Consider the following 57,671-nt stretch of genomic DNA (forward strand, 5'->3'; position numbering starts at 1 on the left):
TCGCGGATCCCGAGAAACATGCCAAGATCATCGTGAGCTTTGACGTGCCGGCGCCTGACATTTCGGGTCACATATCCGCTTGAGCGAGCGTTATCGATGCATTTTGAGGTATTGATTGTGGGCGGCGGTCACGGCGGTGCGCAGGTTGCGGTGATGCTGCGGACGCAGAAGTTTGCGGGGAGCGTTGCGATCGTCGGCGACGAGCCGGAGCTTCCCTATGAGCGCCCGCCCTTGTCGAAGGAGTATTTCGCGGGCGAGAAGGAATTCGAGCGCATCCAGCTGCGCCCCGCCAGATATTGGGACGAGCGCGACGTGACGATGCTGCTCGGCAAGCGCGTGGTCGGTGTCGACCCGGCGGCGCACACCGTCACGACCGACGGCGGCGAGACGATCGGCTACGGCAAGCTCGTCTGGGCGACGGGGGGCGCGCCGCGGATGCTGCCGATCCCCGGCGGCGATCTCCCCGGTGTGCAGGGCGTGCGCACCCGCGCCGATGCCGATGCGATGAAGGCGGCGTCGGAAACGGCGAGGCAGATCGTCGTGATCGGCGGCGGCTATATCGGGCTCGAGGCGGCGGCGGTGCTGACCAAGACGGGCAAGCAGGTCGTGCTGCTCGAGGCGCAGGACCGGGTGCTCGCGCGCGTCGCGGGCGAGGCTCTGTCGCGCTTCTACGAAAAGGAGCATCGCGACCATGGGGTGGACCTCCGGCTCGGCGTCTGCGTCGAGGCGATCGAGGGCGAGGCGCATGTCACCGGCGTTCGCCTGTCGGACGGCGAGGTCATCCCCGCCGACCTCGTCATCGTCGGCATCGGCATCGTTCCGGCGGTCGAGCCGCTGCTCGCGGCGGGCGCCGAGGGCGATAACGGCGTGCTCGTCGACCGCCATTGCAAGACGAGCCTTCCCGACATCTACGCGATCGGCGACTGCGCGGCGCACGAAAACCCCTTTGCCGAAGGCGCGGTGATCCGGCTCGAATCGGTGCAGAACGCCAATGACCAGGCCAATGTCGTCGCCAAAGGCATCGTCGGTGACGAAGCGCCCTATCATGCGATCCCGTGGTTCTGGTCGAACCAGTATGACCTCAAGCTCCAGACCGCGGGCCTGTCGACCGGGCACGACCGGGCGGTTCTGCGCGGCGACCCCGCGACGCGCAGCTTCTCGGTCGTCTATCTGAAGCAGGGCAGGGTGATCGCGATCGACTGCGTCAATGCGACGAAGGACTATGTCCAGGGCCGCATGATCGTCACCGCGGGGCTGCTGGCAACCCCCGGGCAACTCGCCGACACCCGGACCCCGCTCAAGGAACTCCTCGCACCCTGACGCTCAGGCAGCGCCGGGCGGCGCATCGCCCAGCGCCTGCTTCAGCGTCGTCCTGATGCCGCGAAGCAGACGGCGCAGCACCACGATGACAATCACCGCCGCAACCGCCAGAAGCACCGCAATCCCCATGGCAAGCGGAGGTAGCAACGCTCTTCGTCAGCTTTACAGCATCCTTGACCACTAGCTGACTGGCTGCAGACGTTGAGAGTTTCAGACGCCGCCAGGCGTCAGAAAGTCTTCGGTGCCCGAACCGCGGTGGTCATGAGCCGAGCTATGGGGAAAGCTGTTTTGCGCTGATGGTGGGGTAGCCGGGCGCAGCCCAAAAGCGGACGCTTCCGGTAGCGGAGCGTCTGGATATGGGTCGAAAAAGCGGACGTGCAAAAGCAGACGGGCCGATTTTGGTGGTGTGACGTCTGCTTTTGAGCAGGGCCAGCGCAAGCGGGTCCGCTTCCAGGCGCGGGTCTGCCCTGGATGGTGTTGGCGATAGGCCGTGCCGGGTCACGGCGCCTGTATCCCGGATGACGGTGCCGGAGAGGGCGGCGCACGCGGGAGGTAGCGGCGCTCGAAAACCTCGATGATGATCATGGTGCCGCCACAGCAAGGGCATAGCGGTTGAGCTTTGAGGTCGGCGGGTTGATCGTCGTCTGGTGAAGGTGCGACGCTGAGCAGGCGGCGAGCGCGTTCGAGATGATACTTGCGCCTGGCGCTGGCGAGCAGTCCATAGTGGCGGATCCGATGGAACCCACGCGGCAGGGCGTGGAGGAGAAAGCGGCGGATGAACTCGTCAGCAGCGAGCGTCATGACCTGCTGCCGTCCGGCGCCGGACTTGCGGTAATCCTTGTAGCGGAAGGTGACCCCGACCTCATCGAACCGGAGAAGGCGGCTGTTCGATATCGCGACCCGGTGGGTGTAGCGTGACAGATAGGCGAGCACCGCCTCGGGCCCAGCGAACGGTGGCTTGGCATAGACGACCCAGCGCTTCTTGCGGACCGGCGAGAGGTGCCGCAGGAACGCGCGTCGTTCGGCGAGATGCGTGAGGCTGCCAAAGAGGGCGAGCTGCCCGCGGTCATGGAGCGCGCGCAGCCGGGTTAGGAACAGGCGTCGGAACAGGGCACCAAGCACGCGGACCGGCAGCAGGAAGGCGGGGCGTGCGGATATCCAGCGTGTTCCATCGCGCGAGATGCCGCCGCCGGGCACGATCATGTGGATATGGGGATGATGGGTCAGCGCCGAGCCCCATGTGTGGAGGACGGCGGTGATGCCGATCCGGGCGCCGAGGTGCTTCGGGTCGGCGGCAATCGTCAGCATCGTATCGGCCGCCGCCTTGAACAGCAGGTCATAGACGAGCGCCTTGTTGTGGAAGGCGATCGCGGCGACCTCGGCAGGCAGCGTGAACACGACGTGGAAATAGCCGACCGGGAGGAGGTCGGCCTCGCGGGCTGTAGCGCGACGATCTGGATGAGAAGTTAGCGACGATCAGGATGAGAAGCGCTGACCGCGACGGTGCCGTTTTGATGTGTTTAATTGTCGCTGGCAAGGCCTATGTCGCAGGTTGATTGTCGTGGAGCGACAGGCCGGTATTTTTGATTGTCGCGACCTTTGCGGGCCGACCTGCGCCGTGCTGCTTTCGGTCGATCGCGGCGCGCCGCCGATAGCTTTCGACGTTCATTTCGAAGATGGTGGCGTGGTGCACGAGGCGATCGACAGCGGCCAGCGTCATGGCGGGATCGGGGAAGACCCGGTTCCATTCGCCGAACGGCTGGTTGGCGGTAATCAGCAGCGAACGCCGCTCGTATCGCGCGCTGATCAGCTCGAACAGGACCGAGGTTTCGGCTTGGTCCTTGGCGACGTAAGCCAGATCGTCCAGGATCAGCAGATCGAAGCGATCGAGCCGATTGATCGCGTTTTCGAGCGTAAGCTCGCGGCGCGCAACCTGCAGTTTCTGGACGAGGTCGGAGGTCCGGACGAACAGCACGCGCCAGCCCTTTTCGATGAGCGCCAGTCCGATCGCCGACGACAGGTGCGATTTGCCCCCGCCGGGCGGGCCGAACAGGATCAGGTTCGCGCCGTTTTCGAGCCAGCTGTCTCCGGCGCAGATCGCCATGACCTGCGCCTTCGATATCATCGGCACCGCGTCGAAGTCGAACGTATCGAGCGTCTTTCCCGGCAACAGCTTTGCTTCCGCCAGATGCCGCTCCATCCGGCGGCGACCGCGTTCGGCGATCTCATGCTCGGTGATGGCGCTGAGGAACCGTGCCGCCGGCCAGCCCTCCTTGTCGGACCGATCGGCGAACGTCGGCCAGAGCTGCTTGATTGTCGGAAGCCGCAGCTCATTGAGCATCAGGGTGAGCTTGGTCGCATCGATGCCCTGGGTCATGCCATTTCCTCCGCGCGAGGAGCCAGCAGCGCTTCATAGGCGCTCAGCGGGACGAGCTCGACGATAACCTCGGGTAAAGCCGCGGGGTCGGGCGCGAACCGCGCACGCAGCGCTGCCATGTCCGGCATGCCCTGCGGCGTCGCCAGCAGGGATTCCAGCACGCCAGCAAGCTCGGCCTCGCAGGCCCGCTCATGTGCAAGGCTGAGCAACTCGACCATCGTCCGGCACGCCATCCGATCGGCGAGCCGCTCGATCAGCCGGTCGAACATGCGCCGATAGGCCTCGCGCGGGAAGAGCTGGTCACGGTAAACGAGGTTCAGCAACGCCATCGGCTTACGCCGCAGCGCATGGATCACATGGCGATAATCGACGACATGATCATGCTTGCCTTTGCGGTCGGCGCGACCGCGCGGCAGAGTGAACAGGGGCGTGCCGCCGAGGAAGAGCTCAAGCCGGTCGTCGTAAAGCCGTACCCGCAGCCGGTGACCGATCAGCCGCGACGGCACCGTGTAGAAGACCTTGCGCAGCGTGAACCCGCCCGAGGAGGTGACCATGACGAGCACCTCTTCATAATCGCTGGTGCGCATGCCCGGCAGCGACTGAAGCACCGCCCGCTCGGCGTCGATGCGCTTCGCGCTCCGGGCATTCTTGCGCGCGACGATCTCGTCGATGAAGCGTCGATATTCCGCAAGCTCGCCAAAGTCGACCGATCCGCGCATCAGCAGGGCATCACGCACTGCCGCCTTCAGATGCCCGTGCGCGCTTTCTATCGCGCCATTCTCGTGCGCAACGCCGCGGTTGTTGCGGCTCGGCTCCATCCGGTAATGGCGGCACAGCGCGTCATATCTGTGCGTCAGATCATCGCGCGCCGATGCATCCAGATTGCGGAACGCCGCCGACAGGCTGTCGCTGCGATGTTCACGCGGCGCCCCGCCCAGCGCCCACAGCGCATTTTGCAGACCCTCCGCCAGCGCGACATAACTCTCGCCGCCAAGGATCACATGGGCATGCTCGAAGCCCGAACAGGCGAGCCGGAAGTGATACAGCCGGTGGTCGAGCTCGACCCCCGCGATCCGTACACCCAGATCGGCCATGTCCGTAAAATCCGACAGCCCCATCCGCCCCGGCTCGTGCACCGGCGGAAGATCACATCGCGATCCGGGCCTTGCAGCGCCCGCCAACTGCGGATCCGACGCTCCATCGTCCGCCGCACTCCATCGGGAAGCTCAGGATGACGACGCTGCATTTCTTCGAACACCGCGACGGCGCGGATTCCCGGCGCACTCTCCAGAAGCGGTACAACCTCGCTATCGAAGATATCCGCCAGCGGATCGGGGCGACGGCGACCGCGCGGCGCCTTCTTTTGCGACGGCAACTGCGCATCCTGCTCCAGCCGATAGGCCGTCGCCGTGCTGAACGCCGCGCACGCCGCCGCTGAACGCGGCGACACTGTCTGTCTCATCTTCATATATAATCTCACCTGATGATCGTTGATATGGCTCCCAGGCACCGCTTCTCCCCTTCAGAAGGAGGCGCCACCTGACAGGTCACGATCACCAAAAGCGCCCTTCCAGAAGAAAAGGCGCTCGCGGCGGTGTGTCTGTCGCTCCTCGGGGCTTCGCCCCTCGTCCCGACAGACACACCGCCGCCTTTCTCATCTAGATTGTCGCGCTGTTCTCACCTTGATTGTCGCGCAGCACGCGGGCCTCGAGCCAGGTGCGTGCAGCAGCGCCCTGGCACCTCGGGCAATGCCGGTTGCGGCAACTGTTGTAGGCGATCCGCCAATGCCCGCAGTCGGTGCAGGCTTCGACATGGCCGCCGAGCGCGGCGGTGCGGCAATGCTCGATCGCCGACATGATCTTGAGCTGATGCAGGCTCAGATGCCCGGCATGGGCCATGCGATAGGCAGGCCCCGCGGCGCGGAAAATGTCGGCGACCTCGAGTGAGGCGCGCATCGGCCTCAGCCGTCGGGCGCCTCTTCGCTCGGCGATGCGAGCGCGAGCCTGTCGAGCGGGCTGACGATCGAGCGAACGGTCTTGGTGGCAACCTGCGTGTAGAAGGCGGTGGTGTTTAGCTTGGCGTGGCCGAGCAGCGCCTGGATGACGCGGATATCGACGCCGTCCTCGAGCAGGTGGGTGGCGAAGCTATGGCGGAGCGTATGCGGTCCGACGCGCTTGTCGATATCGGCGGCCTCGGCGGCTTCGACGACGACGCGGTAGAGCTGACGCGTGCTGATCGGAGCTGCGGCGCTCTGTCCGGGGAAGAGCCAGCCGTCGGGGACGAGGATGCCCTGTTGCCGCCCCGCGCGCCACCAGTCGCGCAGGAGCAGAAGCAGCCCTTCGGGCAGCATAGCGTTGCGGTAGCGACCGCCTTTGCCGCGCTCGATCCGCAGCAGCATCCGCTTGCTGTCGATATCGCTGACCTTCAGCGCCGACACCTCGGCGACGCGCAGCCCCGCGCCGTAAGCGACCGACAGCGCCGCCTGGTGCTTGAGCGAGCGGGTCGCATCGAGCAGCCGCTTCACCTCGGCCATCGTCAGCACGACCGGGATCTTGCGAACCTGCCTGGTGCGGATCAGCTTGCGCGCGAGGTCGGGGCGGTCGAGCGTGTGCGTGAAGAAGAACCGCAGCGCGCCGACGATGCTGTTCATCGTTGGTGCGGGGACGCCCGCCTGTTGCTGCTCGATCTGAAACTGCCGGACATCCTCGGCGCTCGCGGTGTGGGGCGAGCGCCCGAGCCAGGTCGCGAACCGTCCGACATCGCGAAGATAATTACGCTGCGTCTCCTTCGAGAAGCGGCGCATGGTCATGTCGTCGATCAGGCGCTGGCGCAGCGGGCTGATCGGGCCAATCTGGATAAGCTCGTTCATCGTTCGACTCCTCAGGTAAAGGAGCCGAAAGGGTCTGCCTGCGGCAGCCCACGTTCAATCAGGTGCGGCGATCGCTGGGCCGCTTTACATCGAGGCTAGCACCAATCCGCGCAGCGGTTCGTGCAACGGCCAACTGCAGTCGATGCTGGTTCGTAAGCACCTGGAATATGTGTGAAATATCGTCGCGTCCCTACAGGCTAAACGCCAACCGGCATCGAAAGGTGGGCCAGAAGGTGGACTAAAATACCCGATACTATGCCAGGCTAGTAAAAACACGCCATAATCTGGCGATAATGGTGCGGTCGAGAAGACTCGAACTTCCACGGCCTTTCGGCCACAACGACCTCAACGTTGCGCGTCTACCAGTTCCGCCACGACCGCACATCATGTTGGGCCGGACGGGTCCGGCACCGGGTAGGAGCGGGCGCCTAGCAAAGCTTTCGGGGGGATGCAAGCGAGCTTCGCCGCTTTTGTTCCGCGCGTCCCGCATCGCCCGGCGCGCGCCGTTTCGCCGCGCGGCGGAGCGCCTGTCATCGAAGCGACTCCGAAGCGTCATCCCTCTGTCATCGCTCTACCGTCAGACCGTCATCGAATCACCCTAGTGGCGGCGTCACCGGGGGCGAGACGGCGGTGCCTCTCCTCGTTCGCCGGTGATTTTTCAGCAGCGTCCAGGCGGCGCACACCGGGAACGGAGATTTTCATGGCGGCATTCGCACGCATTCGTTTGGTCATGCTCAGCGGCGTGGCCTGTTCCATCCTTGCCGCCTGCGGGGCCGACGGCGTCGCCTCGCCGGGTGAGGGCACGATCGTCATTCCGGCGCCGACCCCCACGCCGACCCCCACCCCCACGCCGACCCCGACGCCGGGCACCGTCACCCCGGCCGCCAACTGCCCGACCATCGCGGGCAGCGATCAGCTCAGCGACCTCGGCACGATCAGCGGCCCGCAGGGCACCTGGCGCAACTGCGGCTTCCCCGCGCGCTTCAACGCGACGACCGCGATCCCCAAGGTGCCGGGCGTCATCTATTCGCTGCCGGGCCGTGTCGATGTCGGCAAGGACGAGGGGCCGTCGGGCACCAATACGGTCGTCACGCTGACGATCGACCCCGGCGTCGTCATCTTCGGCGCGACCGGCGTGTCGTGGCTCGCGGTCAACCGCGGCAACAAGATCGACGCGGTCGGCACCCCGACCCAGCCGATCATCTTCACCGGCCGCGGCAACGTCGTCGGCTCGGCCGACGACAGCACCTCGCAGCTGTGGGGCGGCGTCGTGCTGCTGGGCCGCGCGCCGGTCACCGACTGCTTCGCGCCGGGGCCGGGCGTCGTCGAGGGGACCGACAGCTGCTACCGCGAGACCGAGGGCGCCAGCGGCGCCCATTACGGCGGGTCGAACAAGGCCGACAGCTCGGGCCGCATGTCCTATGTCCAGCTCCGCTATTCGGGCTTCACCCTCGCGCCCGACAAGGAGCTTCAGGCGCTGACCCCCTCGGGCGTGGGTTCGGGCACGCAGCTCGACCATATCCAGAGCCACAACAGCTCCGACGACGGTATCGAGGTGTTCGGCGGCACTGTGAACATGAAGCACCTCGTCATCACCGGCGCCGAGGACGACAGCCTCGACACCGATGTCGGCTATCAGGGCAACATCCAATATGTGATCGCGGTCCAGCGCGCCGGCGGCACGATCGGCGATTCGATCATGGAGATCGATTCGGACGGCAACGAGAACGCGTCGCCGCGCCAGCGCGTGACGATATCGAATTTCACCTTCATCCACCGCAACAATGCGGCGGGGAACGGCGCCGCGATCCGCATCCGCGGCGGGGCCGACTATAATTTCGTCAACGGCCTGATCGTCGCGCCGGGGTTCCGCTGCCTGCGCATCGACAGCACGACGACGACGCAGGCCGCCAATCCCGCGCTCGACGAAGCCGGCCCGCCGCGCTTCGAGTCGGTCTCGATGCAGTGCAACGGCACGCCGTTCCGCGGCGGCGGAAGCCCCGCCGTCACCGATGCGGAGGTGCGGGCGATCTTCGAACTGGGGGCGGAGAACCGGTCGACCTATGTGCCGACGCTGGCCGACCTGTTCGTCAACGGCGCGACCGAGACCGGCTTCAAGCCGTTCGATGCCAGGACGCTGAACGCCTTCTTCGACACCACGGCCTATGTCGGCGCCGTCCGCGACGCCAGCGACACCTGGTATCAGGGCTGGACGTGCAACTCGGCCACCGCCTCCTTCGGGTCGGCGAGCGGCGCCTGCACCGCGATCCCGACGACCTGATCCGACGCGACCCGATCGGGGGAGCGGGCGGGCGCTGCACCGGCCCGCTCCCCCTTCTGCCTTATTCTTGGGGACACTCCACATGACCAAGCGGCCGATCTTCGCCAGCCTGCTTCTCCTCAGCTCCGCGCTCGTCGCGCCGGCCGCCCTCGCCCAGCAGGAGCCGGCCGCCGAAGGCGCGGCGCCCGCCGGCGAACGCCCGGCGTCCGACGAGGCGCAGGGCGACGTCTCGATCCCCGGCGGCGGCGGGCAGGAGATCGTCGTCACCGGCCGCTTCACCCCCAATGTCGTCCGCGCGACGCCGGAGGTCGTGTCGGTGCTCTCCTCGGCCGACATCGCGCGCACCGGCGAAGGCGACATCTCGGGCTCGCTTCAGCGCGTGACCGGCCTTTCGGTCGTCGGCGGCGGCTTCGTCTATGTCCGCGGCCTCGGCGACCGCTATTCGCTGGCCTTGCTCAACGGATCGCCGCTGCCGAGCCCCGAACCGCTGAAGCGCGTCGTGCCGCTCGACATCTTTCCGTCCAATGTCATCGATTCGACGCTGGTCCAGAAAAGCTATTCGGCGAACTTTCCGGGCGAGTTCGGCGGCGGGGTCATCAACCTGACGACCAAGGCGACCCCGCGCGAGCCCTTCCTGACCCTGTCGGGCGGCATCGGCTGGGACAGCGAGACGACCAACCAGCTCGGCTACACCTATTATGGCGGCGACACCGACTGGACGGGGTTCGACGACGGCACCCGCGACGTGCCGCCGCTGTTCGCCGCCGCGCTGGCGAGCGGCAAGCCGGTCCTCGAGGGCGCCGATTTCAGCCGCGACGAGCTGAAGGCGATGGCGATGCAGCTGTCGAACGCGCCGACGACGCTCCTCCAGCAGAACGACCATATCCCGGTCAACTGGTCGGCGGGGCTCACCGGCGGCACGACGATCGCGCTTCCGGGCGGCGAACTGGGCATCATCGCGACCGCCGGGATCAGCAACAAGTGGCGCACCCGCGACACGCTGCAGCAGACCTCGGTCGAGCGCGACCTGTCGGGCGATCCGCAGTCGAGCTATGACCGCGTCGTCACCGACAACCGCGTCGTCGTGAACGGCCTGCTCGGCTTCGGGCTGGAACTCGGCGACCACAAGCTGCGCTGGACCAGCCTCTATATCCGCGACACGCTGAAGCAGGCCCGGCTCGCGCTCGGCACCGACCGCAACCAGTCGGACCGCGACATCATGAAGCAGGACACCGCCTGGTACGAACGGCAGCTGATCAACACCCAGTTCGTCGGCGAATTCAAGTTCGACCGGCTGTCGCTCGACCTGCGCGGCGCCTACGCCAATTCGCAGCGCGAGGCGCCCTACGAGCGCAGCTTCACCTATGTCCGCACCAACCTGCCCCCCGAACAGGACCCGGTCGGCGGCAAGTTCGTCAACGACCTCGGCGGCAGCCGAGGCGACGCGTCGATCGCCTTTTCGGACCTGAACGAGGATCTGTGGTCGGGCGGCGTCGACCTGTCCTACGAAATCGCGCCGCGCGTCAGCGCGACGGTCGGCTATGCCTACAGCGACACGCACCGCGTCGCGACGCGCCGGTCCTTCCTGTTCCGCGCCTCGAACCTGCCGCTGGCGGTGCAGCAGCTCCGCCCCGACTATCTGCTCTCCGACGCGACGATCCAGCTCTACGACATCACGATGATCGAAACCTCGGCGCAGGACGGCACCGCGGCCTTCGATGCCAAGCTGCGCACCCACGCGGGCTATGCCCAGCTTCAGGCAGAGATCGTGCCGGGGGTCAACGTCAATGCGGGCGTCCGCTATGAACAGGCGAAGCAGACGGTCGCCCCGGTCGACCTGTTCGGCAGCGGCTCGTCGGCGATCGTGGCGACCAACCTCGACCGCGATTACTGGCTGCCGGCGGTGACGCTGACCTGGGAACTGGCACCCGACATGCAGCTTCGCGCGAGCGGGTCCAAGACGATCGCGCGCCCACAGTTCCGCGAACTGGTGGCGCAGGTCTATCAGGACCCCGAATCGAACCGCCTGTACCGCGGCAACCCGTCGCTCACCGACAGCGAGCTGTGGAATGCCGAGGCGCGCTACGAATGGTATTTCGGGCGCGATCAGCGGCTGTCGGTCGCCGGCTTCTACAAGGCGATCGACAATCCGATCGAGGCCTATACCTCGATCTCGGATTCGTCGATCAACACCAGCTACGCCAACGCGCCCAAGGCGACGCTCTATGGCGCCGAGGTCGAGCTTCAGAAATATGTGCCGCTGGACGATATGTCGGATGGGGCCTTCTGGGCCAGCCGCCGGCTCGTGCTGATCGGCAACTACACCTACACGCAGTCGAAGATAAAGGTCGGCGCGGGCGATACCACCGTCATCGACGGGAACCGGCAGGACGCGGCCAATTATTTCTTCGACGGCGCGCCGCTGACTGGTCAGTCGGACCATCTGGTCAACGTCCAGATCGGGCTGGAGGACACCGACCGGCTGTCGCAGCAGACGCTGCTGCTCACCTATGCCAGCCCGCGTGTCACCAGCCGCGGTCCGTCGGGCCAGCCCGACCTGCTCGAAAAGCCGGGCGTCTCGCTCGATTTCATCGCGCGGCAGGGCCTGATGCTGCTCGGCAAGGAGATCGAACTGAAGTTCGAGGCCCGCAACCTGACCGGCCGCACCTACAAGGAGGTGCAGGAATCGGGGAGCAACCGCATCTATTTCAACCGCTACAAGCTCGGCCGCACCTTCTCGCTGAGCGCGTCGCTCAAATTCTAGGCGACGTTTACATTCACGCGGCACATTTGATGGCTGCGACGAGATTGAGGAAGCCAGCGTAGTTTCTGGCGAGCTTGTCGTACCGGGTTGCGATGCGTCGGAAGTGTTTGATCTTGTTGAAGAAGCGTTCGATGAGATTACGTTCTTTGTAGAGATGGGAGTCGAAGCTGCGCCATTGCGCGGTTGTTCGGCGCCGCGGGACGGCTGGTTTTGCGCCGCTGGCGGCGATGGCGTCCATGGCGCGCTGCCCGTCATATCCCTTGTCCGCGAGAACATGTCTGGCCTGCAATCCGTCGAGCAGGCCTTCGATCTGGGTGATGTCGTTGCGCTCTCCGCCTGTCAGGAGGAAGCGGACCGGGTTACCCAAAGCGTCGGTAGCAGCATGGATCTTGGTGCTCAGGCCGCCTTTTGATCGGCCCAGCGCGTGAGCTTCAAACCGATCTTCGGATCGATCGCCTTTTTTTGGGCACCGGCACTATGCTGATGCGCCCGCACGATGGTGCTGTCGACGAGGATGTACTCGAAGTCGGCATCATCGCTCAGCGCCGCAAAAAGCCGTTCCCAGACCCCATTGCGGCACCAGCGGTTGAACCGCTGATACACCGTGTGCCAGCGCCCGAACTCCTTCGGCAGAACGCGCCAATGCGCTCCCGACCGCGCCAGCCACAAGACCGCCTCGACAAACAGCCGATTGTCTCGGCCCGTCCGGCCAGGATCGCCTGCCTTGCCCGGCAAATGAGGTTCAATCCGCTCCCAAAGCGCGTCGCTTACTTCCTGTCGATCCATCCATGCCGACCTCCAAACAGCCAGCAGCTTGAATCACAATCCTGCGCCAATGGAAATCCTGAATGTAAACGAAACCTAGACTCTGTCCTGTGGGGATTTAGGGTTCGGCACAGCTTTTCCCATTCGTCACCCTGAACTTGTTTGGCAATTATCCCTTTTCGACAGGTGACTGTTCCCCGGCGAAAGCCGGGGACCAGATGGCACAGCGCTACCACGCATGGACCCCGGCTTTCGCCGGGGAACAGCTCCCTACTTGCGTGAAGGGTATATACCCCGACTTGTTTCAGAGCCTGCCCCGGACCCGATCCGAGGGTCCATGGTCTGCCCTCGACTGAACGACGGCGCAAAAGGGAAGGTCCGGCCATGGATGCTGAAACAAGTTGGCAATTATCCCCTTCCGACAGGTGAGCGTTCCCCGGCGAAAGCCGGGGTCCAGCTACGTGCGCCTGCCTCGCATGGACCCCGGCTTTCGCCGGGGATCACCAGCGTCCCTGTCTCAAGGGTATAAACGCCAAACAAGTTCAGCATGACGAACGGATGGGGCAGCATGCCGAACCCCGAATCCCCACAGGCCGTAGACTCCGATGACTTCGGATCGCCCCCCTTTTTGCGTCATTGCGAGCGGAGCGAAGCAATCCAGGGCGGTTACCGCCTGCTCTGGATTGCCGCGTGGCTGCGCCGCTCGCGGGTGACGGTCCCTTGACGGCATCATGCCATAGCAATGCGACTGCCTTGCTCTTCCCGGAAGAGCATTCACCCTCGGACTCGCTCCACTGACAAAAAACTGTAATCTTCCCGTCAACTGATTGTCACCGATCGGCCCTAGGGCGATTCGCGTGCCGCAGATTCAGCCTCGGGGGGACAAAGGGATTTCATGGCGATGGTGATGCCCGGATCGGCCTTGCGGCTGCCGCGCGCGTTTCCCGCGTGGCTGCGCGGCGGCCGGCGTTCGCCGCGCGCGCTGGGGCCGACGCTGCTCGTCGGCCTGCTCGGTGCGCTGCTCGTGCTGCAGGCCGTGCGCCTGCTCTGGGCGCTGATCGTGCCGCTGGCGCCGCTCGGCGCATGGCAGCCGCAGACCGCGGCGATCGCGTCGCCCGCCGAACGGCGCGCGCTGTTCGCGGGCTTCGATCCCTTTTTCCGCACCGCGGCGCAGGGACCGGCAAGCGCGACCGTCACCGCGCTCGGGCTGACCCTCCACGGCGTCAATATCAACGAGGCGACCGGCGGCGGCTCGGCGATCATCGCGGGCGAGGACGGCGTGCAGGCGAGCTATGCGGTCGGCGACGAGATCGCACCGGGGGTGACGCTCGCGGGCGTCGCCTTCGACCATGTCGTGCTCGACCGCGGCGGCGCGCGCGAAAGTCTCTTCCTCGACCAGAGCGGCGAGGCGCCGGTCGCCAATCCCGCATCGCCGCTTCCCGCGCCGACGCCTGAGCCTGCGGCTCCCGCCACCGGCGGCGAACTCTCGCCCGCCGCGCTGAAGGCGGGGGTCGCCTTCGCGCCGCGCAGCGAGGGCGGACGCATTACCGGCCTCGTCGTTCAGCCGCAGGGCGACGGTACCGCCTTCCGCGCCGCGGGCTTGCGCCCCGGCGACGTCATCCGGTCGGTCGGCGGCCGGCCGATCGCATCCGCGGGCGACGCCGCCGCGCTCGCGGGCCAGCTCACGCCGGGCGCGCGCCTGTCGCTCGAGGTCGAGCGCGGCGCGAGCGTCGTCCCCATCGCCCTCTTCCTGTCAAAGCCGTAGGTTCATGCGCTTCAAACTCTCCCTGATGCTGGCCGTCGCGCTCGTTTCCGTCGCACCGGCCCCCGCGTCGGCCCAATATACGCTCAACGTCCGCGACGCCGACATCCGCGCCTTCATCCAGGACGCGGCGCGTATCACCGGGCGCACCTTCGTCATCGACGGGCGCGTCAACGGAAAGGTGTCGGTCGTCACCGACCGGCCGCTGTCGCGCAGCGAGTATTTCGAGATATTCCTCGCCACCCTGCGCTCGAACGGGCTGGTCGCGGTGGCGGGCCCGAACGGCAGCTACCGCATCCAGCCGATCGACGGCGCCGCGGCGCAGCCCGGCCGCATCGGCAGCGACCGCGCGGCGCAGAACCAGTTCGTGACCGAGATCATCCGCCTGCGCCACATCGATGCGGTCGCGGCGGTCGAAACGCTGCGTCCGCTGGTCAGCGCGCAGGGGTCGCTGACCGCGAACCGCAACGCCAACAGCCTCGTCGTCGCCGATTTCGCCGACAATATCCGCCGCATCCGCGCGCTCGCCGCCAGCATCGACCGCGACAGCTCGACCAGCGAGATCGTGTCGCTGAAGAATGCCGGCGCGCGAGAGATCGCCGCGGCCCTGCAGGCGCTGGTGCCCGCGGCCGGGGAGGGGGCTCAGGCGCCGCTCGCGGTCGTCCCCATCGACAGCAGCAACGCCATCGCGCTGCGCGGCGACCAGGCGATGGTCGCGCGCTTCGTCCAGATGGCGCGCGACCTCGACCAGAAGGCGGCGGGCGGCACCGAATTGCGCGTCTATTGGCTCGAACATGCGAATGCCGAGACGCTGCTTCCGACCTTGCAACAACTCGTCGGTGGCGGCAGCGACCCGGCGCAGAAGGCGGGGCTTCCCCCTGCATCCTCCTCCTTCGGATCGGCGGGCGAGGGTGGGGCCGCGCCCGCCGCGGCGCCGGCCGCCGCGTCCGCCAGCGTCGGCGGATCGGGCGGCAGCATCGCGACGCGCGGACCCGCGATCGTCACCCGCTACGAAGGCGCGAACGCGATCATCGTCGCCGCCAATTCCGACGTGCAGCGCATGCTCGGCGAACTGATCCGCCAGCTCGACGCACGGCGCGAGCAGGTGCTGGTCGAGGCGGTGGTGGTCGAGATCGGCGACGATGCGGCGAAGCGGCTCGGCGTCCAGTTCCTGCTCGGCGGCAAGAATATCCCGTTCGCCGCGACCAATTACAGCAACGCGGTGCCGAACATCCTGACGATCGGCGGCGCCTATGCGGCCAACCGGCTGACCCAGGAAACGACGACGGTCAACGGCACCACCACCGTCACCCAGACGACGAGCGCGCTGGGCAACAGCCTGCAGGAAGCGGCGGCGGCCTCGATCCTCCAGGCGACCGGCGGCTTCGGCGGTTTCGCGGGGGATATCGGCAAGAATACCGTGTTCGGCACGATCATCAACGCGGTGCGGTCGGACACGAGTTCGAACCTGCTGGCGACGCCGCATATCGTGACGCTCGACAATCAGGCGGCGAAATTCCTCGTCGGGCAGGAGGTGCCGATCACCACCGGCGAGGCGCTCAGCGACAATTTCGACAACGCCTTCCGCACCGTCCAGCGCGAGGAGGTCGGCATCAAGCTGGAGGTCACGCCGCAGGTCAACGCGGCGGGCGAGGTCAAGCTGTTCGTGCGGCAGGAGGTGTCGAGCGTCGCCGGCCCGGTATCGTCGCGCAACAGCGACCTGATCCTCAACAAGCGCTATTTCGAAACGACGCTGACCGTCGACGACGGACAGATACTGGCGATCGGCGGCCTGCTCAACGACGACGAGCGGCGGACGATCGAGCGCGTGCCGCTGCTCAGCGACATTCCGCTGATCGGCGAGCTGTTCAAGTCGCGCACCCGCAGCCGCGCCAAGACCAACCTGATGGTGTTCATCCGCCCGACCGTGCTGCGCAGCCGCGAGGACAATGCCGCGCTCACCGCGCGCCGCTACGGCTTCATCCGCGATGCCCAGCTTCGCCGCAATCCCGATGCCGAGCCGGCGATCGATGCGCTGGTGCGCGACTATCTGGGCACGGTGCCGCCGCTGCCGAGCGCGCCGACCGCCGCCGACACCACCGTCGGCCCGGTCGACCTTCCCGCGCTGCGCGGCGCCGACGGCACGGTCACGCCGACCGAGGTGCCGCCGTCGGTCGGGGACGCGCCGCGGCCGGGGGGAGCGGATCGGTGAACGCCGCCGAACCGGCCATGCCCCCTGCGGCGCCGGTCGATATCCCCTATGGCTTCGCGCGCGCGCGCGGCGTCGTCATCGCGCCGGGCGAGGACGGTGTGTGGCTGGCGACGCTGCGCGAGGGCAGCGATCCCGCGGTGCTGATCGAGGTCAGGCGCCACCTCGCGGCGCCGCTGCGCATCGCCACCGCGCCGCCTGCCGATTTCGACCGCCTGCTGTCCGATCATTATGCCGTCGACGCGTCGGCCGCGGCGATGGCGGGGTCGCTCGAAGGCGGCGACATCGATCTGATCGCGGGCGGCCTGCCCAGCGCCGAGGACCTGCTCGACAGCGCCGACGACGCCCCCGCGATCCGCCTGATCAACGCGATCATCGCCGAAGCGGTGCGGCAGGGGGTCAGCGACATCCATGTCGAGCCCTATGAAAGCGGGCTGGTCGTGCGGATGCGCACCGACGGGGTGCTGCGCGAGCATCTGCGCATGCCGCCGCACGTCGCGCCGGTGGTCGTCAGCCGCATCAAGGTGATGGCGCGCCTCGACATCGCGGAGCGCCGGGTGCCGCAGGACGGGCGCATCGCGCTGACGCTCGCGGGCAAGGCGGTCGACGTGCGCGTCTCGACCCTGCCGAGCCGCGCCGGGGAGCGCGTGGTGATGCGCATCCTCGACAAGGACACGGCGGGGATCGACTTCGATGTCCTCGGCCTGACGGGCGAGGCCGACCGCATATTGCGCGAGGCGCTCGCCGAACCGAACGGCATCATCCTCGTCACCGGGCCCACCGGGTCGGGCAAGACGACGACGCTCTATGCGGCGCTGAAGCAGTTGAACGACGGGCAGCGGAATATCCTGACCGTCGAGGACCCCGTCGAATATGCCGTCGACGGCGTCGGCCAGACGCAGGTGAACCCGAAGGTCGGGCTCGATTTCGCGGCGGGGCTGCGCGCGATCCTGCGCCAGGACCCCGACGTCGTGATGGTCGGCGAAATCCGCGACCGCGAAACCGCCGACATCGCGGTGCAGGCGTCGCTGACCGGCCACCTCGTGCTGTCGACCGTCCACACCAACGACGCGGTGGGCGCGATCACCCGCCTCAAGGACCTGAAGGTCGAGCCCTTCCTGCTCGCCTCGACGCTGCGCGCAGTGCTCGCGCAGCGGCTGGTCCGCAAGCTCTGCGACCATTGCCGCGAGCCGGTGCAGGCCGACAACGGCATCGCCGCGGTGCTCGGGCTCGACATCGGCACGGTGATCTGGCGCCCGAAAGGGTGCGAGGCGTGCGGCCACAGCGGCTTCAAGGGCCGCATCGGCGTGTTCGAGGCGATCCGGGTCGACGAAACGATCCGCCGCTTCATCTACGCCGGCGGCGACGAGACGATGATTGCCAAGCATGCTTTCCTGAAAGCCCCGACGCTCGCCAGTGCGGCGCGCGCGATGGTCGCGAAGGGGCTGACCACGCCCGAGGAGGCGATCCGCATCGCGCGGCGCGAGGATGTCGATGCCTGACTATCGCTATGTGGCGATCGACCCGCGCGGGCGCGAGCGCCGCGGGCGCCTGCGCGCCGCGAACGACGATGCCGCGCGCGCCGACCTGACCGCGCGCCGCTTCCACATCGTCGCGGTGGAAGAGGCGGGGGCGCGGCCGGCCGGCCGTTCGCTGTTTCTCGCGCGGCGCCGCGAGCGCCTGACCGCGAGGGACCTCGCGCTGTTCACGCGCCAGCTGGCGACGCTGGCCGAGGTCGCGCCGCTCGAAGAGGCGCTGCGCACGCTGGGTCGTCAGAGCGAAGCGGAAAGCGCGCGCGCGGTGATCGGCGACGTCCACGCTGGGCTGCTCGAAGGTCGCCGCCTCGCCGACGCGATGGCGCGCCAGCCGCGCAGCTTTCCGCCGCTTTACCGCGCAATGGTCGCGGCGGGGGAGACGACCGGCAGCCTGACGCTGATCCTCGCGCGGCTCGCCGACCTGCTCGAACGCCAGGCCGAGGTGCGCGGCAAGCTGATCGCGGCGCTCGCCTATCCGATCGTGCTCGCCATCGTCGCGGTCGGGGTCGTCGCGGCGCTGATGATCTTCGTCGTCCCGCGCGTCGTCGAACAGTTCACCGACGTCGGGCAGCAGCTTCCCTTCCTGACCCGCGCGGTGATCGCGATCTCGGGCTTCCTCGCGGGCTGGTGGTGGCTGATCGCGCTGCTGCTCGCCGCGGCCGCCTTCGGCTGGACGACGGCGATGCGCCGCCCCGCGTTCAAGGCGCGAGTCGACGCGCGGCTTCTGGGTCTGCCTTTGCTCGGACGGCTGCTGCGCGACCTGTACGCCGCCCGCTTCGCGCGCACCCTCGCGACGATGGTGTCGAGCCGGCTACCGCTGGTCGAGGGGCTGCGGCTGACGGTGCCGACGATTCGCAACGCGGCGCTCGCCGCCGCGACCGCGGGGCTCGTCGATCAGGTGCGCGCCGGCGGCAGCCTGTCGTCGGCACTTCGCGATGCGGGGGTGTTCCCGCCGCTGCTCGTCTACATGACCGCGAGCGGCGAAAGCGCGGGGCGGCTGGAGGCGATGCTCGAACGCGCCGCCGATTATCTGGAGCGCGAGTTCGACCGCTTCACGGCGGCGTCGATGGCGTTACTCGAACCTGTCATAATTGTCGTTATGGGGTCGTGCGTCGCCTTGATCATCCTCTCCATTCTGCTGCCGATCCTCCAGTTGCAGAACCTTGCGGGGCTATAATAGATGTCGCTGATGCAGCTTTTCCTTCGCCTGATGCTCGATTCCTCGCGCCCGGCCGTTCGGCGCCGCCGCCACAAGGGCGAACGCGGCTTCACCCTGACCGAACTGATGGTGGTGATCTTCATCATCGGCCTGCTCGCGACGGTGGTGATGATCAACGTGCTGCCGAGCCAGGACAAGGCGATGGTGACCAAGGCAAAGGCCGATATCGCCACGCTGGAAAACGCGCTCGAACAATATCGCCTCGACAATCTCACCTATCCGGCGACCAGCGACGGGCTGAACGCGCTCGTCACCGCGCCGCCCTCGCTCGGCCAGCCCGAACGCTACCGTCGCGGCGGCTATATCAAGAAACTGCCGGACGATCCTTGGGGACGGCCCTATAATTATCAGGCGCCCGCCGCGAACGGAAAGGCGTTCGACGTCTGGTCGCTCGGCGCCGACGGCGCGCCGGGCGGGACCGACGACAATGCCGATATCCGCGGAGACAGCTAAGGCCACGGCACGGCTTCGCGGCGCCGGCGATCGGGGATTCACGCTCGTCGAACTGATGGTGGTGCTGGCGATCCTCGCGCTGGCCGCCACCGCGGTCGTGCTCACCATTCCCGGTGAGGAGCGCGGGCTTCGCAGCGAGGCCGACCGGCTCGCGGCGCGGCTTGCCGCCGCGCGCGACGTCGCGGTGATCGAGGGGCGCAGCGTCGCGGTCGATTTCGCGCCCTCGGGCTATGGCTTCGCGCGCCGCGTCGACGGCGCGTGGCAGCCGCTTCCCGGCCGCGCGTTCGAACAACGGAACTGGCCGCCCGGAACAGCGTTCGCGGCCGGGGACGGACAGGCGGTCGCGCGCATCCTCTTCGACCGCGTCGGCACCAGCCCGACGCCGCAGGCGCTGCGGCTGTCGAGCGGCGATGCGCGCGCGATGATCCGCGTCTCGGCGACGGGGGAAATCGGTCGTGACGAATAGGCGGAACCGTTCCCTGGCGAAAGCCGGGGTCCACGACATCGAGCGCGGCTCGCCGCCGCTCTGGGCCCCGGCGTCCGCCGGGGCGCGATCAAGGGCCGATGATCGCGGCTTCACTTTGCTCGAGATGCTCGTCGCGCTCAGCATCATCAGCATCGCGGCGCTGACGCTGGTGCGGCTCGACGCCTATGCGGTCCGCTCGGCGGGCGACCTCGACGAGCGCACGGTCGCGGGCATCGTCGCGCAGAATCGCGCGGTCGAAATCTGGACCGACCCCGTGCCGCCGACGATCGGCACCAGCGCGGTCGGCGTTGCCAACGCCGGCCGCAACTGGCGCATCGAACAGCGCGTCGCGCGCACCGCCGACGATAGTCTGCTGCGCATCGACCTGATCGTGCGCCCCGAAAGCGGTCGCGGTCAGGCGGCGCTGACGATCGTCAGGTCGTCGCGGTGAGGAAGGGTCTGGAGCATAGAGCCTTAAATCGGCCCCATCGTCCCGTTCGTGTCGAGCGCAGTCGAGACACCCATCGGCCTTGCGCCGCGCTGACAGGTGTCTCGACTGCGCTCGACACGAACGGATATGGGAGTGTTGCGGGTTTATGGCACGCCGCTCTAATCCCCCCGTGTGTCCCCGCGAAGGCGGGGACCCAGGGCGCCGACACTCGACCTTGCGGGTTCACGCTCTGGCCCCGCACCGTCGCGGGGCCGCGCCACCCTGACGGGCAGCGCGGCTTCACCCTCGTCGAAATGCTCGTCGCGCTGTCGCTTTTCGCTGCGATCGCGGCGATCGGGGTCGGCCTGCTCCGCAGCAGCGTCGATACGCAGGATGCGGTGCAGGCGCGGCTCCAGGCGATGAGCGGGACCAACCGGCTGCGCGCGGTGATGGCGAACGATCTTGCGCAGGCGGTGCAGCGCTCGACGCGCGGCCCGGCAGGGGAGGCGGTGCCCGCCTTCCTCGGATCGGCGACCGGCTTCGCCTTCGTCCACGCCGGGGCGGCCGCCCACGACGGCGCGCCGCGGCCTTCGGTCGAGCGCGTCGGCTATGCGCTGGTCGGCGGCGAGTGGCGCCGCGCCGTTCAGCCGATGCTAGACGGCGCGGCGCTTCCCGAAGGCGACCGGCTGGTGGGCGACGTGACGGGCCTCACGATCCGCTATCGCGGCGACGACGGAGCCTGGTCGGAAAGCTGGACGTCGGAGCCCGGCGACCGCCTGCCGCGCGCGGTCGAGGTGCGGCTGACCCGCACCGGCCGCGCCCCGCTGACCATGGCCTTTCTGGTCGCGCCGACCATGCCGCCGCCGCCGGTTCCGGCGGAGATCGCGCCATGAAGCGGCGCCGGGAGGAACGCGGCGCCGCGCTGCTCAGCGTGCTGCTGCTCGTCGCGGTGATGGCGGTGATCGCCGCGACCGCGCTCGATCGGCTGACGCTGGCGACGCGCATCGCGGGCAGCGCCGCCACGGTCGATCAGGGGCGCGCCTATGCCTTCGCCGCCGAACAGATCGCGCTGCGCCGCGTCGCCGACCTCGTGGCGCGTGACCCGGCGAAGCTGACGCTTGCGGGCGGTTGGCTCGGCCGCGATTTCGATCTGCCGCTGCCCGGCGGCGCGGGAACGGCGCGGCTCACCGATGCCGCCAATTGTTTCAACCTCAACAGCCTCGCGGCTGAGACGATGCCGGGCCGGCTCAGCCAGCGGCCCGGCGCTGTCGCGCAGTTCGCGGAGCTGATGGCGCTGCTCGGCATCGATCGCGGCGAAGCGCAGGCGGTCGCCGCCGCGACCGCCGACTGGATCGACAGCGACGCCAACGAAGCGCCGCTCGGCGCCGAGGACGGCGCCTATCGCGCGATGCCGACGCCCTACCTCGCCGCCAACAGCAAGATGGCGGACAGCAGCGAGTTGCGCGCCGTGCGCGGGGTCACGCCAAAGCTCTATGCACGGCTGCGGCCGTGGATATGCGCGCTACCGGTCGCCGAGCCGGTGAAGATCAACGTCAACACGCTGCGGCCCGAACAGGCGCCGCTGGTCGCGATGCTGGTCCCCGGCCAGATCGGGGTCGCGGACGTGCGGGCGGCGCTGGCGGCACGCCCCGCCGACGGCTATGGCAGCAGCGAGCGATTCTGGAATGCGCCGTCGCTCGCGCGGATCGACCCGCCGCAGGATGCCGCCGCGCAGGTGGGCGTCGGCAGCCGCTGGCTGATGCTGCGGACGCAGGTGACGATGGGGGATGGGGTGCTGACGGCCAATGCGCTTATCGATGCCCACGGCGGCGCACCCGTGGCGGGGGCGGTCCCGCCGGCGATCGTGCGCCGCGACTGGGGCGAGAGCGACTGAGATGGCGCGCACGCTGCTCCTCTGGCTGCCGCGCATCGCGGCGCTTGGCGACCGATCGGCGTCGCCTCCGGCCTGGCTGCGGGTCGACGACGGCGTGATCGTCGATTCGGGGCAGGACGAAGGCTGGGTCGACGCGTGGGAACGGAGCGGGGAGCATAGGGGAGAGGCGGGCGAAGACGACCGGCTGATCGCGCTCGCGCCCGCCGCCGATGCGCCGCTTCGCTGGCTCTCCTATTCCGACGCGGCGCCGGCGCAGGCCGCCGCGGCCGCCCGGATCGACGCGCTGCGCGACAGTCTGGGCGATGCAGCGGCGCTGCACATCGTCGCCGGCGAACCGGTCGAGGCGGGGCAGGTGGTGCCGGTGGCGACCACCACCCATGCCGCGATGCGGGTGTGGACCGGCTGGCTCGAAGCGCAAGGGCTGGCGCCCGCCGCGATCCTGCCCGCCGCGGCGCTGGTCCCGCCGCCCGAGGCCGACGCGCTCTGGCTCGCCGAAGTCGGCGGCGAACGGATCATCCGCACGCCCGACCGCGCCTATGCTTCCGATCCGGAGATCGACCCGCTGATCGCCGCCGGGCGAACGATCGCGCCGCTCGATGCAGGCCGGATGCAACAGGCGCTGCTGCTGTCGCTCGCCGCGCCCGCGCTCGACCTGCTCAGCGGGGCGTGGAAGCCGAAGCGCCGCTGGGCGGTCGATCCGGGGCTCTTGCGTCTCGCCGGGCGGGGGCTGCTCGCGCTGCTTCTCGTCAGCGTGGCGATTCCGGTCGTGCACGCCGTCCGGCTGGCGTCCGACACAAGGCGCGCCGATGCTGCGGCCGTCGCGGCGGCGAAGCAGGCGGGGATCGCCGCGCCCGACGCCTCGGCCGCGGAGGCGGAGATCGACCGGCGCCTCGCCGGGGCGGGGGGCGGCCCGCTGGCCTTTTCGGTGCCCGCCTCCGCGCTCTACGACGCGATGCGCGATGTTCCGGGGGTGACGCTGCGCACGCTGGCCCACCGCACCGACGGCACGCTGACGACGACGCTCGCCGCGCCGCGTATCGACGACGTCAACCAGGTCCTCCTCGCGCTCCAGGCTCGCGGCTATCGCATCACCGCGCAGCCGATGGCGGGCACCGACGGGCAGCAGATGGCCAATGTGACGATCCGGGCGGTGCCATGAGAGAAAGCGTGCAAAACTGGTGGGCGGGGTTGACGCAGCGCGAGCGCTGGCTGGTCGGCATCGCCGTCGTGCTGGCGTTTGCGGTGCTGCTGTGGGCGCTCGCGCGGCCCGCCTATGCCGCGTTCGTCGATCTGGACACCGCGCATCGCGCTGCGGTCGAGCGCGAAGGGCGCGTCGCGGCCAAGGTGCGGCTGCTTTCGCGGCGCCCGGCCTCATCGGTCGCGGCGGCGGTCGATGCGGCATCGATCGACCAGTATCTGGCGCAGTCGGCGGGCGAGATCGGCCTGACGCTCGATCGCAACGAGGCGCGCGGGGCGCGGCAGGCGACGATCGCGATCGCCACGGCGAAGGCCCCCGTGCTGATCGACTGGCTCGCCGCGCTCGAGGCGCAGGGGTTCGTGATCGATCAACTCAGCATCACCCCCGCCGCCGACGGCACCGTCGGCATGACCGCCGACCTCAGAAAGGGCGGCCGGTGACCGGTGGACGCAGGCGCTGGATCGCGGCGGCGGTGCTGTTCGCGCTGTTGCTGATCGGTGCGACCTTTCCGCTGCGGCTCGCGCTGGGACTGGCGGGGGCGGATGATGCCGGGATCGCGGCGCGTGAGGTGCGCGGGTCGATCTGGTCGGGGACGCTGATCGACGCGCGGCTCGGCGTCCTGCCGCTCGGCACGGTGCGCGCCAGCCTGTCGCCGCTCGCGTTGCTGACGGGACGGATCGAACTCGCCTTTTCGCGCAGCGACGAACGGCTCGGCGCGCTGGCGGGGCGGCTCCACGGCAGCGATCCGCGCGGGCTGTCGGGGGTCGACGGCGTGACGAGCGTGTCGGGCGGACTGGGCGCGATTCCCGTCGATACGCTGCGCTTCGAGGGCGCGACCGTCCGCTTCGGAGCCGATGGCCGCTGCGTCGAAGCGGGAGGACGATTGCAACTGTCGGTCGCGGCCCCCATCGCCGGCCTCGACCTGTCGCGTGGCCTGTCGGGCCCGCTCACCTGCGCGGACGGCCGCGCGCAGGCGGCGCTGTCGAGCCAGTCGGGGATGGAGCGGCTGACGCTGTCGTTCGACGGCAGCGGCGCGTATCGCGCGGCGTTCGCGATCAATGTCGATCGCGACCCGGCGATGGCGGCGGCGCTCGGCGCGCTGGGATTCAAGCCCGGACCGGACGGGTTCCGGCTCGCGACCAGCGGCCGGTTCTGAGGATCGGTGGCCGACATCATCCTTGCCGCGGCGATCGGGCTGATCTGGGGCAGCTTCATCGCGACGCTGGTGCTGCGCTGGCCCGCCGGGCGATCGGTGCGCGGGCGGTCGTGTTGCGATGCGTGCGGGCAGACGCTCGGTGTTCGCGACCTGGTGCCGCTGCTGTCGGCGCTGGCGCAGCGCGGGCGGTGCCGATATTGTGGCGCGGCGATCGATCCCTTTCACGCCCGCGTCGAACTCGGCGCCGCGACGATCGGTGTTGTTGCGCTGGCGATAGTGCCCGGACCGGTCGGATGGCTCTGGGCGGCGTTCGGCTGGCTGCTGCTGCCGCTCGCGCTGCTCGATGCGCGGCATCTCTGGCTTCCCGACAGGCTGAACGCCGTGCTCGCCGCGGTCGGTCTGCTCTTTGCCGGGCCGATGCTGGGGACGAGCCTGCTCGACCGCTGGATCGGCGCGCTGGCCGGCGGGCTCGCGCTGGCGCTGCTCGGCTGGAGCTATCGCCGCCTGCGCGGCGGCGAAGGGATGGGCGGCGGCGATCCCAAGCTGGTCGCGGCGATCGGCTGCTGGATCGGCTGGCAGGCGCTGCCGCTGATGCTGCTTCTCGCCAGCCTGTCCGGGTTGGTCTGGACGCTGGCGACGCAAGGAAAAGGGGACCGGCCGCTGGCGTTTCGGCGGGTCCCCTTCGGTCTGTTCGCGTGCATCGCGGCCTTCGCCGCGGTGCCGCTGTGGCTCTGGCTCAGCGGCCGATGACCACCGTCACCGCGCGGCGGTTCTGCGCCCAGGCTTCCTCGTTCGACCCGAGCGCCGCCGGGCGCTCCTTGCCATAGCTGATGACCTGGATGCGCGACGGATCGACACCCAGCGAGGCGAGATAATTCTTCGCGGCATTGGCGCGGCGCTCGCCCAGCGCGATGTTGTAGTCGCGGGTGCCGCGCTCGTCGGCATGGCCTTCCAGCGTCACGCGCACCGCCGGGTTGCGCTGGAGCCACTGCGCCTGGCTCTGCAGCGTCGCCTGATCCTCGGCATCGACATTATACTGGTCGAAGCCGAAGAAGATGCGGTCGGAGGTGACGCTGGCGACGAAATCTTCCTGCGATCCGGGGACGACGCCGGTGCCGGTATTGGTGCCGGTGTCGGTTCCGGTGCCTTCGGGCGCGGGGGGGAGTTCCTTCGGCGGCTTCGGCGAGCAGGCGCCGACAGCAAGCATGGTGATCGCCGCGATCATCGCGGTGCTTTTGCGTATCGTCATGTCTTCTGTCCTCTTGTTGTTGTGGTCCGTCGTCGTTTCGCGAGGGATTAACCCATGTTGCACGCGATAATGCAACCCCAGCCCCCCGCTTTGGTTCCGATTGGATCAGGGCAGGATCGGCCCCCAGCTCGGGTCCGATCCGTCCTGCGGCGTCGGCAGGCGGCGCAGGTTCACGCCGGTCAGGTCGACCTGCCACAGCGTCGACTTGCCTTCGCGGCCCGCCGTGGTGCGGAAGAACTGGATGACGCGCCCGTTCGGCGACCAGGTCGGCGCCTCGTCCTGCCAGCTGTTGGTCAACATGCGGACGCCGCCGCCGGTCGGGGTCATCACGCCGATGCGGAATTCGCCGCCGCCCATGCGGGTGAAGGCGATCAGGTCGCCGCGCGGCGACCATTCGGGGGTGGCGTAGCGCCCGCCGCCGAAGCTGATCCGCTGCTGGTTCGATCCGTCGATGTTCATCGTGTAGAGCTGCTGGCTGCCCGACCGGTCGCTTTCGAACACGATCTTCTTGCCGTCGGGCGAAAAGCTGCCGCCGACGTCGATGCCCGGCGTCGTGGTCAGCCGCACCGGCGTGCCGCCCTCGGCCGAGACGCGATAGATGTCGGTATTGCCGCCGACCGCCATCGAATAGAGGATCTGCCTGCCGTCGGGCGACCAGCGCGGGGCGAAGGTCGCGTTACCGCTTTCGGTCACCAGCTTCTGCGTCCCCGCCGCGACATCGTAGATGAAGACGCGGACGCGGTTGTTCAGATAGCTGACATAGACGATCTTCTTGTAATCGGGCGAGAAGCGCGGGCTGATCGCGAGCGCCTGGCCGTTGGTGATGAAGCGGTGGTTGCCGCCGTCCGAATCCATGATCGCGAGCCGCTTGATGCGGTTCCCCTTCGGACCGCTCTCGGCAATGTAGGCGACACGGCTGTCGAAGAAGGGCGATTCGCCCGACAGGCGCGAATAGATGGCGTCGGCGCATTTATGCGCGGCGCGGCGCCAGTCGGCGGGCTGGATCTCGAACCCCTGCCGCACCAGCTCGCTGCCGAGTTCGGTGTCGTAGAGATAGCAGCCGACGACGAAGCCGCCGGTGCCGGTCGCGCGCACGAAGCCGTGCACGACATTCTCGGCATTGCGCGCCTTCCAGTCGGCGAAGCGCGGTGCGGTGACCTCTGCCATGCCGATCGCGCGGACGCTGCCGGGGCCGAGCGGCGCATAAAGGCCGCTACGCTCGAGGTCGTCGGCGATCACCTTCGCGATGTCGCGGCCCAGATTGTCGGTGCGCAGCCCGGCGACCGTCGTCACCGCGGGCGTCGCGAAGGCGGGCACCGCGATCACCGTGCGCTCCTGCGAAAGCTGGCCCTCGATCGTCTCGCGCGGTTCGGTCTGGGTGACGGCGGGCGCGGTGGGGGCGCTCGCATCCTGCGCCTGCGCGGCGATCGGCGCGGCGGTGAGCAGCAGGGCGAGCGAAAGCGTGGTGCGAAAGGACATCTCTCTCTACCTTTTGATGAAATCGAGCGTGTAATTCTGCCAGAAGCTGTAATTTTCGGTCGGCAGGTCGAAGGGGGCGGCGAGTTCGACGGCGCGTTTCGCGCATTCCTGGTGCCGCTGGACCTGGAACTTGTTGCTGTCGTTCTCGCCGGTCGTGGTGACGCTGGTGAAACCCGCGAGCGCGCCCGATTCGGTCAGCCGGAACTTGACCACCGTCTTGAGCTGGTCGACGTCGACCCCCGACACGCGGCAGCCGTTCCAGCGCGGCGCGACCGCCGACTTGATGCTGACGTCGATCGACCGGCGCACCTCGGCCGCGGTCGCCGCGGCGGGCGCGCCCTTGCTCGCCGGCGCCTTGGGCTGCGACTTGGCAAGCCCGTCGACGATGCCGTCGAGGCGCCCGGTCGGGCCGCTGGTCTGTTTCTTCGGCGGTGCCTTGGGCGCGGGCTTGGGTTTCGGTTTCTCGGCGGCGGGGGGCGCCTTCTTCGGTGGCGCCGGAACGGGCTTCGCCACCTGCTTGGGCGCTGGTGCGGGCGTTGGGCGAACGATCGGTTCGGGTTCCGGCGGCGCGGGCACCGGCTCGGGCGGGGCGGCGATGTCGGTCGCATCCTCTTCGCCCAGCCGCGCGGCGGGCGGGGTTTCGGCGATCACCGGCGCGGTCGATTGCGGCGCCGTCTCCGCGATCAGATCGACCTCCATCGGCGGATTGTCGAAGCGCCGGTCGCCCGCGGTCCACTGGATCGACAGCAGGCCGATGACGAGCAGGTGCAGCGCCACCGCGATGGCGATGCCGTGCCTTTCCATGCCCCTTGGTGCCTGTGCCGCAGCCATGCCTCGTGCCTATTGCCCGCTGTCTGAACCGTCGGTGACCGTCGCGGCGGGTGCGGCGTCCGACGATCCGGTCGTGACCAGCGCGATGCGCGACAGGCCGGCGCGGTTGAGCTCGCCCATCACGCGCATCACCCGGCCATAATCGAGCCCCTTGTCGGCGCGCAGCATGATCTGGCGGGGGCGTTCCTTGCTGCGATCCTCGCGTGCGATGACCTCCAGCCGCGCGGGCAGGTCGGCCTCGGCCACCGCCTGGTCGCCGATATAGATGGTGTCGTCGGCGCCGATCGACAGCTGCACCGGCTCCTGCTCCTCGGTCTCGACCGGCTTCGCCCGGCTTTCGGGCAGGTCGATCGGCACCGCGGAGGCGAGCAGCGGCGCGGTGATCATGAAGATGATCAGCAGCACCAGCATCACGTCGACGAGCGGGGTGACGTTGATCTCCGACATCGGCGCGCGGCGTCCGCCGCGTCCGCGCCGCCGGCCGCCGGCGCCACCCGAAGGGCCGCTCATCGCCATCAGCCCTCGACCTCCAGTTCGCGGCTGAAGGTTGCGTGCAGCCCGTCGGCGAAGCGGCCGAGCCGCGATTCGAGCCGGTTCAGCCGCTGCGAGAAGGCGTTGTAGGCAATCACCGCCGGAATCGCCGCGAACAGGCCGATCGCGGTCGCGAACAGCGCCTCGGCGATGCCGGGCGCGACGACGGCGAGGCTGCTGTTGTTCTCGGCCGCGATCGCGGTGAAACTGCGCATGATGCCCCAGACGGTGCCGAACAGCCCGACGAACGGCGCGACCGCCCCGATGGTGGCGAGCGGGCCGATCTTCTCGGCCAGCCGGTCGACCTCACCCTCGACCGACGCGTTCATCGCGACGCCCAGCCGTTCGCGCGTGCCTTCGCGGTCGACGGTCTTGCCCGCGGTCGAACGACGCCACTCGCTGATCCCAGCTGACAGCACCTTGGCGCTCGGCAGTTCCTCGCGGCCGTTTTCGTCATAGAATTTGTCGATGTTGCCCGCGCGCCAGAAATCGCGCTCGAAGCGTTCGGAGGCGCGCATCATCTTGCCGACGCTGCGGCCGTGGCCGATGATCACCGCCCAGACATAGACGGATGCGGCGAGCAGGCCGATCATCACCGCCTTGACTATGATGTCGGCCTGCAGGAACAGCGCCACGGGGGACAATGTCGCCGCGTCGGCGGCCAGCTTGATATTGTCTAGCAAGGGATGGTCTCTCCATTCATGATGGCGGTGAAGCGGTCGGCCCAGCCCGCGGGCTGGCGGCGCGGCCGGCCCTCGGGCGACAGGAAGGCGGCGGTGACGTGTCCGTTGGTTAACTCGTCCGGACCGCGAAGGATGCGCTGCGCGATGACGACGCTGGCGCCGCGCACCGCCTCGACCGTGCTGACGACGAGCAGGTCGTCGTCGAGCTTCGCGGGGCGGCGATATCGGATGGCAAGGTCGGTGACCGCCCATGTGCCTTCGCCGCCCTCCATCGCCGCGCGCTGGTCGATGCCGGCGATACGCAGCATGTCCGATCGCGCGCGCTCCATATAGCGCAGGTAATTGGCGTGATAGACGATGCCGCTCAGGTCGGTGTCCTCGAAATAGACGCGCACGCGATAATGATGCGCGGCCCCCACGAAAGCGCCGGGGATGAAGGGTGGCGGAACATCGACCATCGACAGACCGATAGCGGGTGCTCGACTCGTCGCAAACCCCCGTTTCGCAATTCGTCGCAGGTCCGCGGCATTTGATGGGGAAAGCGGCGGTTCGGCCCCCTATTTTCCCTGGTCGAACAGCCCGTCCTGCGTCCCGGCGGGCGGGTTGAGCCCCAGATGCTTCCACGCGCTGGCGTTGAGCATCCGTCCGCGCGCGGTGCGGGCGATCAACCCGATCTGGAGCAGATAGGGCTCGATGACGTCCTCGATCGTGTCGCGCGGCTCGGACAGGCCCGCCGCGAGCGTGTCGGCCCCCACCGGCCCGCCGCGATAGATGTCGGCGATCATCGTCAGATAGCGGCGGTCCATTGCGTCGAGCCCCAGCGCATCGACCTCCAGCCGGTTGAGCGCGGCGTCCGCCACCTTCGCGTCGACCGTCGGCGCACCGGCGACGGCGGCGAAATCGCGCACCCGGCGCAGCAGCCGCCCGGCGATGCGCGGCGTCCCGCGCGAACGCTTCGCGATCTCGAGCGCGCCGTCGGACGCGATGCCGAGACCGAGCAGCCGTGCGGCGCGGCCGATCACCTGTTCGAGTTCGGCATGCGTGTAGAAATTGAGCCGCACCGGGATGCCGAAGCGGTCGCGCAGCGGCGTCGTCAGCAGGCCCTGCCGCGTCGTCGCGCCGACCAGCGTGAATTTCGGCAGGTCGATCCGTACCGACCGCGCCGACGGCCCTTCGCCGATCATGATGTCGAGCGCGCGGTCCTCCATCGCCGGATAGAGGATTTCCTCGACCGCGGGCGCGAGCCGGTGGATCTCGTCGATGAACAGGACGTCGCCGTCCTCCAGATTGGTGAGCAGCGCCGCGAGGTCGCCCGCCTTCGCGATCACCGGGCCGGAGGTGGAGCGGAAGCCGACGCCGAGCTCGCGCGCGACGATCTGCGCCAGCGTCGTCTTGCCCAGCCCCGGCGGCCCGAAGAAGAGCACATGGTCGAGCGCATCCGACCGCGCCTTCGCCGCCTCGATGAAGATGCGCAGATTCTCGCGCGCCGCCGCCTGCCCGACGAACTCGGCGAGCGACCTGGGCCGCAGCGCGGCGTCGGCGTCCTCGGGGGTGCGCGTGGGGGTGGTGAGGGCCGGCTCAGTCATAACGCTCTATTGTCTCGCCGATGATCGAAACCCAAGGCTCCATCCGCTCTTCGTAAACCGAATATTGCAATTCGAACCCGTGGCCCGGCTCGAAATTGCCGAGGGACACGGCGTAGGTGTCCGGATCCGGGCGGTTGCGGAACCAAAGGGTGGAGCCGCATTCGCCGCAGAAGAAGAAGTCGGCGACGTTGCCGCTGTCGCCCGCCTGCTGCCACATCTTCGCCTCGCCCTCGGTGCGGACGCGGTCGGCGGGGAAGCGGGCCTGCGCGGCAAAGGCGCTGCCGCTGCGCGCCTTGCAGTTGCGGCAATGGCATACCGACACGCGCACCGGCTCGCCGGTGCAGGTGATGCGGAGCTGGCCGCAGCGGCAGGCGGCGTGGCGGACCACTTCGGTCATTTCGCCGCCTTCTTGAGCGCGGTCCGCACCAGCGCGTCGAGCGAGGCGTCTGCTCCCAGTTCCTCGCTGGCCGCCGCGACCGCGGTGCTCGCCTCGCCCGGCTTGAAGCCGAGGCCAGTGAGCGCGGCGACGGCGTCGCCGAGCGGGCCGGATGTGGCGGACAGGGTGGGATTCGAACCCCCGGCGATCCCGCCGAGCGCCCCCGCCTTGTCCTTCAGTTCATGCGTGATGCGCTGCGCGAGCTTCGGCCCGACGCCGTTGGCGCGCGCGACCATTGCGCTGTCGCCGGTGGCGAGCGCGCGTTGCAGGTCGCCGATTTCCAGCGCCGACAGGATCGCGAGCGCGACCTTGGCACCGACGCCCTGGACGCTGGTCAGCAGGCGGAACCAGTCGCGTTCCTCGGCGCGCGCGAAGCCCAGGAGGCGCAGGAAATCCTCGCCGACCAGCATTTCGGTGTGGACGGTCACGTCGCCGCCGACCGGGCCGAGCGCGTCCAACGTGCGTGCCGACGCCTCGACCAGCCAGCCGACGCCGCCGACGTCGATCACCGCATGGCCCGCGCCGCTGCTGTCCAGTTTTCCGGTGAGTTTCGCGATCATGTCCTGTGCCTAGCGCGACGGGAATGAAAAGGGAACATCTATGCTTCGGGCGTGAAACTTCAAAAGCACCCACGGTGGTTGGCATGGCAGATCGCCACCGCCAGCGCATCGGCCGCGTCGGCGCCCGCGACCTTCGCGCCGGGGAGCAGCACGCGCAGCATCGCCTGCACCTGTTCCTTCGCCGCGCCGCCGGTGCCGACGATCGCCTTCTTGACGAGCCGCGGCGCATATTCCGCCACCGGCAGGCCGCCGCGCGCGCAGGCGAGCAGCGCGACGCCGCGCGCGTGCGCGAGCTTCAGCGTCGACTGCGGATTGTCGTTGACGAACACCTCCTCGACCGCGGCCTGGGCGGGGGCGTGATCGGCGATCACCGCCGCGAGCACGGTGTCGAGATGTGCGAGGCGGTCGGGCAGGGCGGCCCTGGCGTCGGTCTTGACCTGCCCGTTGGCGACATGGCTGATCCGGCTGCCTTCGACGCGGATGACGCCCCAGCCGGTGCAACTGAGCGACGGATCGAGGCCGAGGATGATCACCGACATTCCTCTCCCCTTGAGGGAGAGGATAGGGAGGCTTGCCAGCTTGTCTGGCTAGCCGGACTTGGTGAGGGAGTGCGGCGGAGGCATGCCCTCACCCAGCTGCGACTAGCGGGCAAAGCCCGCAAGTCTCCGCATCCCTCTCCCCCAAGGGGAGAGGGAACGATCACCCCAGTTTCTCCAGCACCGCGTCGGGAATCTCGTAATTGCCCCAGACGGTCTGCACGTCGTCGTCGTCGTCGAGCGTGTCGATCAGCTTGAACAGCGTCTGCGCGGTCGCCTCGTCGGCGATCTCGCTCCTGATCGTCGGGCGCCACGCGAGCTTCACGCTCTCGGCCTCGCCCAGCTTCGCCTCGATCGCCTTGGCGACCTCGTGCAGGGCGTCGACGCTGGTCCAGATTTCGTGGCCGTCCTCGGACGACTCGACATCGTCGGCGCCGGCGTCGAGCGCGGCTTCGAATACCGTGTCGGCGTCGCCCGCGCTCGCCGGATAGGTGATCTGGCCGAGCCGGTCGAAACCGTGGCTGACGCTGCCGCTGGTGCCGAGGTTGCCGCCGTTCTTGCTGAAGGCGGTGCGGACGTTGGTCGCGGTGCGGTTGCGGTTGTCGGTCAGCGCCTCGACGATCAGCGAGACGCCGCCGGGGCCATAGCCTTCGTAGCGGATTTCCTCGTAATTCTCGCCGTCGCCGCCCGATGCCTTGTCGATCGCGCGCTGGATATTGTCCTTGGGCATCGACTGCGCCTTGGCCGCGTTGACCGCGGCGCGCAGGCGGGCGTTGGCGTCGGGGTCGGGCAGGCCCATCTTCGCCGCGACGGTGATTTCGCGCGCGAGCTTGGAGAAGAGGGCGCTGCGCTTCTTGTCCTGCGCGCCCTTGCGATACATGATGTTCTTGAATTTGCTATGGCCGGCCACAGCCTACCTCCATCGATATGGAAAATGTGGCGTCGCCCCTAGCGTGAACGGCTTTTCGAGACAACCGCCGCGTCAGAGGACGACCGCGGTCCCGCTCGCCGACACCATCAGCATCGACCCGTTCTGGCCGAGCACTTCATAGTCGATGTCGACGCCGACCACCGCATTGCCGCCGAGCTTCGCCGCTTCGGCCTCCATCTCGCCCAGCGCTTCCTTGCGCGCGCGGGCGAGGACGTCCTCATATTTGCCCGAGCGGCCGCCGACGATGTCGGTGATGCTGGCGAACAGGTCGCGGAAGATGTTTGCGCCGACGATCACCTCGCCGGTGACGATGCCCAGATATTCGCGGACCGGACGGCCCTCGACTGTGTTGGTGGTGGTGCTGAACATAACCATGAACCCTCCATCAAATCCGTTCGGGCTGAGCTTGTCGAAGCCCCGTCCTTGTTTTCCATGCTTAAAGAAAAGAACGGCCCCCTTCGACTGCCTTGCAGGCGCTCAGGACAGGCTTCGACAAGCTCAGGGCGAACGGGAGAGAGTGATATGGGCCGTCCTCAGTCGATCCCGAGCGCCGATTTATAGACGTCGAGGATGGCTTCCATCTCCTTGCGGTCGTGCACCGGCATTTTGCGCAGACGGACGATCTGGCGCATGATCTTGGGGTCGTAACCCTGCGATTTCGCTTCGAGATAGACGTCGCGGATATCGTCGGCGATGCCTTTCTTCTCTTCCTCCAGCCGCTCGACGCGCTCGATGAAAAGGCGCAGTTGTTGGTCGGCAGTGGTGGCTTCGCTCATGTCATGCTCCGCTGGATGGGTTGGATGGGGCGGCGAGAATCGCCTCGGCGGCTCCCCTAGAGCATTTTCCAGCCAGGTGGAATCACCTGACGATTCAGAAAATGCGGAAGAACAGGAATCCGGAGCGGCCGATCCGATGTAATCGGATCCGCCGCTCTATGGTCTGCGGGGATTCGGATTTCGGCACGCTGCCTCATCCGTTCGTCATGCTGAACTCGTTTCAGCATCCATGACCGGACCTTCCCTTCTGTGCCGCCTTTCATTCGAGCGCAGACCATGGACCCCCGGATCGGGTCCGGGGCAGGCTCTGAAACAAGTTCGCAATTATCCCCTTCCGACAGGTGAGCGTTCCCCGGCGAAAGCCGGGGTCCAGATGGCACAGCGCTGCCTCGCATGGACCCCGGCTTTCGCCGGGGAACGCCAGCATCCCTGTCTCAAGGGTGTAAACGCCAAACAAGTTCAGGGTGACGAATGGGAGAAACCGCGCAGAACGCCAAATCCCCACAGACCATAGGACGGATCGACATTCAGAAGATGGCGAGCCGGAGTCGAAGACGACCACAGGTCAAAATGGTGGATTTTCGGGACCCGGAGCGCAGCGTGCTGACGGCACGTGGGCACCGGAAGCGCGAAAGGCCGCCATTTGCAGGCCGCCAGAGCTGAATGTCGATCCGTCCTAGCGGGGTCCGGGATTCTTCGCCACGCTTTCTTCCATCCGGCGGAGCTGCTCGGCGGTCGCGGGGACGTGGTGGCGCGCCTTCCACTCGGCGGTCGGCATGCCGTGGACGATCGCGCGGGCCGCCTCCTTGTCCATCCCGCCCGCCTCGGCGATCCAGTCGCCCAGGCAGTTGCGGCAAAAGCCGGCCAGCCCCATCAGGTCGATGTTGGCGGCGTCGTGGCGGTGCCGGAGCAGGCGTACCAGCCGCCGGAACGCCGCCGCGGCCGCCGCATCGTCGAGGGCGTCGAGCGGATCGTCCGCGCCGTTCCGGTCTTCGCTGCACGCCATGGCTGTCTCCTTTTGCGTGGATCAATCGATATCGCGCGGTTGCCATGGCGCGAACGAAGCGCCATGCCCACGCACTGTAACGGCAATCAGGCAAGCGGAGCAACCGTGGTCCACACCCTTCCCCCCCGCCAGCGCAAGGTGCGCATCCTCGCCACGCTCGGCCCCGCGAGCGCAAATCCGGAGATGATCGCGGCGCTGTACCGCGCCGGCGCCGATGCCTTCCGCGTCAACATGAGCCATGGCGACCACGCGGGGCATGCGAAGGTGATCGCGGCGATTCGCGCGCTCGAGAAGGCGACCGGGCGCCCGTCGACGATCCTCGTCGACCTGCAGGGTCCCAAGCTGCGCGTCGGGACCTTCGCGGACGGCCCGGCGGAGCTGGTGACGGGGCAGGCGTTCGTGCTCGACACCGATCCGGCGCCGGGGGATGCGCAGCGCGTCCACCTGCCGCACCCCGAATTGTTCGCCGCGCTCGAACCCGGCACGCGGCTGCTGATCGACGACGGCAAGCTGGTGCTGCGCGTGAAGAGCGTGACCTCCGACTGCATCGCGACGATCGTCGAGGTCGGCGGCCGCATTTCGGACCGCAAGGGCGTCAACGTCCCCGACGTCGTCGTGCCGCTCGCCGCGCTCACCGAAAAGGACCGCCGCGACCTGTCCTTCGCGCTCGAACAGCATGTCGACTGGATCGCCTTGTCCTTCGTCCAGCGGCCCGAGGACGTGGCCGAGGCGCGGCGGCTGATCGGCGGCAAGGCGGCGCTGCTCGTCAAGTTCGAGAAGCCCGCGGGCGTCGCCCGGCTCGAAGAGATACTGGAGATCGCCGACGCCGCGATGGTCGCGCGCGGCGACCTGGGCGTCGAACTGCCGCCCGAGGCGGTGCCGCCGCTCCAGAAGCGCATCGTCGCGACGGCGCGGCGGCTGGGCAAGCCGGTCGTCGTCGCCACCCAGATGCTCGAATCGATGATCGTCTCGCCCACCCCGACGCGCGCCGAGGTGTCCGACGTCGCGACCGCCATCTATGACGGCGCCGACGCGATCATGCTGTCGGCGGAGACCGCGGCGGGCGCCTGGCCGGTCGAGGCGGTGACGATGATGGATTCGATCGCGCGCTCGGTCGAGGGCGATCCCGACTATTACCGCCGGCTCCATTTCACCGAGACCTTCCCCGACGCGACGACCGCCGATGCGCTGGCCGAGGCGGCGGGCGGGATCATCGCGACGATCGCCGCCGACGCGATCATCTGCTTCACCGCGTCGGGCTCGACCGCGCGCCGCGTCGCGCGCGAGCGGCCCGGCGCGCCGCTGCTCATCCTGACCCCGAAGCGCGAGGCGGCGCGGCGGCTCGGCCTGCTGTGGGGCGCGCACGCGGTGCCGACCAAGGACATCGGCAGCTTCGAGGAGATGATCGCCAAGGGCAAGCGCATGGCGCTGCGCCACGGCGTCGGCCAGGCAGGCGCGAAGCTGGTGATGATGGCGGGGGTTCCCTTCGGCACGCCGGGGTCGACCAATGTGCTCCACGTCGCGACGCTGACCGGCGACGAGCTCAAGGGCTACGCCTGATCGATTCGAAACGGGACAGAATGTCCGGCCCGACCGCGCGGTTTTCCGATCTGATTCAGATCGGGACGAACAAAAATGGTAAACGGTCTTTGCACCATTGACGCGGGGCGGCATAGTCGGTGGAAAGAACGCGCCGGACCCGCGTGGGGGGATCCGCATCACAAGTCTGGAGGTCTAGTCCGCGTGTCCGCACCGTTCCGTTTCCCGCGCTTCTTCGTCACTAGCCCCGCGCCCTGCCCCTATCTGGAGGGCCGGACCGAGCGCAAGGTATTCACCGAACTGAGCGGCAACAATGCGAACGAGCTCAACGACGCGCTCGGCCGGATCGGCTTCCGCCGCAGCCAGTCGGTCGCCTATCGCCCGAGCTGCGCCGATTGCTCGGCCTGCGTCTCGGTGCGCGTCTGCGCCGCGGAATTCCGGCCCAGCCAGTCGCAGAAACGCACGATGCGCCGCAACGGCGACCTTGTCGTCACCGCCTGCAAGCCGTGGGCGACCGAGGAGCAATATGCGCTGCTGCGCGCCTATCTGCTGTCGCGCCACCCGAGCGGCGGCATGGCCGACATGGACGAGCAGGATTTCGCCGACATGGTCGAGCAGACGCCGGTCGATTCCTACATGATCGAATATCGCGAACCGGCGGCCGACGGCGGCCGCGGCCGCCTCGTCGGCTGCTGCCTGACCGACCGGCAGGGCGACGGCCTGTCGATGATCTACAGCTTCTTCGACGCCCACCATCCGCTGCGCGAGGGACTGGGCACCTTCATCATCGCCGATCATGTCCGGCGCGCCGCGAAGGCCGGCCTGCCCTATGTCTATCTCGGTTACTGGATCGAGGGATCGGCGCGCATGGCCTACAAGGCGCGTTTCCGCCCGCTCGAAAAGCTCGGCCCCGACGGCTGGTCGCGCTTCGAGCCGGTGGCGTCCGATCGCATCGCGGCGATGTTCGAACTCGCCTGACCGGCGGCGCGCGGCGTCCGTTCACCGTGGAGCAAGATTTGTCCGCGCATGCCTGCGGTGGGGCATTCGAGGGGTTGTGAAGGAGACAGCCTTGCTTTCGAACGCCTTTTTCCCGAAATTCCCCGTCATGGCCGCGATCGGCCTCGTCGCCGCGGTGCCGGCTCTGGCTTTTGCGCAGAGCGGCAGCGCCGGAACGCGCAGCGGCGCGACGATCGATGGGGTCGGACAGACGCTGACCGTCGATTGCGAGGGCCGCGCGGCGGTCGTCAGCGGCACCGAAAACGAGATCAGCTTCGTGGGCGACTGCCCGTCGCTGACCGTGACCGGCACCGACAACCGGATTCGCATCGCGCTGCGCGCCGGGGCGCCGGTGAATGTGTCGGGCGTCGACAATGTCGTCACCTGGAGCACCGCCGGGAAGGCGCGTCCGCGCGTGTCGATCCAGGGTGTCGGCAACCGGGTCGCGCCCGCGCGCTGATCGCGCGCGCTTCGGCCGGCATCCGTCTCCCCGGTTGACCCGCCCCCGCTTTCAAGGGCATAGCGTTCCGATCAGGACATAAGTCCGGGTCGCATCCATGCAGAGGTTGCCGGGGGGCTGGCGGCCAGGGGGAAGGGATGCCAGCGCGCATGTTCGTCAGGATGGTCGTCAGCCGCAGCGAGCCTGCCTTTCGCGGGCGGGCCGCGCGCGCATGAGCGAGGCGGTCCGGGTCGCGATCATCGGGTCCGGTCCCGCCGGGCTGAGCGCCGCCGCGCGCGCGGCGCAGCTCGGGCTCAGCCATGTGCTGCTCGAAAAGACCGACCATCTGTCGGACACGATCTTCAAATATCAGAAGGGCAAGCACGTCATGGCGACGCCGGCTCGCCTCGACCTGCGCTCCGACTGCCGCTTCGACGAAGGGTCGCGCGAGGCGATCCTGGGCATCTGGGACGAGGACGCGGCGGCCAACAAGGTGACCGTCGCCTATCGCGCCGAGGTCGTCGAGGTCACGGGCGAAAAAGGCGCTTTCCATATCCGGACGGCGAGCGGCGATACGATCGCCGCCGAGCATATCGTGCTGGCGATCGGGACGCAGGGCAACCCGAACCGGATGCGCTGCCCCGGAGGCGACCTGCCGCACATCATCTATCAGGTCGACGACCCGGAGGATTTCAGGGACCGGCACATCACGGTCGTCGGGTCGGGCGACGCGGGGATCGAAAATGCGCTCGGCGTCGCCGAGGAGGCGCTCGAGAACCGGGTGACGATCCTCAACCGGTCGAAGGATTTCGCGCGCGCCAAGGCGAAGAACGTCTCCGACCTGATGGAGGCGGGCGAGAATGGCGCGATCGACATCCGCACCGAAACCCAGCCCAAAATCGTCGAACCGGGCTGGCTGACGCTGGAGACGCCGACCGGCGACGAGCGGATCGAGTGCGACGTGATCGTCGCGCGGCTGGGATCCGTCGCGCCGCGCGCCTTCGTCGAATCGATGGGGATCGAATTCACCGGCCCCGACCGCGAAGCCTTTCCGAAGCTGTCGCCGACCTTCGAGACGACGGTGCCCGGCATCTACGTCATCGGCGCGCTCGCGGGCTATCCGCTGATCAAGCACTGCATGAACCAGGGCTATGACGTCGTCGAATTCATCAACGGCAACAACGCGTTGACCCCCGCCGACGAAAAGGACCTTGCAACGATCTTCGCAAACCTGCCGCAGCAGAAAACAGTCGGCGAGTGGCTTGACCATCTGCGCGTGCGGGTGCGCATCTTCGCCGACGTGTCGCCGCTCCAGATGCGCGAATTCATGCTCGATTCGAAGATTGCCTATTACCCTGCGGGCGAGGTGGTGTTCGAAAAGGACGAGCCGGGATCGTCGCTGTTCGCGATCGCCGACGGCCATGCGCTGGTCGAGGTGGCGCCGGGCGTCAACGTGCCGATCGAGCAGGGGTCGATCTTCGGCGAGGTCGGGCTGATCTCTGGCCGCAAGCGCGGCGCGACGATTCGCGCCGGCGAGGACAGCATCTTCGTGGAGGTGTCGCGCACCGCCGCGCTCAAGCTGATGGGCGCGGTGCCGGGCGCGAAGCGCGTGATCGAACGCATCTCGCTCGAACGCCAGCTTCTCCAGATCTTCAAGGGCGGCCTGAGGGTCGAGGATCTGGCGCCTGTCATCGACGGGGCCGAGGTGATCCGCGTGCCCGCCGGCAAGCCGGTGGTCGTGGAGGGCGACGCGGGCGACGACGTTTATGTCGTCCGTTCCGGCTCGATGGTGGTCGAAAAGCACATCGGCGGCCGGCCGATCTTCCTGCGCTACCTGCCCGCGGGCAGCTATTTCGGCGAAATGGCGGTGCTGAGCGGAGAGAAGCGCAACGCGACCGTCAAGGCAGCGGTCGGCAGCGAGGTGATCAAGCTGACCGGCGCGGGGTTCAAGGCAATGCTCGCCGCGCGGCCGCAGGTGCGCGCGGCGACCGAGGCCGCGGTCGCCGAGCGCGCGGCGATGAACGGCTTCATCGAATCGCGCAAGACCAGCTATGCGAGCGCGGTCGATCTTTATTCGGACACCGCCAGCTTCATCATGAAGGAAGGGCTCGGCGAGGCGACCGATGCGCTGCTGATCGACGAGAATCTGTGCGTCGGCTGCGACAATTGCGAAAAGGCCTGCGCCGACAGCCACGAAGGACTGTCGCGGCTCGACCGCGAGGCGGGGCGGACCTTTGCGCATCTGCACGTCCCGACAAGCTGCCGCCACTGCGAGCATCCGCACTGTATGGCCGACTGTCCGCCGAACGTCATCCATCGCGGCCCCGACGGCGAAGTCTATATGGAGGACGGCTGCATCGGCTGCGGCAACTGCATGCGCAACTGCCCCTATGGCGTGATCCGTATGGAATCGACGCCGCCGCCGAAGCCCGGTCTGCTCAGCTGGCTGCTGCTCGGCCGGGGGCCGGGGCCGGGCGAACCGTCGCCCCAATGGACCAAGGCGAATATGCCCGAGGGCAAGAAGCCCAAGAAGATCGCCGTCAAGTGCGACATGTGCAAGGGGATCGCGGGCGGCCCCGCCTGCGTGCGCGCCTGTCCCACCGGCGCCGCGATCCGCGTCTCGCCCGAGGAGTTCCTGTCGGTCACCCGGCTCGAAGAGGATGCCGACTGATGGCGACGCTGTTCCGGCGCCGTGCGCAGCGCACCCATGTCGAACGCGTCCGTCAGCGTCGGCACGAAGGATTCCTGCGCTACGCCAATTTCCGCTGGGCGAAGATTTCCGGCATGCTCTGCCTGCTGATCGTCGTTTCCTATGCGCTAGTCGACGTGACACCGCGCCCCAATGGCGGGAGCTGGTACGGCTATACGCTGGGGACGATCGGCGCCGCGCTGATCCTGTGGCTCACCGCGCTCGGCTATCGCAAGCGCCGGATGACGAGCGATTACTGGTCGCTGAAGGCGTGGACCTCCGCGCATGTCTATCTGGGGCTCAGCCTGATCGTCATCGGTACCTGGCACACCGGTTTCCAGCTAGGCTGGAACGTCCACACGCTCGCCTGGGCGTTGATGATGCTCGTCATCCTGTCGGGGCTCTACGGCGTGGTCGTCTATGCGACGCTGCCGGCTGCGCTGTCGAACAACCGCGAGCAGATGACGCAGATGCAGATGCTCGAGGCGATCCGCGCCTTCGACCGCCAGCTTCATGCCGCAGCGCAGCCGCTGACGGCTGAGGATGCCGCCCCGGTGCTCGCCGCGCTGGACGAGGACCCATTCGCGGGGGGCATCCGCGGGCGGCTGACCGGGCGCTATCCTCGCTGTGCGACGGCGGCTGCGCTGCGCGCGCTGGCGGGCTCGCGCGCGGCCGATGCTGAAGCGCGCGGCAAGGTCGTCGGCCTGCTGCGCCAGAAGGAGGCGGCGCTTGCGCGGCTGCGCCGGCATCTGCGGCTGCGAGCACTGCTCGAAATATGGGTTTATGTGCATGTTCCGCTGAGTTTTGCGTTGATCGTGGCGCTGTCGGCGCACATCGTCAGCGTTTTTTTCTACTGGTAGGCGGGGAGGGGGACGATGAGCTTCATCCTGCGCCGCATCGCGACGACGAAGACGGGCAAGCAGATCGTCCGCGACCAGCCGCTGCCGGGCGACACGATCACGCTGGGGCGCGAAAGCGGCAACGGCATCCACATTCCCGACCTGGCGGTGAACCCGCACCATGCGACGATCGGCAGCAGCGACGGCCGCCATGTCCATGTCGCGGCGCAGGAGGGGCTGGGGTTCGACCTGAACGGCCGCACGCTCGACGCCGCCGACATCGACAGCGCGGCGGGCGCCGAGCTGCGGTTCGGCGGGCACCGGCTGACGGTCGCGCGCGAGGGCGACGCGATCGTCCTGCTCGTCGAACGGATCGACGAACTGTCGCAATCGTCGAAGGACGTCGACGAGGCGAAGGCTTTCTCGCTGGCCGGGACGATGCCGGGCAAGCGGCTGGGCGCCTGGACCTTCGCCATCCTCGTCTTCCTCGCCTTCCTCGCCGGGCCGATCTGGGCGTGGCACAGCTATCGGCAGGTCGACGAGCGGCCGGGCGGCTATCATGCCGACCTCGCCTGGTCGTCGGGGCCGCTGTCGAGCGCGCACAAGAGCCTGAAGGGCGACTGCCAGTCGTGCCACGTCGACGCCTTCGTCGCGGTGACCGACAAGGCGTGCGTCGGCTGCCACACCGGCGAGCACAAGGCGATGAGCGCGGCGCACGCCAATGCGCCGACCGCGATGCTGCTTGCGGCACGCCACCCGCCCGGCGTCGGCGAGCGCATCCTCGCGGGCTTCGCCAAGACCTTCAACCGGCCGCAAGGCCGCTGCGTCGATTGCCATACCGAGCATGAAGGCGCCGGACCGATGCCCGCGACGCCGCAGAAATTCTGCGCCGACTGCCATGACGGGATGCAGGCGCGGCTGGTGAAGGCGGGCTTCGAGCCGACCGTCGCCGATGCCGCCGATTTCGGCACGCTGCATCCCGAATTCCGGCCGCTCGTGCGCACCGCGCCGGGCGCGAAGCCAGTGCGCGCGGCGCTGAGCAAGGGTGCGATCGTCGATCAGGGCGGGCTCAAATTCCCGCACGACCTGCATCTGCAGGCCAATGGCGGGGTCGCGCGCATGGCGGCGAGCTTCCGCGGCCGCCATGGCTTCGGGCAGAAACTCGAATGCGCGAACTGTCACCGCCCCGACGCCGACGGAGTACGGATCAGGCCGGTCGAGATGGAGCGCGACTGCGCGATGTGCCACAGCCTCGCGTTCGAGACGGTCGGCGGGGTCACGCGGACGCTCCGCCACGGCGAGCCACGGCAGGTGGTCGCCGACCTGATTGCCTATTACCGTTCGACCCCGCCGACGCGGCCGCTGCAACTCGGCGGCATGGAGCGGCGGCGCCCCGGCCAATATGCCGAGGGACAGGTCTACAACATCTATTTCCGCGAGGTCGCGGCGCGCCCGAACCGCGCCGAGGATGCGGTGCGCGCCGTCTTCTCGAAGGGCGGCGCCTGCTATGATTGCCACACCATCTTCGCGCCCGCCGCGGGCAACGACTGGCGCGTGATGGCGGTGAACCAGACGCCGCGCTTCCTGACCAAGGGCTGGTTCGACCATGATGCGCACAGGGAAACCGACTGCGCCGACTGCCACGTCGCGGCGACGCGATCGAAGGCGGCGAGCGACCTTCTGATCCCCGGCCTTCGCCAGTGCCGCGACTGCCATGTCGGCGAAGGTGGCGCGCGGCTGGTCAAGGTTGAGACCGCGACCGAATCGCCGTGCGCGATGTGTCACGAATATCACAGCGACGGGGGCAAGCCGTGGATGCCCGCGCGCCAGCGCAGGAAGGGAAGCGCGGCCATCGCCGATCGGCCGCCGTCCGCCGCGCAGGCTGTGAGCCTGATCACAGGGCCGGAGGCGCGCGGCCTCTATGATGGGACATGGCGCAGCTCGGCGCCGAAACTGGCCTCGACGACAGGGCGCGGCGGATGAAGATCAGGCGGTCGGGGCCCGGCGGCCGGGGTGGGGGACGGATATGCTAATCGCCCAGATCACCGATATCCATCTGGGTTTCGACCCGGACAATCCGGCCGAATATAACCGCAAGCGGCTCGACGCCGTGCTCGACGTGCTGATCGATGGGCCGAACCGGCCCGACCTGCTGATCGCCACCGGCGACATCACCGATTGCGGCGATGCCGGCAGCTATGCCCAGCTCAAGGCCGCCTTTTCGCGCTGTCCCTTCCCGGTCTGGCCGAGCGTCGGCAACCACGACCTGCGCGACCCGTTCCACGCGGCCTTCCCGGGCTTCGACGACGGTGCCGGCTTCGTCCAATATGCGATCGAGCTGCCCGAGCTGCGACTGGTGACCATCGACACGCTGGAGGAGGGGCGCCACGGCGGCGCCTTCTGCGACGCCCGCGCGGCGTGGCTCGACGCCGAACTGGCGAAGGACGGCGGCAAGCCCACCTATATCGTGATGCACCACCCGCCGATCGAAAGCGGGATCGAATGGATGAACACCCATCCCGGCGAACCCTGGGTCGGCCGCCTGACCCGGGTCGTGCGCCGCCACCCGCAGGTGCGCGGCCTGATCTGCGGCCACCTGCATCGCAGCGTGACCGTGGCGTGGGAAGGGCGCACCATCGCCATCTGTTCCTCGACCGCGCCGCAGGTGTCGCTGGACCTGCGGGCGATCGACCCGGACCGCCCCGACGACCGCCCGATGATCGTCGCCGAGGACCCGGCTTATGCGCTGCACCACTGGAACGGGCGCGAACTGGTCAGCTTCTACGACCATGCCGGGGCGCACACGACCCTCGCCACATATGACGAGCGCCTGCAACCGCTGGTGCGCGAGTTGAAGGCCGAACGGCCGGAATAGGGCCGGTCCGGGATCGCTCGTCGTCCTGTGGCCTGTGGGGATTCGGGTTTCGGCACGGATGTTTCCCTTTCGTCACCCTGAAACAGATTGGCAGTTAGCAATTGGAGCGGCGTGCCATAAATCTGCAACGCCCCTTATCCGTTCGTGTCGAGCGCAGTCGAGACACCCATCGGCCTTGCGCCACGCTGATGGGTGTCTCGACTGCGCTCGACACGAACGGGACGATGGGTCAGATTTAAGCTCGATGCTCCATCCCTTTTCGACAAGGAATCGTTCCCCGGCGAGAGTCGGGGTCCAGATGGCCGGCGCTGTCCCGCATTGGACCCCGGCTTTCGCCGGGGAACAGCTCCTTACCTGCCTGATGGATATCTATACCAACGCGTTTCAGGGCCCATGGTCTGTCCCTGAATGAAAGGCTGCGGAAAAGGGAAGGTCCGGCCATGGATGCTGAAACGAGTTCAGCATGACGAAGGACGGGGCAGCGCGCCGAACCCCGAATCCCACAGGCCTTAGACTATGATGACATTAGAAAGATTCGTCATTGCGAGCGGCGAAGCCGCGCGGCAATCCAAAGTCATCGGAGTCTAATAGCCCAGCGTCAGGTCGACCTGCGGCGCGACCGGTTCGCCCCTGTGCCAGCGACCCAGATTGTCGAGGAAGCGTTCGGCAGCGCGCGCGAACATCTTGTCCTGCGCGCGGCCCGACAGGTGCATCGTGACATGCGCGTTGTCGAGCGCCCACAGCGGGTGGTCGGCGGGCAGCGGTTCGGGCGTGGTGACGTCGAGGAAGGCGGCGCCGATGCGCTTTTCGGTCAGTGCCGCGACCAGCGCCTCCTGATCGACGACGCTGCCGCGCGCGATGTTGATCAGCGTCGCGTCGGGCTTCATCGCCGCCAGTTCGGCGGCGCCGATCATGCCGTCGGTTTCCGCCGTCGCGGGCACCGCGGGGATCACCCAGTCGTAATCGCCGAGGCGGCCGCGCCACTGGTCGGGGGTCAGGGTGCCCGGTCCGGGCGAGCGGCGCACCACCGTCACATCGACCGCAAAGGCCTTCAGCCGTTCCTCGATCAGCCTGCCGATCGCGCCATAGCCGAGCAGCAGCGCCCTCGATCCGGCCAGTTCGATCTTGCCCGGCGAATCGATCAGCCATTCGCGGCGTTCCTGCGCGCGCACGACCTCGCGGTAGCCCTTGGCGACGGTCAGCATTCCCATCACCACATATTCGGCGATGGTGATCGCGTTGATCCCGGCGCCGTTGGTGACGACGACGCCGCGCGTGCGCAGCAGGTCGAGCGGCATGCGGTCGACCCCGGCATAGATGGAGTTCAGCCACCGCATCTTCGCCGCCGCGGTGATCGCGGTCGCCATGTCGCGCTTGTCGTGCATGTCGAACCAGCCGACGTCGGCCTCGGGCGCCATCGCCATCGCCTCTTCCTTGGTCCGGAAGAAGCGCGGTACGACCCAGTCGGGCAGGCGGCTTTCGACGAGCGGGCGGATCAGGTCCGACAGGACGATGACGGTCTTGGCCACGGAAATTGCTCTCCCTTTTCCGTTCGCATCGAGCGAAGTCGAGATGCCCATCGGTCACGCGCGCCTGTCGGGTGTCTCGACTTCGCTCGACACGAACGGAACGCGATGTCGTTCAGCTTTCGAGCCGCCAGTCCCAGCCGAGCGGGTCGCCGTCCATCACCTCGACCCCGGCGGCGCCCAGCTCGTCACGTAGCGCGTCGGACGCGGCGAAATCCCTGGCGGCCCGCGCTTCCTTGCGGCGCGCCAGCGTCGCTTCGATGGCGGTTTCGTCGATGGTCGCACCCTTGGGACGGACGCGCAGCGCCTCGCGCGAGAGCGTCAGCAGGTCGAGCCCGAGGACGCCGTCCATCCGTTCCAGCAGCGTGCGCTTCTGCCCCGCGTCGACTTTCTTCATCGCCGCCGCTTCCTCGATCAGGGTGAGCGCAATCGGGGTGTTGAGGTCGTCGGAGACCGCCGCGTCGAACCTTGCGAGCAGGTCGGCCAGCCGCCGGTCGGTCACCGGTACAGCCTCCGCTTCGCGGACGGCCGCCGCCGCCATCACCAGCCGCTTGAGTCGGGTCAGCGCCGCACCGAGGCCTTCCCACGAAAATTCCAGTTCGCTGCGATAATGCGCCTGGAGGCACATCAGGCGATAGGCGAGGGGGTGATAACCGCGGTCGACGAGCGTCTGGAGGCGCAGGAATTCGCCCGCCGATTTCGACATCTTGCCGCCGCGCCCCTGGTCGTTTCTGGCGATCAGGAAATTATTGTGCATCCACATGCGGGCGCCCGAATGCTCCGCGCAGTCGAGCCCGCCGCAGCCGCGCCACGCCTGGTTCTGGGCGATCTCGTTCGGATGGTGGATTTCGCGGTGGTCGATGCCGCCGGTGTGGATGTCGAACGGCAGGCCCAGTTCGGCCTCGCCCATCACCGAGCATTCGAGATGCCATCCGGGCGCGCCGCGTCCCCACGGCGAATCCCACTCCATCTGGCGCGTCTCGCCGGGCGGCGTGCGGCGCCAGATCGCGAAATCGGCGGCGTGGCGCTTGCCCTCGACCTCGTCGATGCGGCCTTCTCCCTCGTCGGTCACCGCGCGCGCCAGCCGGCCGTAATCGGCGACAGTCGACACGTCGAAATAGAGGCCGCTGTCGAGCTGGTAGCAATGGGCGTCGGCGATGCGCTGCGCGAACGCGATCATGCGCGGGACATAGTCGGTGGCGACCGTCCATTTCGCGGGATCGCGCACGCCCAGCCGCGCGAGGTCGCGCTTGAACTCGGCGGTGTAGAAGGCGGCGATGTCCCACGCCGACTTGCCCTGCGACGCTGCCGCCTTTTCCATCTTGTCGTCGCCGGCGTCGGCGTCGGAGGTCAGGTGGCCGACGTCGGTGATGTTGATGATGTGGCGCAGCGCATAGCCCTTGAACGCGAGCGTCCGCCCCAGCGTGTCGGCGAAGACATAGGCGCGCATGTTGCCGATGTGCTGGTAATTGTAGACGGTCGGCCCGCACGAATAGACGCGCGCCTCGCCCGGATGGACGGGCCGGAAATCTTCCAGTTGGCGCGTCAGGCTGTTGAACAGCCGGAGCGGCGCGCCGGGCGCGGAGGTGGGGGCGTCGGTCATCCCCGCGCCCATGCCCCGCGCCGGGGTTCGCCGTCAACCGAAAGGCGCCTCGAACCAAGTCCGGGAGTGATACGTCCATGATCTCCCCTCCCGCTTGCGGGAGGGGCCGGGGGTGGGCAGCGGCGTGGCGAAAGCCCACCCCGCTGCGGCTAGCGAACAAGTTCGCAAGCCTCGCTGCCCCTCCCGCAGGCGGGAGGGGAGTCAGCTGTTCAATGGCCCGATACGCCTTAGCTCCCCGGCGAGGTCCACAGGTCGTCGTTGCCCGCCCCGGTCACCGGATCGTCGAGCAGCGGCTCGCCGGTCATCGGGTCGAGTTCGCGCATCGTGATCAGCGGGGTCGGCAGGGTGCTGCCTTCGCCTTCGTCGCTGTCGGCGCTCGCCTCTTCCTCGATGACGTCCTGAACGGGGAAATTCATCTCCACGCCCCCCGGCTGCGCGGGCAGGCAGGCGCCCGTGTTGAGGATCAGGCAGCCGTTGAGCGTCGAGCGCCGGTCGAAGCTTCCGGAAGCCGGCGCCGCGCCGTTGACGGTGAGCAGCGGGATGGTGTCGAGGCCGGTGACCGGGCCCGACGCGCCGGCCGCGACGCCGTTGACGACGATGCGCGCGGTCGGCGCCGATGCATCGACGTTGAGCCCGAGCGCGCCGAAGGTCAGCCCGCGCCGCTGAGCGGTTTGCGTTCCGGCGCCGCTGTTCTGGACATAGAAGCCGTCGCCGACGGCGGCATTGATGCCCCCGGCGAACAGCGCGCCCTCGTCGCTGGTCACTCCGTCATTTTCGGCAAGGCGCGCGTCGATGGCGTCGATCGAGGCCGCCCCCGCGATGTCGCCGATCGCCGCCTGCGTTGCGACGAAGACGGCGCCGGCGGCAAGGTTCAACCGGCCGGCGGGATCGCTGCCGTTCGACAGGCGCACGCTTCCCTGGCCGAGGATGACCTCCAGCGCCGTATCGGCGGCGACGGTCAGGCTGTTGGTGTCGGCAAGATCGGTCAGCGCGACCGCGCCGATCACGCGCGCGCGGCCCGGCGTCCGCAGCGTCAGCGATCCGTCGGTGCCGAGGTTGGCGTTCGAGGATGCGCCGCCGGTCATGGTGAAGCCGTCGATCACCAGGTCGGGCTCGGCGCCGCCGCCGGCGACCATCGGCGCGATAATCTCTATGGCGGCGGCATGGAGGCGCGTCATCTCGTCGGCGTCGATGTGATAGCCGGTGACGGTGCCGGTGCCGCCGACGAAGCTCTGCCGTCCGTCGTCGTTGTTGGCGAGCGACAGCGTGCGGGTGATGCCCAGGGTGCCGAGGTGGCCGCTCGGCGCGATGGTGATGTCGCGCGAGGCGAGCGTCATGTCGCGGCCGGTCACCGCGCCGTCGACGAGGATGGTCGTGCCGGCGCTGGCGGCGAGGCCGTCGGTCACGCCGACGCCGGCCATCGAGATCATCTCGGCGGCGTTGAACTGGGCGGCGTCGGCGGTCAGTGCTTCGATGATCATATGCTCGCCGCTGTTGTCGAAGCGCGCCGTGCCGGCGATGGTGGCATTCTCGACGATGAACCGGTTGCCCGAGCGGATCGCCGCGTCACCGACGTCGGTGACGATGTTGGCGAAGGTGATCGGTCCGTTGGTCCCGATGTCGAGGCTGTCGGCGCTGACGCTGACGGCGTCGCGCGAATTCAGGTTCCCGACGCGGACGGCGCCGTCGTCGGTGGTCAGCGTCGTCACGCCGCGGCTGTAGATCTCGTCGGCGTCGATTCCGGTCCCGGCGCTCAGCGTCACGGCGCCGTCATCGCCGGTTTCCGCCGAATCTATGGCGATCGACCCGTCGGCGACGAGGGTCAGGTTGCCGCCCGCGATCACCGATCCCGTGACCGTGCCGCCCGCGTCCGCGATCAGATTGTCGAAGGCGCCGACGCGGACGGCGGCGATGTCCGTGCCGGCCGTCAGCATGACGTTGGACAGGTCGGCCGGCGTCGTCGCGATCTGCAGGAAGGGCACCGGCACCGATCCGCCGCCCGCATAGACGACGCTGCGGCCGTCGGGCCCGGTTCCGGTGGTCGCCGCATCGGTGGCGTCGATCGCGCCGCCCGCCTGGACGGTCAGGTCGTCGCCGGCGGTGACGTTGGCCAGCGTCGCTGTCGTCCCGGCGAGGACGAACACATCCTCGCCCGCCGTCCCCCCGGTCAGGCTCGCCGCGCCGCCGGTACGGATACCGATCATCGTCGCCGCGCTGCTGTCGGTCAGCGCCGCGTCGCCGCCCGCATCGACGAACACATAGCCTTCGGAGAGACTATTGCCCGACGGATCGGCATAGCCGCCCGCCGCATCGGCTTCGGCGGTCACATTGCCCCCGGCAGTCAGTTCGACGTTGCCGCCCGCGCGATAGATACCCGAAAGGTCCGTTCCGGCGGAGACGATGATGTTGCCCGCCGTGTCGGCAAGGCCGATCGCGACGCCGCCCGTGCTCGCCGTCGCGCGCAGCGTTCCATCGGACTGGATCGTGCCGCCGACGGCGATGCCCGGGCCGTCGATGGCGACCGTGCCGCCCGCGGTTATGTCGGTTCCGAAGACGCCGTCGGCGGCGCCTGTGCCCTCCGCGGTCAGCGAGACGAAACTGCCCGCGCTCACCGTGTTGAAGGCGATCGACTGGCCGTTCACCGACACGAAGCCGCCGGCGCTCGAATTGCCGAGGTCGACCGTGCCGGGCGAGGCCACGACGATGTCGCCGCCGGTGACGATCGAGTTGAGCCCGGTCGCGAAGCTGCCGACGTTGGCGGTGAAGTTGCCCGTCGCCTCCGCATGGACAACGGTGGCGGCACCCGTCGAGGTCAGCACGATGTTGGCGCCATCGGCTTCGGAATCGGTGCCGCTGCCGGTCGCTTCGATCCGGCCGAGCGCCATGCTGGCGGCGGTGATGCGCATATCGTCGCCCGCCGCGATGATTCCGGAGGTTCCGATGCTGCCGTTGACGGCGCTCAGCGCCATGTCGCCGCCCGCGCGCGCCGACCCGATGGCGATCGAGCCGTTCGTCGATGTCAGGGCCAACGCGGCGTCGCTCGCCGCGGTGCTGCCCGCGTCGCCGGTGATGCTGTTGGCGGCGGTCAGCGTGGCATTGCCCACCGCCGCGATGGTCGGTGCGCCGCCGGCCGCCGGCGTGGCGTGCCGCAGGTCGATCTGGTCCCCGGCCGCGATGTCCAGCGTGCCGCCCACCGCGACGTGGCCGCCGCCGGCGGCATAGATGCCGACCGACCCGTCGGTCGTCAGCCGCATGTCGCCCGTCGTCGCGATCGAGCCCGCGCCGGTGGGTGCCAGCAGAATGCCCGTCGTCGCGGTGTCGAGATTGCCGGCGGTCGGCGCGGCTACCCCGGTCACCGAGACGTTCAGATCGGCAAAGGTCGTGCGGCCGTCGCCACCGATCACGACCCGCCCGGCATCGTCGCCGCTGGCCGAGATGCCGGTGAAGCCCAGGTTCAGCTCTCCCGTCCGGCCGTTCGCTGTGGTCGCTTCGAACAGGACGCGGCCGCCGGCGGTTCGGCCGTCCCCGCCTGCGCCTCCGTCACCGCCCGTTCCGAAGCCGCCTTCGCCGGGCGCCCCCGCGGTGCCGTCGGCCCCGACGAGCAGCGAGTTGCTGCCGGTGGTGATCGTGCCCCCGGCGGCGAGCAGATGCACCGTCCCGCCGATGCCCGTTCCCGCCGCACCGCCTTCGCCGCCGGAGGCGGTGCCCATGTCGTTGCTTGCGCCCCGGCCGCCGCCGCCGCCGGTGCCCACGCTTCCCAACTCGGCGATCGCCGAGGAGTTGTCGGCGTCGATCAATATCGTGGCGCCGTCGCGCGCGATGATTTCCTGCGTGCCGCCGGTGCCGGTGCCGCCCGCGCCGCCCGCCGGCGCCAAGGTCGGGTCGGTGTAGGAGATAGTGCCGAACCCGCCTTCTCCGCCGGTGGCCGAGGCGCGCAGGTTGGCGCTGAGAACCACCGCGCTGCCGGCTTCTCCGATGACCTCCAGCCGTGCGGTGCCGCCGACCGCGTCGCCGCCGTTTGCCCCCGTCGAGCCGGCCGAAAAGCCGCCCGCGCCGCCGGTCGCCTCGGCGCTCATGATCGAGAAGAGTGGACCGATGGCATGGTCGGTGACGATCAGTTGCGCGGTTCCGCCTTGCGCGTCGCCGCCCCGGCCGGCCGGCCCGGCGCCATAGCCGGTTCCACCCATGCCGCCCAGCGCGTCCGCGCTGGCGATGACGAGGTCGGAAATATCCGTATCGGCGGCAAGGCCAAGCGTCGCGGTGCCGCCCCGGCCCAGACCGCCGCCGCCCTGGGCGCCGGTGAGGTCGCTGCCCGAACTGAAATCATAGGTGGCGCCGCCGCTGCCGCCCTCGCCATGGGCATCGACGTTCAGGGTCCCGCCGCTTATGGTGCCCGATACCAGATCGAAACTGGCCGAGCCGCCGATGCCGTCGCCGCCGTCGCCGGCATCGCCACCCGTCACGAACGCATAGAATTCGCCACCGCTGCCCCCGCGACCCGATGCGTCGATAAGAAGGGCGCCCATCTGCACGTCGGCGCCGTCGATGCGCATCGTCGCCGTGCCGCCGGAGCCCGTGCCGCCGGTTCCCGCCGGGCCAACCGGAATGCCCGAATCGAAATCGGCGCCGCTGGTCCCGAATCCGCCGCCGCCACGTGCGACGACCGCGATGTCGCCCGCCTCCAGTTCGCCACCGGTCAGTTCGGCGCGCGCCACGCCGCCGCGCCCGGTGCCGCCCGGGGTGTTGCCGTCTTCCGCCACGGCGCTGATGACGAGGTTACCGACCTCGGTTCTGCCGCCGCTTTGCGAAAAGGTCGCGGTGCCGCCCTGGTTGATGCCGGTGACCTGATCGGTCCGGCCGTCGGCCCGGATGGCGAGCGTTCCGCCGCCGGGCAGGCCGCCGACAAAGATCGAACCCCCGTCGCGGACCGTGACCGAGGCATCGCCTGTCGCGCCGCTCGATTCGATGGTCAGGTTGCCGTCCGCGCCCGCCGACTGGCCGCTGCCGCCGGTGCCGACCACCAGCGCCGCCGAGGCATCGCCGATGAACAGGCCCTCGCCTTCGACATGGATCTCGCCGGGTCGCTCCGGCACCGGGCCGGTGGGCGGGACGGCGGGAAGCTGTTGCTGCGATTGCCCCAGGAAAGCGCCGCTGGCGTGGGCGGTGGTGTTACTGAGAAAGCGGACGTCGCCGACCGTGATGTTCGCCGCGGGGCCGTTGGCGGTCGAGGCATCGATCTCGCCACCGACGATGTTGTAGCCCGCCGACAGCCGAACCGCGCCATCGGGGTCTGTCTGGACAATCGTGGCATCCTGATAGCCGACCTGCCCCGACACGAGCATGGTGACGGCGTCGTTCTTCGCGATCGCGACCATATGGATGCGGCTGTCATAATTGCTGCCGTCGACATGTGCCGGCCCGGTGGTGATGCCCGTATGGGTGATGGCGTCGCCGCCCTCCGTACCGGTGATGACATTGATATCGAACAGCCCGGTGTTGATCCGGATATCGGCGGCTTCGGCCGCGACATAGGCGACCGATCCGTTGGCCTGGACGCGGCCGGCCTGCGCGATGCGCGGTGCGACAAGCGCGACATAGCTGCTGCCGGGATTGAATTCGTGATTCGCGTTGATCCTGCCGTTGACGGTAACCGTCGCCACGCTGCCGGGGGTGGCCCGGAACCGGATCGCTCCGGTCGCCGGATCGAAAAACCCGTCGCCCGTTTCGATGGCGTTGGTGGTCAGGACCAGACTGCCGACGTTGATCATGGCGTCGGTGCCGATCAGGATGCCGCCGGCGTTGTAGAACCAGATGCTGCCGCTCTGGGCGCTTCCGTCCAAACTGTTGATATTTCCGTTCAGCGCAACCCGTCGGCTCAGTGCGCCGCCCGCGCCGTTGACGAAGCGGTTGAGAACGACAAAATCGCCGCTGCCGTTGAAATTCCAGTTATGGTTCTGCTGCAGCACTTCGATGTCGCCGCCGGTCGGGGCGCTGTCGTCCGGAACCCAGTTGATGATCGTCTGGGGACCGGAGACGCCGACCGTCGTCGTCCGGCTTGCTATGTCGGTGCCGACCGTGACGCTGCCGGGCGGGTCGAGGGGCGTGGCCGCGACCTGCGCATGCGCGCTCTGTGCGAACACCATCAGGCCCGCCGCGACGGCGCAGCTTTCGAGCAGGCGCCGCTTGCCTTTGTGAACGGCCGAGGGGGCTGCGTGGGCCGGCATGGCGTTGATCCTTGCTGCAAAAATCATGGCTCAGCGCCTCCCTGTGCCGGACTGGACGATACCGAACTGGGTGGTCAGCGACACGAGCAGGCGGGGGTCGGGGCGCTGCGTGAGGAATCCCGCCCGGTTGAGCGGCACCGCGAGCGTCACGTCGAGCCGCGCGGCGTTGCCATAGGCGACGCGGACGCCGCCGCCGGCGGAATAGAGCTTTTGCGGATTGAGCCCGTTGAAGGCGCTGTCCTTGTTCCACACCCATGCGGCGTCGAAGAAGGCGAAGGGCTGGAGCGCGAAACTTTCGATATTGGCGGGAACGAACGAGCCCACCCGCGCCTCGAATGCGACCGCGACGCCGCTGTCGCCGATCACCGTGCCGGGATCGAACCCGCGACCGACGGTGAAATTGCCCCCCGAAAACTCCTCATAGGCGAGCAGCGGATCGCTCGCCCATTGCGCGCGCGGGGCAGCCGACAGCGTGAACTGCTTGACCGGACGCCATTCGGCGAGCGCGTTGGCGCGCAGCAGGAAGGCGTCGGGCTTGCCCTCGATCCGGGTCAGCGGCACCGCGCCGGGCAGGAAGCAGGCCGCGCCGCCCGGCCCGCAATCGTCGCTGGCGCCGAGGAAATCGACGCCCTGCCGCGCCTCGATCGACGAGGCGAAGGACCAGCGCGGCTCGGCGGGGCTGTAGCCGTCGCGCCCGGCGATCGCCGCGGGGTCGATCCAGGCGGCATCGGCGCGCAGGTTGAAGACGCGCAGCCGGTCGCGGTTGAGCGGCACGCCGCCGAACCCGATATCCTGGTCGATCAGGTCGAGCCCGCCCGACAGCGTCAGCCGGTGCGCCTGCGCCAACGCGACGGGGTAGGAGGTGAAGAGGCTGACGATCTGCGTGTTCGACCTGATCGGCAATCCAGCGACGTCGGGCCGCGTCCAGGCATAGGTATAGCTGCCGCCCAGCCGCAGGCCATCGCCGCCGACGCGGAATTCGTGCGCGAGCTGCACGACCTGCTGTTCCTTGAAGTCGGCGGTCGAATAGATGCTGGCGGTGGTCAGGTCGCCCATGCCGGTCAGCCCGGCGACGCGGACGCGCGCGACCCCGCCCAGGCGGCCGACGTCGCGCGATCCGAAATTCTGGATGTTGGCATCGAACATCACCGGGGTGCGGGCGACGCGCACCTCGCCGACCACCTCGCCCGGATTGGCGCCGGGGCGCAGCGTCAGCCGCGCATCCATGCCGGGAATGTCGCGCGCCAGCAGCAGATAGCGCTCGGCATCGATGATGTTGAACACCGGCTGATCGTCGAGCCGGGAAAGATAGCGTTGCAGCAGCCGTTCGTTGCTGCCCGCGTCGCCGCGCACCTCGATCCGCGTCATCCGCGCGGCGAGGATGTCGAGCTGGACGATGCCGTCGGCGATCGTCTGCGGCGGAACGCGCACCGCGGCCAGATAGCCCCTGGCGCGCAGGATCGTGGCGGCATGGTCGCGAATGTCGCACACGACCGAGATCGGCCACGACTGGCCGACGCGGTCGGACCAGCTGGCATCGAGCATCGCCGGGTCGATGCCTTCGACGCTGGAGAAGCGGACGCCGCGCAGCGTGATGCGCGTGCTCGCATATTCGGGGTTGGCGAGCGGACAGGGCGCGCGCTCGATGCTGTCGTCGGCGGCGACGATGCGTTCGCCCGGGGGAACCGCGGGGGGCAGCGACGGCTGCTGGATCTCCTCGCGCGTCGGAACCTGCGGGGTCGCCTGCGCGATCGCGGGGAGCGGACATGCCGCCATGACCAGCCCGGCGGACCAGCCCCATGACCGGCGCCGCCCGGATCGTGTCCGCCGCACGGTTGCCGGTGCGTCCGATTGCCCCAGATCGATCATGTCCACCCCTTGCGTACTGGCGCGTCCCGGTGTGGCCGGTCGCCCCGTCTTGTCGCGTCCGCCGCGTCGGCGGCACCGCGAATATACGACCCAGGGAAAGGTTCAGCCGGTTGTGCGGCTGTAATTTTTCCCGGTGCTACCAGATGCATCGGACGGGTTCAATGACCGCCCGCTGCCTCCGGCCGCCGGTCGTTCGTCAGCCGCCGGCGGCTTCCGCCTCCGACATCGCGTCGACCAGGCGGTCGAGCTGCGGCGTGCAGCCCTTCGCCATCAGCACGTCGATCGATCCCTCGACGGTATCGGGCGCCGCTTCGACCTGTGCGAAGCGCACCGTGACCGGCGCGGTCAGGCCGGCGCCCGACAGGCGATAGTCGACGCCATATTGGATCGGCACGGCGTCGGTCGGCCATTTGCGGAAATTGGCGCCCGACACGAAGGCGACGGTTTCGCCGCGATCGCCATGCTCGATCTTGAGCAGTTCGTCGCTTTCCATGTGCGGGCGCCACAGCATCAGCGTCGCGGGATCGGCGACGCAGAAGGTGCCGCCCTCGCGATAGTCGAGCAGCCACAGGTTGGGCGCGCGCATCTCGGCGGGCACCGGCTCGTCGGGGCCGCGCGAGAATCCGCCGCGCGACCGCGTCGTCGGCCCCTTGGCCAGCATGCGCGTCACCGTCGTGCCCATCGACTGGCTGGCCTGGATCGTGCCCCCGGCGTTGAAGGTGCCCGGCCCCGACAGCGTCCGTGTCCGGCCGCTCTGCATCAGCACGACCTTGTCGCCCGCGACCAGCGTCACCCGGTCGCTCGCCTTCAGCTTCGCGCCGGACGGATATTTGGCCGCCGACGGTCCGGTCGAGCGCACCACCATCGACTGGGCGGCGGCGGTGCCGGCAAGCGCGACGGCGAGGACGGAGGCGGCGAGGGCCAGGCCGGCACGGCGCATCCGCAAGTCAGGACAGAACATAGCTTTCTCCCTTTTCGGTATCGTTCAGGCGTTCGATCAGGAACTGGATGGCGGCATCCTGTCCGAACTCGCCGGCCAGCGCTGTGGCGCCGGTCACATAGGCTTTCCTATCGCCCGCCGCGTGCGCGGCGACAAGCGCGGCGATGCGGCCGCGCTGCGCGGCGTTCAGATCGGGGCGCGGCGTGAAGACGTCGACCGGCCGCGCGCGGCCGCGCAATGTCACCCGCCCCATCGGCACCAGATCGTCGCGGCCCGACCGCTCGGCGGCCTCGGCAGAGATCAGCACGCCGGTCTTCAGGCTCTTGTTCGCCGATTCGAGTCGTGAGGCGGTGTTCATGCTGTCGCCGAGCGCGGTATATTGGATGCGCCCTTCGCCGCCGAAATTGCCGACGATCGCGTCGCCGACGTGCAGCCCGACGCGCGTCATTCCCAGCGGCGGGACGCCCTCGGCCATGTCGACGCGGAACTTCTCCCCCGCCCGATACATGGCGAGCGCGGCGGCGGCGGCCTTTTGGCCGTCGTCGGGACGGCCGATCGGCGCGCCCCAGAAGGCGACGACGGCATCGCCGACGAACTTGTCGATCGTCCCGCCATGGTCGAGCACGATGTCCGACAGCCGGTCGAGATATTCGTTGAGCAGGCGCGCCACCGTTTCCGGCGTCGTCGCGTGGCTCAGCTTGGTGAAGCCCTCGAGGTCGGTGAACACGCAATAGATGGTGCGCCGCTCGCCGTGCAGCGAGAGCTGGTCGGGGTCGCGCATGATCTGCGCGGCGACGTCGGCGGGCAGATATTTGCCGAGCGCCGACTGC

General features: G+C 68.6%; 48 protein-coding genes, 1 tRNA gene and 3 pseudogenes (2 of these 52 cut by a window edge). 24 read left to right on the forward strand and 28 right to left on the reverse strand.

Annotated features, from left to right (window positions below; all coding sequences use genetic code 11):
* Both AC2S9W_RS07495 and AC2S9W_RS07500 read left to right on the forward strand, forming a co-directional pair.
* Window positions 1-83, forward strand: partial view of a zinc-binding dehydrogenase gene (locus tag AC2S9W_RS07495; RefSeq protein ID WP_067108300.1) — the 3' portion only. The gene continues 982 nt to the left of window position 1, outside the view; only the last 83 of its 1,065 coding nucleotides appear in the window; the start codon falls outside the window, past its left edge; the stop codon is at window positions 81-83.
* A gap of 13 nt (window positions 84-96) precedes the next feature.
* The gene (locus tag AC2S9W_RS07500; protein WP_486571813.1) at window positions 97-1,320 is read left to right on the forward strand and encodes an NAD(P)/FAD-dependent oxidoreductase; all 1,224 of its coding nucleotides are present in this window, start codon (window positions 97-99) and stop codon (window positions 1,318-1,320) included.
* A gap of 3 nt (window positions 1,321-1,323) precedes the next feature.
* On the opposite strand, the gene AC2S9W_RS07505 is transcribed toward AC2S9W_RS07500, so the two are convergent.
* From AC2S9W_RS07505 to AC2S9W_RS07535, 7 genes and pseudogenes are all read right to left on the reverse strand, one after another.
* On the reverse strand, window positions 1,324-1,449 hold the full coding sequence (locus AC2S9W_RS07505) for a hypothetical protein (RefSeq protein WP_486571814.1): 126 nt from the start codon (window positions 1,447-1,449) through the stop codon (window positions 1,324-1,326).
* Window positions 1,450-1,818: 369 nt separating this feature from the next.
* Window positions 1,819-2,760 (reverse strand): annotated as a pseudogene (locus AC2S9W_RS07510) (IS91 family transposase); the annotation flags it as partial.
* Window positions 2,761-2,860: 100 nt separating this feature from the next.
* Window positions 2,861-3,697 carry an IS21-like element helper ATPase IstB gene (istB, locus tag AC2S9W_RS07515; RefSeq protein ID WP_067182650.1) on the reverse strand — a complete coding sequence of 279 codons (837 nt, stop codon included), beginning with the start codon at window positions 3,695-3,697 and terminating at the stop codon, window positions 2,861-2,863.
* Window positions 3,694-5,207, reverse strand: a pseudogene (gene istA / locus AC2S9W_RS07520) (IS21 family transposase). Before istA ends, istB begins: the two are co-directional and overlap by 4 nt.
* Window positions 5,208-5,397: 190 nt before the next feature.
* Window positions 5,398-5,652 (reverse strand): annotated as a pseudogene (locus tag AC2S9W_RS07525) (transposase zinc-binding domain-containing protein); the annotation flags it as partial.
* Between the two features lie 5 nt (window positions 5,653-5,657).
* Window positions 5,658-6,566, reverse strand: a complete 909-nt coding sequence (locus tag AC2S9W_RS07530) for a tyrosine-type recombinase/integrase (protein ID WP_067113797.1) — start codon at window positions 6,564-6,566, stop codon at window positions 5,658-5,660.
* 294 nt (window positions 6,567-6,860) lie between these two features.
* Window positions 6,861-6,947 (reverse strand) — tRNA-Leu (locus tag AC2S9W_RS07535).
* Window positions 6,948-7,266: 319 nt separating this feature from the next.
* Here AC2S9W_RS07535 and AC2S9W_RS07540 point away from each other — a divergent pair.
* The gene (locus AC2S9W_RS07540; protein ID WP_486571815.1) at window positions 7,267-8,847 is read left to right on the forward strand and encodes a hypothetical protein; all 1,581 of its coding nucleotides are present in this window, start codon (window positions 7,267-7,269) and stop codon (window positions 8,845-8,847) included.
* Between the two features lie 82 nt (window positions 8,848-8,929).
* Complete coding sequence (locus AC2S9W_RS07545) at window positions 8,930-11,611, forward strand: TonB-dependent receptor domain-containing protein (RefSeq protein WP_486571816.1); 2,682 nt, start codon at window positions 8,930-8,932, stop codon at window positions 11,609-11,611.
* 13 nt (window positions 11,612-11,624) lie between these two features.
* Here the strand turns inward: AC2S9W_RS07545 and AC2S9W_RS07550 are convergent.
* Window positions 11,625-12,397, reverse strand: a protein-coding gene (locus AC2S9W_RS07550; protein ID WP_486571817.1) for an IS5 family transposase whose coding sequence is annotated in 2 segments (ribosomal slippage) — window positions 11,625-12,080 and window positions 12,083-12,397 — 771 coding nt in all. Because the reading frame shifts where the segments join, the coding sequence is not laid out codon by codon here.
* 874 nt (window positions 12,398-13,271) lie between these two features.
* Here AC2S9W_RS07550 and AC2S9W_RS07555 point away from each other — a divergent pair.
* Genes AC2S9W_RS07555 through AC2S9W_RS07615 form a run of 13 tightly spaced genes read left to right on the forward strand, consistent with a single transcriptional unit; the run spans window position 13,272 to window position 25,448 of the window.
* On the forward strand, window positions 13,272-14,141 hold the full coding sequence (locus AC2S9W_RS07555; protein WP_486571818.1) for a type II secretion system protein N: 870 nt from the start codon (window positions 13,272-13,274) through the stop codon (window positions 14,139-14,141).
* A 4-nt stretch (window positions 14,142-14,145) separates the two neighbouring features.
* Window positions 14,146-16,350, forward strand: a complete 2,205-nt coding sequence (gspD, locus tag AC2S9W_RS07560) for a type II secretion system secretin GspD (RefSeq protein ID WP_486571819.1) — start codon at window positions 14,146-14,148, stop codon at window positions 16,348-16,350.
* Window positions 16,351-16,367: 17 nt separating this feature from the next.
* Entirely contained in the window at window positions 16,368-17,849 is a 1,482-nt protein-coding gene (gene gspE / locus AC2S9W_RS07565) for a type II secretion system ATPase GspE (RefSeq protein WP_076077592.1), read from the forward strand.
* The gene (gene gspF / locus AC2S9W_RS07570) at window positions 17,842-19,059 is read left to right on the forward strand and encodes a type II secretion system inner membrane protein GspF (RefSeq protein WP_076077589.1); all 1,218 of its coding nucleotides are present in this window, start codon (window positions 17,842-17,844) and stop codon (window positions 19,057-19,059) included. The genes gspE and gspF overlap by 8 nt, the downstream gene beginning before the upstream one ends.
* Before the next feature lie 33 nt (window positions 19,060-19,092).
* On the forward strand, window positions 19,093-19,554 hold the full coding sequence (gene gspG, locus AC2S9W_RS07575) for a type II secretion system major pseudopilin GspG (RefSeq protein WP_076077597.1): 462 nt from the start codon (window positions 19,093-19,095) through the stop codon (window positions 19,552-19,554).
* The gene (locus tag AC2S9W_RS07580; protein WP_104959351.1) at window positions 19,529-20,020 is read left to right on the forward strand and encodes a GspH/FimT family pseudopilin; all 492 of its coding nucleotides are present in this window, start codon (window positions 19,529-19,531) and stop codon (window positions 20,018-20,020) included. Before gspG ends, AC2S9W_RS07580 begins: the two co-directional genes overlap by 26 nt.
* Complete coding sequence (gene gspI / locus AC2S9W_RS07585) at window positions 20,010-20,471, forward strand: type II secretion system minor pseudopilin GspI (protein ID WP_234002568.1); 462 nt, start codon at window positions 20,010-20,012, stop codon at window positions 20,469-20,471. The genes AC2S9W_RS07580 and gspI overlap by 11 nt, the downstream gene beginning before the upstream one ends.
* Complete coding sequence (gspJ, locus tag AC2S9W_RS07590) at window positions 20,468-21,343, forward strand: type II secretion system minor pseudopilin GspJ (protein WP_267894966.1); 876 nt, start codon at window positions 20,468-20,470, stop codon at window positions 21,341-21,343. Before gspI ends, gspJ begins: the two co-directional genes overlap by 4 nt.
* On the forward strand, window positions 21,340-22,344 hold the full coding sequence (gene gspK, locus AC2S9W_RS07595; RefSeq protein ID WP_486571820.1) for a type II secretion system minor pseudopilin GspK: 1,005 nt from the start codon (window positions 21,340-21,342) through the stop codon (window positions 22,342-22,344). The genes gspJ and gspK overlap by 4 nt, the downstream gene beginning before the upstream one ends.
* A 1-nt stretch (window position 22,345) precedes the next feature.
* Window positions 22,346-23,503, forward strand: coding sequence for a type II secretion system protein GspL (gspL, locus tag AC2S9W_RS07600; RefSeq protein WP_076074264.1), 1,158 nt, complete (start codon window positions 22,346-22,348; stop codon window positions 23,501-23,503).
* 8 nt (window positions 23,504-23,511) lie between these two features.
* Window positions 23,512-23,982, forward strand: a complete 471-nt coding sequence (gspM, locus tag AC2S9W_RS07605; protein WP_234002569.1) for a type II secretion system protein GspM — start codon at window positions 23,512-23,514, stop codon at window positions 23,980-23,982.
* Window positions 23,979-24,698: a type II secretion system protein N gene (gene gspN / locus AC2S9W_RS07610; RefSeq protein ID WP_076074269.1), complete on the forward strand. Its 720-nt coding sequence runs from the start codon at window positions 23,979-23,981 to the stop codon at window positions 24,696-24,698. Before gspM ends, gspN begins: the two co-directional genes overlap by 4 nt.
* Before the next feature lie 6 nt (window positions 24,699-24,704).
* Window positions 24,705-25,448 carry a prepilin peptidase gene (locus tag AC2S9W_RS07615; RefSeq protein ID WP_076074271.1) on the forward strand — a complete coding sequence of 248 codons (744 nt, stop codon included), beginning with the start codon at window positions 24,705-24,707 and terminating at the stop codon, window positions 25,446-25,448.
* On the opposite strand, the gene pal is transcribed toward AC2S9W_RS07615, so the two are convergent.
* The 14 genes from pal to AC2S9W_RS07685 form a co-directional block, all read right to left on the reverse strand.
* A complete protein-coding gene (pal, locus tag AC2S9W_RS07620) occupies window positions 25,435-25,947 on the reverse strand; it encodes a peptidoglycan-associated lipoprotein Pal (protein WP_199775057.1) in 513 nt (170 codons plus the stop codon). The two genes, AC2S9W_RS07615 and pal, sit on opposite strands and share 14 nt — an antisense overlap.
* A gap of 105 nt (window positions 25,948-26,052) precedes the next feature.
* Window positions 26,053-27,426, reverse strand: coding sequence for a Tol-Pal system beta propeller repeat protein TolB (gene tolB / locus AC2S9W_RS07625; RefSeq protein ID WP_067181652.1), 1,374 nt, complete (start codon window positions 27,424-27,426; stop codon window positions 26,053-26,055).
* Window positions 27,427-27,432: 6 nt separating this feature from the next.
* A complete protein-coding gene (locus tag AC2S9W_RS07630; RefSeq protein ID WP_076074275.1) occupies window positions 27,433-28,257 on the reverse strand; it encodes a hypothetical protein in 825 nt (274 codons plus the stop codon).
* Window positions 28,258-28,266: 9 nt separating this feature from the next.
* Entirely contained in the window at window positions 28,267-28,773 is a 507-nt protein-coding gene (tolR, locus tag AC2S9W_RS07635) for a protein TolR (protein ID WP_067181655.1), read from the reverse strand.
* Entirely contained in the window at window positions 28,773-29,471 is a 699-nt protein-coding gene (gene tolQ, locus AC2S9W_RS07640; protein ID WP_076074278.1) for a protein TolQ, read from the reverse strand. Before tolQ ends, tolR begins: the two co-directional genes overlap by 1 nt.
* Window positions 29,465-29,929 carry a YbgC/FadM family acyl-CoA thioesterase gene (locus AC2S9W_RS07645; RefSeq protein WP_067112396.1) on the reverse strand — a complete coding sequence of 155 codons (465 nt, stop codon included), beginning with the start codon at window positions 29,927-29,929 and terminating at the stop codon, window positions 29,465-29,467. Before AC2S9W_RS07645 ends, tolQ begins: the two co-directional genes overlap by 7 nt.
* Before the next feature lie 99 nt (window positions 29,930-30,028).
* Window positions 30,029-31,057 carry a Holliday junction branch migration DNA helicase RuvB gene (gene ruvB, locus AC2S9W_RS07650; RefSeq protein ID WP_104959354.1) on the reverse strand — a complete coding sequence of 343 codons (1,029 nt, stop codon included), beginning with the start codon at window positions 31,055-31,057 and terminating at the stop codon, window positions 30,029-30,031.
* Window positions 31,050-31,454, reverse strand: a complete 405-nt coding sequence (locus tag AC2S9W_RS07655; protein WP_486571821.1) for a GFA family protein — start codon at window positions 31,452-31,454, stop codon at window positions 31,050-31,052. The genes ruvB and AC2S9W_RS07655 overlap by 8 nt, the downstream gene beginning before the upstream one ends.
* Window positions 31,451-32,053, reverse strand: a complete 603-nt coding sequence (gene ruvA, locus AC2S9W_RS07660; RefSeq protein WP_486571822.1) for a Holliday junction branch migration protein RuvA — start codon at window positions 32,051-32,053, stop codon at window positions 31,451-31,453. The genes AC2S9W_RS07655 and ruvA overlap by 4 nt, the downstream gene beginning before the upstream one ends.
* 59 nt (window positions 32,054-32,112) lie before the next feature.
* Window positions 32,113-32,586: a crossover junction endodeoxyribonuclease RuvC gene (ruvC, locus tag AC2S9W_RS07665; protein ID WP_486572066.1), complete on the reverse strand. Its 474-nt coding sequence runs from the start codon at window positions 32,584-32,586 to the stop codon at window positions 32,113-32,115.
* A gap of 166 nt (window positions 32,587-32,752) precedes the next feature.
* Window positions 32,753-33,499, reverse strand: a complete 747-nt coding sequence (locus tag AC2S9W_RS07670) for a YebC/PmpR family DNA-binding transcriptional regulator (RefSeq protein ID WP_212597587.1) — start codon at window positions 33,497-33,499, stop codon at window positions 32,753-32,755.
* 72 nt (window positions 33,500-33,571) lie between these two features.
* Entirely contained in the window at window positions 33,572-33,889 is a 318-nt protein-coding gene (locus AC2S9W_RS07675; protein WP_067112380.1) for a YbjQ family protein, read from the reverse strand.
* A 164-nt stretch (window positions 33,890-34,053) separates the two neighbouring features.
* On the reverse strand, window positions 34,054-34,296 hold the full coding sequence (locus AC2S9W_RS07680; protein WP_067112377.1) for a DUF2312 domain-containing protein: 243 nt from the start codon (window positions 34,294-34,296) through the stop codon (window positions 34,054-34,056).
* 676 nt (window positions 34,297-34,972) lie between these two features.
* Complete coding sequence (locus AC2S9W_RS07685; protein ID WP_486571823.1) at window positions 34,973-35,302, reverse strand: DUF1244 domain-containing protein; 330 nt, start codon at window positions 35,300-35,302, stop codon at window positions 34,973-34,975.
* A gap of 63 nt (window positions 35,303-35,365) precedes the next feature.
* On the opposite strand from AC2S9W_RS07685, the gene pyk reads away from it, so the two are divergent.
* The 7 genes from pyk to AC2S9W_RS07720 all read left to right on the forward strand — a co-directional run bounded on the left by pyk (window position 35,366) and on the right by AC2S9W_RS07720 (window position 44,679).
* Window positions 35,366-36,862: a pyruvate kinase gene (gene pyk, locus AC2S9W_RS07690; RefSeq protein ID WP_486571824.1), complete on the forward strand. Its 1,497-nt coding sequence runs from the start codon at window positions 35,366-35,368 to the stop codon at window positions 36,860-36,862.
* 183 nt (window positions 36,863-37,045) lie between these two features.
* Window positions 37,046-37,819: an arginyltransferase gene (locus AC2S9W_RS07695; protein ID WP_067113001.1), complete on the forward strand. Its 774-nt coding sequence runs from the start codon at window positions 37,046-37,048 to the stop codon at window positions 37,817-37,819.
* Between the two features lie 127 nt (window positions 37,820-37,946).
* Window positions 37,947-38,297, forward strand: coding sequence for a DUF3060 domain-containing protein (locus tag AC2S9W_RS07700; RefSeq protein WP_104959356.1), 351 nt, complete (start codon window positions 37,947-37,949; stop codon window positions 38,295-38,297).
* A 211-nt stretch (window positions 38,298-38,508) separates the two neighbouring features.
* Window positions 38,509-40,947 carry an FAD-dependent oxidoreductase gene (locus AC2S9W_RS07705; protein WP_486571825.1) on the forward strand — a complete coding sequence of 813 codons (2,439 nt, stop codon included), beginning with the start codon at window positions 38,509-38,511 and terminating at the stop codon, window positions 40,945-40,947.
* Entirely contained in the window at window positions 40,947-41,825 is an 879-nt protein-coding gene (locus tag AC2S9W_RS07710; protein WP_076074292.1) for a hypothetical protein, read from the forward strand. The genes AC2S9W_RS07705 and AC2S9W_RS07710 overlap by 1 nt, the downstream gene beginning before the upstream one ends.
* A gap of 15 nt (window positions 41,826-41,840) precedes the next feature.
* Window positions 41,841-43,787, forward strand: coding sequence for a cytochrome c3 family protein (locus AC2S9W_RS07715; protein WP_486571826.1), 1,947 nt, complete (start codon window positions 41,841-41,843; stop codon window positions 43,785-43,787).
* A 43-nt stretch (window positions 43,788-43,830) separates the two neighbouring features.
* Window positions 43,831-44,679 carry a phosphodiesterase gene (locus AC2S9W_RS07720; RefSeq protein ID WP_486571827.1) on the forward strand — a complete coding sequence of 283 codons (849 nt, stop codon included), beginning with the start codon at window positions 43,831-43,833 and terminating at the stop codon, window positions 44,677-44,679.
* 584 nt (window positions 44,680-45,263) lie between these two features.
* Here the strand turns inward: AC2S9W_RS07720 and AC2S9W_RS07725 are convergent.
* The 6 genes from AC2S9W_RS07725 to AC2S9W_RS07750 all read right to left on the reverse strand — a co-directional run.
* Window positions 45,264-46,208 (reverse strand): D-2-hydroxyacid dehydrogenase, encoded by a 945-nt coding sequence (locus tag AC2S9W_RS07725; RefSeq protein ID WP_486571828.1) that lies wholly within the window; start codon window positions 46,206-46,208, stop codon window positions 45,264-45,266.
* 112 nt (window positions 46,209-46,320) lie between these two features.
* On the reverse strand, window positions 46,321-47,808 hold the full coding sequence (cysS, locus tag AC2S9W_RS07730; RefSeq protein ID WP_486571829.1) for a cysteine--tRNA ligase: 1,488 nt from the start codon (window positions 47,806-47,808) through the stop codon (window positions 46,321-46,323).
* Between the two features lie 227 nt (window positions 47,809-48,035).
* Complete coding sequence (locus AC2S9W_RS07735) at window positions 48,036-54,032, reverse strand: hypothetical protein (protein ID WP_486571830.1); 5,997 nt, start codon at window positions 54,030-54,032, stop codon at window positions 48,036-48,038.
* Between the two features lie 30 nt (window positions 54,033-54,062).
* Window positions 54,063-55,901, reverse strand: coding sequence for a ShlB/FhaC/HecB family hemolysin secretion/activation protein (locus AC2S9W_RS07740; protein WP_486571831.1), 1,839 nt, complete (start codon window positions 55,899-55,901; stop codon window positions 54,063-54,065).
* Between the two features lie 196 nt (window positions 55,902-56,097).
* Window positions 56,098-56,862 (reverse strand): hypothetical protein, encoded by a 765-nt coding sequence (locus AC2S9W_RS07745; RefSeq protein WP_486571832.1) that lies wholly within the window; start codon window positions 56,860-56,862, stop codon window positions 56,098-56,100.
* Window positions 56,849-57,671, reverse strand: partial view of a CHASE2 domain-containing protein gene (locus AC2S9W_RS07750; RefSeq protein ID WP_486571833.1) — the end only. The gene runs 1,247 nt beyond the window's last position; 823 of the gene's 2,070 nt are visible here — the last part of the coding sequence; the start codon falls outside the window, past its right edge — the gene reads right to left on this strand; it ends in the stop codon at window positions 56,849-56,851. Before AC2S9W_RS07750 ends, AC2S9W_RS07745 begins: the two co-directional genes overlap by 14 nt.

The organism is Sphingopyxis sp. 550B, from assembly GCF_057401805.1.

Bases quoted from the DNA above. Each gene is read 5' to 3' on its own strand.
- AC2S9W_RS07700 (WP_104959356.1), top strand. From the start codon at position 37,947: ATGGCCGCGATCGGCCTCGTCGCCGCGGTGCCGGCTCTGGCTTTTGCG.
- AC2S9W_RS07680 (WP_067112377.1), bottom strand. From the start codon at position 34,296: ATGAGCGAAGCCACCACTGCCGACCAACAACTGCGCCTTTTCATCGAG.
- AC2S9W_RS07655 (WP_486571821.1), bottom strand. From the start codon at position 31,454: ATGACCGAAGTGGTCCGCCACGCCGCCTGCCGCTGCGGCCAGCTCCGC.
- gspG (WP_076077597.1), top strand. From the start codon at position 19,093: ATGCTCGATTCCTCGCGCCCGGCCGTTCGGCGCCGCCGCCACAAGGGC.
- AC2S9W_RS07545 (WP_486571816.1), top strand. From the start codon at position 8,930: ATGACCAAGCGGCCGATCTTCGCCAGCCTGCTTCTCCTCAGCTCCGCG.
- AC2S9W_RS07580 (WP_104959351.1), top strand. From the start codon at position 19,529: ATGCCGATATCCGCGGAGACAGCTAAGGCCACGGCACGGCTTCGCGGC.
- AC2S9W_RS07645 (WP_067112396.1), bottom strand. From the start codon at position 29,929: ATGGTCGATGTTCCGCCACCCTTCATCCCCGGCGCTTTCGTGGGGGCC.
- AC2S9W_RS07720 (WP_486571827.1), top strand. From the start codon at position 43,831: ATGCTAATCGCCCAGATCACCGATATCCATCTGGGTTTCGACCCGGAC.
- AC2S9W_RS07500 (WP_486571813.1), top strand. From the start codon at position 97: ATGCATTTTGAGGTATTGATTGTGGGCGGCGGTCACGGCGGTGCGCAG.
- AC2S9W_RS07630 (WP_076074275.1), bottom strand. From the start codon at position 28,257: ATGGCTGCGGCACAGGCACCAAGGGGCATGGAAAGGCACGGCATCGCC.
- ruvB (WP_104959354.1), bottom strand. From the start codon at position 31,057: ATGACTGAGCCGGCCCTCACCACCCCCACGCGCACCCCCGAGGACGCC.
- AC2S9W_RS07685 (WP_486571823.1), bottom strand. From the start codon at position 35,302: ATGGCGTGCAGCGAAGACCGGAACGGCGCGGACGATCCGCTCGACGCC.
- AC2S9W_RS07530 (WP_067113797.1), bottom strand. From the start codon at position 6,566: ATGAACGAGCTTATCCAGATTGGCCCGATCAGCCCGCTGCGCCAGCGC.
- pal (WP_199775057.1), bottom strand. From the start codon at position 25,947: ATGACGATACGCAAAAGCACCGCGATGATCGCGGCGATCACCATGCTT.
- gspD (WP_486571819.1), top strand. From the start codon at position 14,146: ATGCGCTTCAAACTCTCCCTGATGCTGGCCGTCGCGCTCGTTTCCGTC.
- AC2S9W_RS07540 (WP_486571815.1), top strand. From the start codon at position 7,267: ATGGCGGCATTCGCACGCATTCGTTTGGTCATGCTCAGCGGCGTGGCC.
- AC2S9W_RS07710 (WP_076074292.1), top strand. From the start codon at position 40,947: ATGGCGACGCTGTTCCGGCGCCGTGCGCAGCGCACCCATGTCGAACGC.
- AC2S9W_RS07735 (WP_486571830.1), bottom strand. From the start codon at position 54,032: ATGCCGGCCCACGCAGCCCCCTCGGCCGTTCACAAAGGCAAGCGGCGC.
- gspK (WP_486571820.1), top strand. From the start codon at position 21,340: ATGAAGCGGCGCCGGGAGGAACGCGGCGCCGCGCTGCTCAGCGTGCTG.
- tolR (WP_067181655.1), bottom strand. From the start codon at position 28,773: ATGGCGATGAGCGGCCCTTCGGGTGGCGCCGGCGGCCGGCGGCGCGGA.
- AC2S9W_RS07675 (WP_067112380.1), bottom strand. From the start codon at position 33,889: ATGTTCAGCACCACCACCAACACAGTCGAGGGCCGTCCGGTCCGCGAA.
- AC2S9W_RS07745 (WP_486571832.1), bottom strand. From the start codon at position 56,862: ATGTTCTGTCCTGACTTGCGGATGCGCCGTGCCGGCCTGGCCCTCGCC.
- AC2S9W_RS07705 (WP_486571825.1), top strand. From the start codon at position 38,509: ATGAGCGAGGCGGTCCGGGTCGCGATCATCGGGTCCGGTCCCGCCGGG.
- tolB (WP_067181652.1), bottom strand. From the start codon at position 27,426: ATGTCCTTTCGCACCACGCTTTCGCTCGCCCTGCTGCTCACCGCCGCG.
- cysS (WP_486571829.1), bottom strand. From the start codon at position 47,808: ATGACCGACGCCCCCACCTCCGCGCCCGGCGCGCCGCTCCGGCTGTTC.
- gspF (WP_076077589.1), top strand. From the start codon at position 17,842: ATGCCTGACTATCGCTATGTGGCGATCGACCCGCGCGGGCGCGAGCGC.
- istB (WP_067182650.1), bottom strand. From the start codon at position 3,697: ATGACCCAGGGCATCGATGCGACCAAGCTCACCCTGATGCTCAATGAG.
- gspE (WP_076077592.1), top strand. From the start codon at position 16,368: ATGCCCCCTGCGGCGCCGGTCGATATCCCCTATGGCTTCGCGCGCGCG.
- gspL (WP_076074264.1), top strand. From the start codon at position 22,346: ATGGCGCGCACGCTGCTCCTCTGGCTGCCGCGCATCGCGGCGCTTGGC.
- ruvA (WP_486571822.1), bottom strand. From the start codon at position 32,053: ATGATCGCGAAACTCACCGGAAAACTGGACAGCAGCGGCGCGGGCCAT.
- pyk (WP_486571824.1), top strand. From the start codon at position 35,366: ATGCCCACGCACTGTAACGGCAATCAGGCAAGCGGAGCAACCGTGGTC.
- AC2S9W_RS07505 (WP_486571814.1), bottom strand. From the start codon at position 1,449: ATGGGGATTGCGGTGCTTCTGGCGGTTGCGGCGGTGATTGTCATCGTG.
- AC2S9W_RS07555 (WP_486571818.1), top strand. From the start codon at position 13,272: ATGGCGATGGTGATGCCCGGATCGGCCTTGCGGCTGCCGCGCGCGTTT.
- AC2S9W_RS07715 (WP_486571826.1), top strand. From the start codon at position 41,841: ATGAGCTTCATCCTGCGCCGCATCGCGACGACGAAGACGGGCAAGCAG.
- AC2S9W_RS07740 (WP_486571831.1), bottom strand. From the start codon at position 55,901: ATGATCGATCTGGGGCAATCGGACGCACCGGCAACCGTGCGGCGGACA.